Consider the following 56079-nt stretch of genomic DNA (forward strand, 5'->3'; position numbering starts at 1 on the left):
GGCGATGCGATCGGCCAGCGCCTGCGACAGGATCTTGGAATAGTCGTCGTTGGCCCGGGCGAAGCGCGCCGCGACCGCCTCTTCGCCGATGCCGGCCGTCACCGCGAAGGCGCCGACATAATCCGGGATGCCACTCTCGGGCGGTGCGACGAAATCGGCCAGTGCCAGGTTGCGCCGCGCGCCGGCCGCCCGGCCGATCTGCTGGCGCAGCGTATGCAGCCGCGCGATCTCGCTCGCGCGGCCCTCGTCGGCGAAGAGCACGATATCGTCGCCCGCCTGCGCGGCCGGGAAGAAGCCGATCACGCCGTTGGCGGTCAGCCAGTTCTCGGCGACCATCCGATCGAGCATGGCGCGGGCATCCTCGTAGAGCGCGCGCGCCGCCGGACCGATCCGGGCGTCGTCGAGGATGGCCGGGAAGCGGCCGACCAGTTCCCAGGTGGCGAAGAAGGGCGTCCAGTCGATATAGGGCACAAGGTCGGCGATCGGCACGTCGGCAAGCCGGCGCGTGCCCAGGAAGGAAGGCCGGGTCGGACGCCAGGCGCCGAAGTCCGGCACGAAGCGATTGGCGCGGGCGGTGGCCAACGGCACGCGCTCCTTGTCGGCCCGGCTGCGCGCATGGCCTTCCCGGATTGACACGTATTCGGCGCGCACCTCCGCAACGGTCCCCTCGCGGTGGCCGCCGAGCAGCGACGAGACCACGCCGACCGCGCGGCTGGCATCGGTCACATAGACCGCCTGGCCGCGGCGGTAGTTGGGGTCGATCTTGACGGCGGTGTGGACGCGCGAGGTCGTCGCCCCGCCGATCAGCAGCGGCAGGTCGAAGCCCTCGCGCTCCATTTCGGCCGCGACATGGCACATCTCGTCGAGCGAGGGCGTGATCAGGCCCGACAGCCCGACGATGTCGGCGCCTTCGCGCCGCGCCGTCTCCAGGATCTTCGCCGCCGGCACCATGACGCCGAGGTCGATCACCTCGTAGTTGTTGCACTGGAGCACGACGCCGACGATGTTCTTGCCGATGTCGTGCACGTCGCCCTTGACGGTGGCGAGCACGATCTTGCCCGCGGTGCTCTGGCCGATGCCGCCGTTGGCGGCCTTCTCGGCCTCCATGGTGGGCATCAGCCAGGCGACCGCCTGTTTCATGACGCGCGCCGACTTCACCACCTGCGGCAGGAACATCTTGCCGGCGCCGAACAGGTCGCCGACCACATTCATGCCCGCCATGAGCGGGCCCTCGATCACGTCGAGCGCCCGGCGCGACGCCTTCAGCGCCTCCTCGGTGTCGGCCTCGATATGGTCCGTGATGCCGGCGACCAGGGCATGTTCCAGACGCTTGGCGACCGGCCAGGAGCGCCAGGCGAGATCGGCCTCGCGTTTCTCGACCGTCGCGCCGGCCTTGAAGCGCGGCGCGGCCTCCAGGAGCCGCTCGGTCGCGTCCGCGCGCCGGTTGAGCACCACATCCTCGGCGAGATCGCGCAGGTCCGCCGGAAGGTCGTCATAGACGGCCAGCTGGCCGGCATTGACGATGCCGAAATCCATGCCGGCCTGGATGGCGTGATAAAGGAAAACCGAATGCATCGCCTCTCGGACCGGATCGTTGCCGCGGAACGAGAAGGACAGGTTGGAGACCCCGCCCGAAACATGGGCATGGGGCAGGTTCGCCCGGATCCAGCGCGTGGCCTCGATGAAGTCGACGCCGTAGGTGGCGTGTTCCTCGATGCCGGTGGCGACCGCAAAGACGTTCGGATCGAACACGATATCTTCCGGGTCGAAGCCGACCGTACCGGTCAGGATGCCGTAGGCGCGCCGGCAGATTTGCGTCTTGCGCGCGAAGGTGTCGGCCTGGCCCTGCTCGTCGAAGGCCATCACGACCACGGCCGCCCCGTAGCGGCGCGCCTTGCGGGCCTGCTCCAGGAAGGCCGCCTCGCCCTCCTTGAGCGAGATCGAATTGACGATCGGCTTGCCCTGGACGCATTTCAGACCAGCCTCGATGACCGACCATTTCGAGCTGTCGATCATCACCGGCACCCGGGCGATGTCCGGCTCGGCCGCGATCAGGTTCAGGAAGGTGACCATGGCCTTCTCGCTGTCGAGCAGGCCTTCGTCCATGTTCACGTCGATCACCGTCGCCCCGGCCTCGACCTGCTGGCGGGCGATATCGAGTGCGGCGCGGTAGTCGCCGGCGGTGATCAGCTTGCGGAAGCGCGCCGAGCCGGTGACGTTGGTGCGCTCGCCGATATTGACGAAGGGGATCTCGGGGGCATGCGTGAAGGGCTCCAGCCCGGACAGCCGCATGCGGTGCGGCAGTTCCGGCACCCGGCGCGGCGCGATCCCGCGGACCGCCTCGGCAATGGCGCGGATATGCTCCGGCGTGGTGCCGCAGCAGCCGCCGACGATGTTGACGAGGCCGCTTGCCGCGAAGTCGCGCAGCATGCCGGCGGTCGCCTCGGGCCGCTCGTCGTAGAGGCCGAACTCGTTGGGCAGGCCGGCATTGGGATAGGCGCAGACCAGCGTGTCCGCGACCCGGCCGATCTCGTCGATATGGGCGCGCATCTCGCGGGCGCCGAGCGCGCAGTTGAGCCCGACCGAGAAGGGCCGCGCGTGGCGGACCGAATGCCAGAAGGCGGTCGGCGTCTGGCCCGACAGGGTCCGGCCGGACAGATCCGTGATCGTGCCCGAGATCATCACCGGCAGGCGCAGCCCGGTCTCCTCGAACACCTCGTCGATCGCGTAGAGCGCCGCCTTGGCGTTGAGCGTGTCGAAGATTGTCTCGACCAGCAGGATGTCGGCCCCGCCGGCGATCAGCCCGCGCGCCGCCTCCGCATAGGCCAGGCGCAGGTCGTCGAAGGTGACCGCGCGATAGCCTGGGTCATTCACGTCCGGCGACATCGAGGCGGTGCGGTTGGTCGGCCCGATCGCGCCGGCGACGAAGCGCGGCCGCGACGGATCGGCGGCCTCGGCCGCATCGCAGGCCTCGCGCGCCAGCCGGGCGCCGGCCAGGTTGAGCTCGTAGGCCAGCGCCTCCATGCCGTAGTCGGCCATGGCGATGCTGGTCGACGAGAAGGTGTTGGTCTCGACGATGTCGGCGCCGGCCGCCAGATAGTTGTCATGGATCGACCGGATGATGTCGGGCCGGGTCAGGCTGAGGAGATCGTTGTTGCCGCGCAGGTCGCTCGCCCACGCGGCGAAGCGCTCGCCGCGATAGTCCGCCTCGCCGAGGCCATGGCGCTGGATCATCGTCCCCATGGCCCCGTCAATGACCAGAATCCGCTCGGCGGCGAGCCGGGCGAGACGGGCGGCGGCGGGGTGCTGACTGGTCATGGCAAGACAACTCCGGCCGGCGGCAAAGATTGCGGCAGGCGTGACAGATCGATAGACTTCAAATCGAGAGGTTCAGGATGCAGGCATTTTCGATCGACGACCTGAAGCAGCGGCCACGCTCGATCGAAGACGCGGCGCGCCGGGAGCCGGTCACGATCCGGGATGCCGGCGAGGAGTTCGTCTTGATGACACGCCGCGCCTTCGACGCCCTGCAGGGAGCCATCCCGAAAACGGACATCTTGCCGAAAGCCATCCAGGCCGGCCCGTATCGGCGCGCGCATGCTGTCGACGATCTGCCCGAGGACCTTGCCGACGAACTGCTCGAAGGCTTGGCGCAGGCTGCCAAGACGCCGTATCGGATCGACTGAGCCGCCATGGCCAGCCTGCCGGCGCCGGTCGAAGGTCTCGTGGTCCGCTACGAATATCTTTGGGCCCGCGAGCACGATGCCGGGCGCGTGTCGTCCAAGGACCGGCCGGCCTGCGTGATGGTCGTCTCGTCGATGCAGGCCGGGACCGGGGCCCGGCGTGTCTATCTGGCGCCGATCACCCATTCCGAACCCGCGCCCGGCACGCCTGCCCTGGCGCTTCCGGCCGACGAGAAACGGCGCCTCGGTCTCGACGACCTGCCGTCCTGGCTGATCCTGTCCGAGGTCAATGTCGACATCTGGCCGGAAGGCCTTGCGAACGCGCAGGGCGCCGAGAACGGCGTCTACGGCCGCCTGTCCCACCCGCTCTATCGGCAGGCCGCCGAACGTCTCGCGGCCGAAGTCCGGGCCGGGACGGTCCGCCGGATCCCCCGCCCCTGACCTCACGCCGCCGCCCCCACGGACGCCACGGCGGCTTCGGCCTTGGCGTCCGGCACCGGGCGCAGGCCGAGCAGATGGCAGATGGCATAGACGAGGTCGGCGCGGTTCATCGTGTAGAAATGGAAGTCGCGATAGCCGCGCTTGACGAGATCGAAGCACTGCTCGGCCGCGACCGTGGCGGCGACCATCTGACGGGTCTTCTCGTCGCGCTCCAGGCCTTCGAAGCGGTTGGCGAGCCAGGCCGGCACGCTTGCCCCGGCGCGCCGGGCGAAGCCGGCGGTGCGCTCGAAATCGAGCACCGGGATGATCCCCGGCACGATCGGGATATCGATCCCGGCCGCGCGGACGCGGTCGACATAGCGCTCGAAGATGTCGTTGTCGAAGAAGAACTGGGTGATGGCGCGGGTCGCTCCGGCCTCGACCTTGCGCTTCAGGAGCTGGATGTCGGCAGGCAGATCCGGGCTTTCGGGATGCTTCTCCGGATAGGCGGAGACCGAGATCTCGAAATCGCCGATCTTCCGGATGCCGCGGATCAGGTCCGGCGTCGAGGCGTAGCCGCCCGGATGCGGCTGGTACTTGCGGCCCATGCCGTCGGCCGGATCGCCGCGGAGCGCCACGATATGGTTGACGCCCGCGCTCTTATAGCTGCGCACGACCTGGTCGACCTCCTCGCGCGTGGCGTCGACGCAGGTCAGATGGGCCGCCGGGGCGAGGTTCGTCTCGCGGATGATGCGCGCCACCGTCGCGTGGGTGCGCTCGCGGGTCGAGCCGCCGGCGCCGTAGGTGACCGAGACGAAGCTCGGCCGGAGCGGCGCCAGCCGCTCGATGCAGGACCACAGGGTCTCCTCCATCTTCTCCGTCTTGGGCGGGAAGAACTCGAAGGAGACGCGGATCGGCGCGGTGGAGCCGAGCAGATGATCAAACTGGGCGCCGGTCATGCCACAGCCTCCCTTCTCTTCAGGTCGTGGGCGACGAGCAGGCGCGGATCTCGCGCCAGCCAGAGCGTGACGGTGAGTTGTCCCGGCCCGGGGGCCGGCAGGTCGCGGATGGTCTCGACGGCGAGCCCGGCCTGTTCGAGCAGCCGCGTGATCTCGCCATGCGAAAAGCCGAGCCGGCGGTGGGCGTGCTCCTCGCGCAGGAATTCCAGATCGTGGGGGGCGAAATCGACCACCAGGATGCGGCCGCCGGGGCGCAGCACGCGCGCCGCCTCGCGGATCGCACGGGCCGGGTCTTCCAGGTAATGCAGCACCTGGTGCAGCGAGACGAGATCGAAGCTGTCGCGCGGCAGGTCGAGCGCGTAGATGTCGCCGAGCCGGACCTGGGCGCCAGTGACGCCGGTCCGATCGAGATGGGCGCGGGCGACCGCCAGCATGTCGTGCGACAGGTCGATGCCGAGCGCGCGCGCCCAGCGCCCGTCGAGGAGTTCGATCAGGCGGCCGGTGCCGGTGCCGAGATCCAGATAGGCGTCGAAGGGCGTCGTCCCGATCGCCTCCTGGATCGCCGTCTCGACCACTGAATCCTCGACCTGCAGGGAGCGAATCTCGTCCCAGGCATGGGCGTTGCGGGCGAAATAGGCCGCCGCCCGCTCCGATCGCGCCCGCTTGACCTGGTCGAGCCGTTCGCGATCGCGCGCCAACCGGGCGTCGCGCGCATCGATCAGGCTGCGGATCACCGAGGCGAGCGTCACCGTCGCGGCGTTGTCGGCCAGCCGGTAGTAGACCCAGGCGCCCTCGGGGAAGCGATCGACCAGGCCGGCCTCGGTCAGGAGCTTCAGGTGGCGCGAGATTCGCGGCTGGCTCTGGCCGAGGATCTCGGTCAGGTCCTTGACGGTCAGGTCGCCCTTCTCGAGCAGGACCAGGATGCGCAGGCGCGTCGGCTCCCCGGCCGCGCGCAGGAACTCGACCAGTTGGTCGGCGGACATGCGGTCGGCCGGATCGGGCGCGGCGAGGGGCGACAGAAAACTCATGAGACGGACATAAAGATATCTTTATGCGAGATCAAGAGCCTTTGGTCCGGAACCGACGCTTTCTGTCCGCAGGACGGTGGATCGCCGCCCCGCCTGCCTGACAATCGACGGACCGGTAGGCCAGCCCCCGGCAAGACGGGCCCGCGTTCGGCCAAAGAAAAGGGGCGCCCCGAAGGACGCCCCCGACCCGGCGCCGATCCGACGCCTCGTCTCAAGGTACGACGCGCGACGGCCCTCCGGAATGACCGGTGCCGGTTTCGCGTCGCCCGTCAGCCGATCATTGGCAATAATCCCAATAGCCCTGGATGCGCCGACCGTCGGTCCAGTACCAGCAGAGGTCGGGACCCGGGGCCGCCGGAACCATGCCGACGGCGCCGACCGCCAGGACAGTACCGAGCGCCACGCCGCCGACCCAGTAGCCGTAATGCGGGCGATGATGCCACGGCCGGACCACGACCTTGTGCGGCTTGACGACGATGCCGCCGTGATACGGCTTGCCGTAGAAGCCGCCCGGACGGCCGACCACGACGACGCCGTGATGATGGCCGCCGCCCTTGACGATGACCTTCGCGGTCTTCTCGGGCGCCACACCGGCGGCGAGATCGGCGGTCGCCGGACGCGGACCGGCCGGCAGCGCGGAAGCTGCGCCGGGAACGAGCAGGCTGGCGGCCAGCACGGCGGCCGTGACGGTTTTCAGATGAGACATGGCCCACTCCTCTTCTGGCCATTCCGGCAGGGCGGGACCCCGCCGGACCTGTCGACGCCCGGCCGGCCTCATGGCCATCCCGGGCTTCCAACAATAGGTAGGACTTTACCGCATGCCGCGAAATTCGCGAAAGTGCCTAGGGTTTGGGCTGACGGCTTCGGCAACTCGACCGACCGCGCCGGCATTCTGCCGGAACAGGCGCTGACAACCTCCGACGTCGCCCCGGCACGGCCCGTGCATCCTCTGCCCGAACACCCTCGCGCCCCGGAGCCCCGATGTCCAAGCCTGACCTGATCGTCGCCCTCGGCGAGCGCCGCTATGCCGTCGAGCGCCCCTGGCCGCAGGGGCCGGAGGCGCGCGCACTCAAGGGGATCACCGATGTCGCAGTCGACAGTCGCGGACAGGTGCTGGTCTATCAGCGCATCGACAGCCTGGTCGACGCGCCGATCGATCCGGTCGCGGTGTTCGATGCCGCAGGTCAATGCGTCGGAGCCTGGGGCCGCGACGCGGTGGTCGACGCCCATTCGCTGTCGGTCGCGCCCGATGGACGTATCCTGCTGATCGACCGCGATGCCCATCAGGTGCTGATCTTCGATGCCGATTTCCGCCCGCTCGGGAGCCTCGGCGAACGGCACGGGCCGAACCGGCCCTTCAACCACCCGACCGATGTGGCGGTTGCGCCGAGCGGCGACATCTACGTCGCCGACGGCTACGGCGCCGCCCATGTCCACCGCTTCGATGCCACCGGCCGCCTGATCCAGACCTGGGGCAGGCCCGGACGGGGACCGGGCGAATTCACCACGCCGCACGGTATCGCCGTCTTAGCCGACGGCCGCGTCCTGGTCGGCGACCGCGAGAACGACCGCGTCCAGGTCTTCACCCCGGAGGGGGCCTTCCTGGCCGCCTGGGGCGATTTCTTCCACCCGATGGATATCCATGTCGACGCGACCGGCCTCGTCCACGTCACCGATCAGATCCCGCGCCTGTCGCTGCTCTCCCCCGACGGCGCCCTCCTCGGCCGCTGCCGCCCCGTCCTCAACGGCGCCCACGGCATGTCCAGCGACACGGCCGGCAACCTCTACCTCGCCGAAATGGTCCCGAACCGGGTCACGAGGCTGAGGCGGTTGGGGTGATGGGCCGGCGGCGTTGCGAGCTTATGGCCAGAAACTGCTCGACGCCGGACCGGATCCGGTTTGCCGGCAGGGAATGAACCCCAAACAGCCCAAAGAGCGGCATGAGCAATTGACCGACCACGAGGGGCATCGCTTCCGGCAATTCGGCAGCCGGAACGGCCGTTTCCGACGAACAGCCATCGCTGCGCGCCGGGTGCACATGGACACCGAGATCTTCGAGCGGATTGACCCATGACTTCAGTTGGCGCGCTGTCAGCCCTGAATAGACGACACGAAGCCTGATGTCGGGAAGCGCAGCGTCGTCCTTCGCCAGTTGGCGCGCAAGGTGGTGGGCGTGGAGCAAAGCTTCGCAGCTTCGCCAGATTGGAATAACCCAATCGAAGATCGTGCGAGGTTGAAAGCCAATCTGAGAATCCTCTTCGAAGCCCCTGAGGATCACAGCGCGCCCGTCCGGTGCGACACGCCAGAAGTCGCATCGCGCAGCATCGCTGAAGGTTCGGTCCACCCCTTCGAAGCCGTCCGGCTTCAGCCAAGTCTCGATGAGGCCGTCGATCTCGATCGGTGACAGTCCGGACTGCTCGCGCACCATGAACAGGGGCCAGCCGGTATGCGGTTGCGCCGAAGCGGCGAGGATTCGCCTCAACTCGGCCGGGCGGACCTGACGCAGGTCGCCATCCAGCCAATAGTCGAACCGGAACCATCCATGCGGAAAGCGCGCCGGGGTGTCCGGCTCCAGCCGTTCCATCAGATCGCGCCAGCGCGCCATGGCCTCGCGCACGAAGCGGTCCTGGGCATCCTCAGGCGGGCGTTCTTCGAGCAGGCCGACCACGCGCAGGATGTCGAAGGCCTTGGCGAGCGTCAGGGTCGTCTCGCCGCGCTCGAAGGCCGCCAGGGTCGGGATGCTGACGCCAGCCAGCGCCGCGTGGTCGCGCTGGGTCAGGCCCTCGGCCTTGCGGCGGCGCAGGGCCTCCGCGACGAGATCGGGCCAGGCGAGCGGGGTCAACCGAGCAGTCTCAGGCATTGGCTCTCGACGATCTCCGAAAAGCGATGGACGAAGCCATCCGGCGGCTCGCCCTGCGGCGGTCTGATCAGTGGCGCGGCCTTGGCGACGCCGCGCTTCAGATCGGCGAATGCCTGCCGGATCGCCGGCGCCGGGAGGCCGATCTCGCGACCGAAATTCTCGAAATCCGCGCGGGCGATCTCGCCCGTCTGCCGCCGGCGTCCGCCGAGCGCGAGCGCGAACTCGCCGTCGAAGCGATCGCCATAGACCAGCGTGTTGAGCACGTCATAGACCGGCGACAGGCGCAGCCCCTCAGGACGCTCCAACAGGGAGAAGTTCTTCAGATGCGCATCGCAATTGCCAATCAGCGCATAGACGACGAGGCGGCGGAAGAAGCGCGCCAGATCGATCACCGGCCGCGCCGAATGGCGCTTTATCGCGCCGGCCACATCCTCGTAGGACGCCTCGTACTTGCCGCGGTGGTTGTGCCCCTGCGGCCTGGACAGAATCTGGGCGCAGTCCTCCAGCCGCAGCCGCTGTCCCCGCGCATCGCGGTCGAAGCGATGGACGATCAAGGCATGGTCGTCGAAGCCGCCGACGCCGCCGGCCTCGAAGGCGGTCACCTCGTCCCGACCGAGCACGGCCGCCGTCCAGCGCAGGCTCAGCAGTTCGTTGCGCACGAAGGTCGGATTGGCGTCCGAGTTGAACTTGGCGATAAACGGCGCGGCGCCCTCGGCCGGCGCCGGGAGAAATCCCGTGGCACCGCGGACGACGAGCAGCTTGCGCTGGACGCCCGACACGGTGCGGCCCGGATTGACGGTCGGGTCGATGACGGCGTCGGATCGCCCCTCCCCGGTCTCCGCCGCAACGCTGATCGCCCCGATGCAGTCGGCGCCGTAGCGGACGAGCAGGCCGAAATCATCCTCGATGGCCAGCCGTGCGACCCGCGCCTGCCCCTCGCGCAGCCAGCCTTCCGTGCCGAGATGCTCGAACACCGGATGCAGGCCGACCGGCCAGTCATGCTCGCGGCAGGTCGCCGGCAGCGCGCAGGCGATGTCCTGCTGCCAGCCGGCATCGTAGTCGAAACGCGTGCCGCGTTCCGTCTCGATCAGATGCCCGGCCGGCTGGCCCTTGAACAGGATCCTGGCGATGCGCCCCATGGCGAAACCATAACTCCACACGGAGCCGAATGCGCGGCTCCGCTCCCTATTTCAGGAGTCATAGCTTAATTTTCAAGGACCCGATCCGGAAAATGAAGCCTCAGCTTTCATTTCCAAGAACGATGCCCAAAAATGAAATCATACCTTCATATGGAAAGGGGAAGGCGCGGATCGCCCCAGAGGACGAAGCTATGCTTTCATTTCGGATCGGTCGAAACCCGCGCTTCGACCGGCTTGGCGGCACCGGCGCGCGGACGCGCCGGTGGCTGGGGCATCACCGCGTCAGGGGCTTGTAGCGGATGCGGTGGGGTTCGACGGCGTCGGGGCCGAGGCGGCGCTTCTTGTCGGCTTCGTAGTCCTGGAAGTTGCCCTCGAACCATTCGACGTGGCTGTCGCCCTCGAAAGCCAGCATGTGGGTGGCGATGCGGTCGAGGAACCAGCGATCGTGGCTGATGATCACGGCACAGCCGGCGAAATCCTCCAGCGCCTCTTCGAGCGCGCGCAGGGTTTCCACGTCGAGATCGTTGGTCGGCTCGTCGAGCAGCAGCAGGTTGGCCCCGGATTTCAGCATCTTGGCCAGATGGACGCGGTTGCGCTCGCCGCCCGACAGCATGCCGACCTTCTTCTGCTGGTCGCCGCCCTTGAAATTGAAGGCGCCGCAATAGGCGCGCGAATGCATCTCGCGCTTGCCGAGATAGATCACGTCGTTGCCGCCGGATATCTCCTCCCAGACGGTCTTGTTCGGATCGAGCGCATCGCGCGACTGGTCGACATAGCCGAGATGGACGCTCTCGCCGATCGTGATCGTGCCGGCGTCGGGCTTGTCCTGGCCGGTGATCATGCGGAACAGCGTGGTCTTGCCGGCGCCGTTCGGGCCGATCACGCCGACGATGCCGCCCGGCGGCAGTTTGAAGGTCAGGTCGTCGATCAGCAGCCGGTCGCCGTAGCCCTTTTTCAGGCCCTCGAAATTGATGACGTTGTTGCCGAGCCGCTCGGCCACCGGAATGATGATCTGGGCGCTGGTGATCTGCTTGTCGTCGGCCTGCCGGACCAGATCCTCGTAGCGCTGGATGCGGGCCTTGGACTTGGCCTGGCGCGCGCGGGGGCTGGCCGCGATCCATTCCTGCTCGCGGGCGAGCGTGCGCTGGCGGGCCTCGTCCTCGCGGCCCTCCTGCTCCAGGCGCTTGCGCTTCTGGCCGAGCCAGGCGGAATAGTTGCCCTGGTAGGGGATGCCGCGGCCGCGATCGAGTTCCAGGATCCAGCTCGTCACATTGTCGAGGAAGTAGCGATCGTGGGTCACGATCAGCACCGCGCCCTTGAATTCGCGCAGGTGCTTTTCCAGCCAGGCAACGGACTCAGCATCGAGATGGTTGGTCGGCTCGTCGAGCAGCAGCAGGTCTGGTTCGGACAGCAGCAGCTTGCACAGCGCGACGCGGCGGCGCTCGCCGCCCGACAGCTTGGTCACATCCGCATCCGGCGCCGGGCAGCGCAGCGCCTCCATGGCCATCTCGACCTTACTCTCCAGATCCCACAGCCCCTGCGCGTCGATCTGGTCCTGCAGCGTGGTCATCTCTTCCATCAGCTCGTCCGAATAGTCCTCGGCGAGCTTCATGGAGATCTCGTTGTAGCGATCGACCAGTGCTTTCTTGGGAGCGACGCCGAGCATGACGTTGCCGAACACGTCGAGCGCCGGATCGAGCTGCGGCTCCTGCTCCAGATAGCCGACGCGTGCGCCCTTCGCGACCCAGGCTTCGCCGGAATAGTCCTTGTCGACCCCGCCCATGATCTTCAGAAGCGTCGACTTGCCCGAACCGTTGACGCCGAGCACGCCGATCTTGGCATCCGGAAAGAACTGCAGATGGACGTTGTCGAGGATCTTCTTGCCGCCCGGATAAGCCTTCGACAGACCATTCATGTAGTAGATATATTCGTAGGAAGCCATGAGCCTCGCTGCCTCTCGTCCGGTCGGAAGGGTCGGGTCGCAGTGGCGGCCGGTCGGCCGCGCGACGTCGGGCACACATGTAGCGACAGCCCCGGCCCGGAGCAATGGCCGGAAATGGCCGTGCGCCGCCCCTGGAGGGCGCGACGTCGCGATGCGTACCCGCGCGCGGACGCGAATCGGCAATCCTAAAGGGCGACAGTGCGGTCAATTTGTTCAGGGTTTATTTTTCGTTAAGATCTGTGGTATTTTTGTGATTGCGCACAATTTGCGCACTGCTAGGTTACATTGTTATTTTAATATCTACTGGAGATAGTCAGATGCGTGGGCTGCGGACAGCCGCCGCGATTGCGATCGCGTGCGCGCTCGGAGGGTGTCAGGCGGGAATTTTCCGCGAATGGTCGATGGACGGAGGCTCCAGCCTCAGCCTCGACGCCAGCCAGCGGCTGGTTTTCGTCACTGAACGTGGCGGGCGCAACGGGGATCGCCGGGTAGTCTGTGCGGAACCGAGCCCGGACAGCATCACCTCGCTGGCGGCAACCCTGTCGGCCAGCGGCGGGGCCAATTCCGACGTGACCCGACCAGCCCCCGTGCGCTCGGACGGCGCGGCCGGCGACGGAACCGCCGCGGGGACGGGCGGCACGATCACGTCCAAGCAGGCGGTTCAAGCCGGCATTTCGGCGGCCTATGGCGAGAACGCGGCCTATGTCGGCATGCGGACGCAAACCATCCAACTGCTGCGCGACGGCCTGTTCCGGGCCTGCGAAGCCTACATGAACGGCGCCATCGACGAGACGCAGTACAACCTGCTGCTCGTCAACATGCCGCGCACCATGGCGGCCTTGGTGGCTATGGACGGACTGACCGCACGGCCTTCGGCACCACCCTTTGCCCTCGGTGCACCAACCGTATCCGCTCTCGTGACGCCGGCCGCGGCCGGAGCGCCGCAGTCGGGCGGTGCTCCGGCGCCGATCAGTGAATCGAAAGTCACGAACAACACGCAGAATACGATTACAATCCAACCCAATACGGTCAATGATAAAGCATCGGACGCTGTTCGCGATATCGCGCTCAGTATGACGGAGCATCAAACCGTGCACAGCGCCTGCATGGCGATCATGGCGTCGAACAAGGATCCGCATCAAATCTACGACCAGCATTTCGAGGCCGTTGCCGCCATGTGCCGGCAGTTGTTCAAGGGACTGCCGGAAATCTACGCGTGGAAGGCCAAACAGGAGGCCATCCGGGCGGCCAAGAAACCGTGATGCCGCGGAGCGACCGATCAAGACCCGAAACATCGCGCGCCTGCCATCCTGGCCTCTACCGGCAGGCGCACGGCCGGAAACGGCATCAGGCCGCGGGCGTGACGCTGGTTGGCTCCGCCCAAAGCCCATCCCCCTGCGCCTCGCCCGGGTAGGCGGACTGCATCAGGGCCAGAAAGCCGATTGCGCGATCGCGGTCGGCTGCCGCGCGGGTCAGGCTGAGTAGACGGATGGACTGGCCGTCGTGACGAATGATGCTGATCGTTCGGCGGTTCATGTCGATGCCTCCCATCCTCGACGGACGGAGCGGGCCTCAGCCGCGCTCCCTCCTGGTTTCCGTCCCGATCGTTTCGGGGCTCGCAGCGTCGGGCTTCAGCTCCGGCGGGAACCTCCGCGACGCGTCCCCTTCCGGGGGCGCACCGCAACTTGGGGACAGGTTAGGACGATGCTGCCGAACCGGGACTGAAGCGCGCCTTCAGCGGGCGTTCAGGCGATCGGGCCGGCTTTCGCGGGGGCCACCGATGTCCCGCGCCGGCCTCAACGGCCGCCTCAGTGGCTTTCCGCCGAGCCGAGCACGCGGATCGCCGCATTGGCGCCGCCTTCGATGCTCGCCTTGACCTCGGCGGGATCGAGCACGAAACGGGTCGGGATCCGGCCAAGCGTTTGCGCGGTGCCGGCATCGAGATCCTCGAAGGCGATCCGTTCGACCCGAACCGACACCTTCCGGCAGTCCCAGCCCTCGGTCGAGCCGCGGATGCGCGCCACCTCGTCCGGATTGAGCGCGCAGCGCCACGTCTTCAGACGCGCCTCCCAGGCCTGCATCTGCAGGCGCAGCACTTCGAACGAGTTGCGCACGGCGGAATCGATCGCCGTATCGGTCACGGCCTCGAGCAGCGCCGAGCCGCTCGGACCCTCCAGGGTCTTGGCGTAGTCCGACGGCAGCGTGCGGCCGGAATCGACGACCACGAAGATGAACTTCTCCACCACCACCGCATCGTCCCGGCTGAGCGGCTTGAACGGCTCGGTCGCGGCGGCGAGCGAGATATTGAAACCGGCCAGGCCCCAGTTGTCGGTCAGCCCGCCGTCGAGCAGCTTGACGAAGGCGACCTGGCCGATGTCGCGGTACTTGCGCAGCGCCGCGATATAGTTGCGCACGATCGGAGACGCATCGCGCCGGCGCGCCATATCCTCGAGATGATCGGGCAGCTTGAAGCCGCACTTGTCGGCATAGGACTTGATCACCACCGGGGCGAACACGATCGGCACCGCGGCCGAGGCGGCGACTGCCTCGGCGATCGGGTAGCTCGACAGATCCGAGCAGATCGAACCGAACGTCACCGGCTCGAAGATGAACGGCGTCTTGGAGGTGATGTCCGAGGCATTGATCCACACGACCGGGCGGCCGGGCCGGTTCAGGTCGCGGAAGGTGGCGTTGCCGAACAGGTTCTTTTTCAGCCAGGCCGGAAAGCCGTTGCGGTCATTGACGCCGGAATCGAGCGCGCGGGTGATGTTGGTGACCGAATAGAACGAGCGACGCAGCGATTCTTCAGCGTCGCGATAGAGGAAGCGCTGCTCGAAATCGCCGAGGCCGGCGCGCCCCCTGAGCCCGAACCACGCTGCCGTGACCGACCCGCCCGACACGCCCGAAACGAACCGGACCTGATCCAGCATCGAGCCGCCGCCCTCGACCGGGACACGTTCCAGCCCGCGCAGCACACCATAGGAGAATGCCGAGGCCCGCATGCCGCCGCCCGAAAAGGCGAGGCCGACGATGGTCGGCCGCAGCGTGTCGTCGCCGCCGACCGTATTGGTCGGCGTGAGGACCGGCATCGCGGTCGGCTCGTTGACGGGCGTGATGTCGAGCGAAGCGCAGGCCGACAGGCCGCCGGTCAGCACGGCGGCAGCGAGAACGGCTCGAAGGGTCGGGACCATGCGCGAAAGGGCCTCCGGACGGCGGGACGGCCGGCGAGGCGGGCCGGCGCGGGTGGCGAGATCGAACGAGAGCCCCGTTATCACCGGGAATAGGGCATGCGAAAGGCAGGCCCTCGGCAGACCGCGCGACCGAGCCCGAATTCGGGCCTCGCCGCCCGCCGCCGCCAGGCCGGCATGGTGACCGGATCGCTAATGCCTACCCCCGGTTTTTCTGCGGTCTGGATGTGAAACTGTAAATAAAAGCCATGATCTTCGCTTGTCGCTCCCCGTCTCGCGGCCTAGCCTCCGCCCGGGTGTGCAAGGCCGATGCATCGTTTCATGAACAGTACCATTCCATCCTTCGGCTCGCTGTCGCAATCGTTGGATCGCTATCTGTCGAGGCAGGTCCGCTGCCGGAGCGGCAACGACGCCCTGGCGCGCCAGCTCTCACTATTGTTCTCGATCACATGCGAAACGAGCGGACCCGACGAGATCGAGCAATTCGACCGAATCTTCAATCGACTGGTCGACGAGGCAGCAATCGATACGCGCGCCTTCCTGTCGGTTCAGTTCTCCGTTGCCGCCAGGGCGCCGCGCACCACCATCCGACGGCTGGCCCGGGACGTGATCGAAGTGGCCCGGCCGATCCTGGTGCATTCGCCCCATCTGGACGATGCCGATCTGATGGCCGTCGCGGTCGACACCGGCCTCGCCCACATGGCGGCGATCGCCGAGCGTGCCGAACTGTCGGTCGTGGTGACCGATATCCTGGTCCGGCGCGGCGATGACGAACTGCGCCGCAAGGTCGCTGCCAATCATGGCGCCTTGCTGTCCGGTCAGGGCTTTCGCCGACTGTCCGAGCAGGCGCGCAGCGATGCGCGGCTCGAAGGCCATCTTGTCGAGCGCGAGGATCTGCCGGCGATCGTGGTCCGCTTCCTGGTCCGTCACGGGACCGGCAAGGCCCGAGACTGCTTCGCGACCACCGGCACCCTCGCCTCCGGACCGATCCGACGCGAGGAGGGTCCCCCGCCGGATTTCGTCCGGCGCTCCGTGGCGTCGTGGCTCGCCATCTATGATTTCGACGCCGCCGAGGCCCGCGTTGCAGTCTTTGCCGACCATGGCCAACGCGGTGAGCCGTTGCTGCTGCGCTTCGTCGCCGAGGAGCGCTTCCCCGAAGCGGCGGTTCTGCTAGCCCGCATGCTCGGCGCCGGTCGCGATGCGGTGGTGGGCTGGATGACGGACGCGGATCCGCAGGCCTTCCTGGTGGCCGCCCGAGCGCTTCCGCTGCAGGTGCGCACCGTCTCCGGACTGCTCAATATCGGCCCCTGGCGCCAAGGCCTGAACGGACGAGCCCGTCAATGTGCGATCCGCGGCTATCAGGCCCTTCGGATCGAGGCCTGCCGCCAGAAGCTGTCGGCGCTGAGCCGTCCGTCCGGCCATGCCGTATCGCAGCTGCCGGACGACCGGCCCGGCGATCGGGGCTGCGGCCTCGACGCGGATCGATGGCCTCTATATCCCGTCCCTGCCGAAGCCTGACGACGGCAGGGGCCTCGGCAGGCCTTTGACGCGAGCGCCCCACCGGCCCTAAGGTCGCGGCCCGTCTCACCATTCCGGTCAGTCCCCTCCATGCAGATCGACATCTCCGAACTGGTCGCCGCTTTCCCGGATTTCCGCGTCGCCGTGGTGGTCGCCTCCGATCTCGCCATTCCGGCCGTCAGGCCGCCGGGCCTGGCCAGCGTCATCGCCGAGCGCGAGGCCATGGCCCGCGATCGCTGGGGCGGCCTGGAACTGGCGCAGATCCCGGGCGTCGCGGTCTGGCGCGTCGCCTACAAGGGCTTCGGCATCAAGCGGACCGGCTATCGCTCCTCGGTCGAACGGATCGTCAAGAACGTGCTGGCCGGCCGCTCGATCCCGGAAATCAACGGCTTCGTCGACGCCTACAACGCGGTCTCGCTCAGCCATGTCTTCCCGCTCGGTGCCGACGACATGGCCCGCCTGACCGGCGACATCGCCTTCCGCTATGCCCGCGACGGCGACAGCTTCGTCGACATGGCCGCCTCCGGCGAGGAGGCGGAGGGTGCGGAGGCCGCCGCGCCGGCCGGGCCGGTCGAGGATCCGCCGAAGCCCGGCGAGGTGGTCTTCGCCGACGACGCCCATGTGCTGTGCCGGCGCTGGAACTGGCGCCAGGATGCCCGCTCGCTGGTCTCCCCGGAGACGCGCAGCGCGCTGCTCACCGTGCAGGCCAACGGTACCGGCGATCTCGACGCCGCGGTCTCGGATGTCTGCGACCTGTTCGCCCGCTTCTGCAGCGCGACGACCGCCGTCACCGTCGCCGATCGCGGCCGGCCGCAGGCGACCGTGCGCGGCACCTGACGGCGATGGTTGCGGCAGGCCTGCTTCAGACGGGCTTGCCGGCCGGACAGCCGTCGATCGTGGCGAGCAGGATGCGCGCGGCCCAGGTGGCGCGCACGACGGCATAGCGGGGACCCGGCGGACGGCGCAGGCCGAGCAGGCGCTCGGTCGGCAGGTCGCCGGCCAGCAGGCCGAACCACACCCTGAGGGCCGACCGGGCATTGAGCGATCCGATCAGTCCGGCCCGGCCGGCAGCCGCGAACATCTTAAGCGCCGTTCGGGTCACCGGACGGCGCCCGGAATCGCGCAGGATGCGCGCCAGTTCCGGCTCGTTCTCCGCCTCCGCGATCGCCAGGCGGGTCAGCGCCATCGTGTCCGTGGCGAGCCCGCGTTCCAGAAAGGCCGCGCCGAACTCGATGAGCAGCGCCTGCAGCGAGGCACGATCTGTCGGCGCCGGCAGCACGGCGGCCGGCGACATCTGCGCCGCGCGATCCGAGATCAGGGCGGACAGAATGCCGGCCTTGGTGCCGAAGGCCGCGTAGATGTCGCGCTTGGAGACCTGCGCCACGCGCGCGACATCGGCGGTGGTCAGCGCCGCATAGCCCTTCTCGGCCAGGAGCCGGGCGGCCGCTTCGAGAATCCGCGTGCGCCGCATCTCCGCGCCCGAAGACGCTGGCCGTCCGGCAGTCCCCATGTCCGGGGCCGCAACCGGGCTCATGGCCGTGTGGCTGCCACGCTCGGGCGCGCGGCCCAGCCGGCCATCGCGGCCTTCAGGGCGCCCGACGCCTCGATGATCGCGCCGCCCTCCGGCGTGCGGGCGACATAGTCGAGGATCGGAACCACATTGGCATCCGCATAGGTGAAGCCGTCCCCGACCAGGTGGCCGTTCTCGGCAACCGCGGCGGCGATCAGCCCGAGCGCCTTCTCCACCTGCGGCAGCACCGCGGCGATCTTGTCCCGGTCCGGACCGCCCTCCGGCGGCATCATGTAGGCGAGCACGTAGCGGCGGACGAGAATCTGATCGAGGGTCGTGTTGACGAGGCTGACCCATTGCTCGACCCGGGCGGCGGCGACCGGATCGGCCGGGATCATGCGCGGCCCCGCGAAGGCCGCCTCCAGATAGCCGACAATGGCGCGGGACTCGTAGAGTTCGAGATCGCCATGGCGCATCACCGGGATGCGGCCGAAGGGGTGGATCGCGTCGACGGCGGCGCTGTGCGGCCTCACCGGCACGAGATCGTAGGCGATGCCCTTTTCTTCCGCCACGATGCGGCAGACGCGCACATAGGTCGAAAAGGGTGCCCCGATGATCTGAAGTCTGGACTCCGTCGTGTTCATATCCCAGCCCCCCGACGCCGTTCTGCAAGCTTCCGTTAGAGCACGGTGAGACCCTTTCGCGCCAGCCCTCGCCCGCTCGTTGCCGTTGTGCCACGTTCCGCTGAACCGACCGAGCGTACCGCCATGTCGAACCTGCATTTCGTCGAAACCCCCGCCGCCGGCCGGCTCGCCCTGATGCCGGCGCCGCAGCGCGCCGATTTCCGCGCCCTGGCCAGGGCCGGGGTCGCGCTGGTGGTTTCGCTCCTGCCGGCCGATGAGGCCGAGCGGCTGGCCCTGGCGGAGGAGGCGCGGCTGTGCCGGCAGGCGGGCTTCGAGTTCCTGAACTTCCCCGTTCGCGACTTCGCCGTCCCGGAGAGCTTCGGCGAGGCCGCCGCCCTGGTCGGCGCCGTCGCGGATCAGATCGCCGGCGGCGATGCGGTCGCGATCCATTGCCGTGCCGGCATCGGACGCTCCGGCATGTTCGCCTCCGCCGTGCTGGTCGCCCTCGGCGAAGCGCCGGATGCGGCCATGGCCGCGGTCTCGGCGGCGCGCGGCTGCGACGTACCGGAGACGGAGGCGCAGCGCGCCTGGGTGCGGGAGTTTGCGGCCTATGCCGCCGAACGGGTCGCCGCCGGCGGCTGATCGTCCCGCCTCGCACAAGCCGCGCCCGCGACCTGGCCGGCCGCGTCGCGGAACTGCCGGGCGCAGGTTCCCTCCGGCCGGGTTTGAGCCGCCCGAACGGACCCTGTGCTCGGCAGGATTGCGGGTTCGTCCGAAGATCCTGGCCGACCACCCGCTGCGAGGGATCCGGACCCTGCCGGCCCTCGCCTTCGGCGACCGCTTTGCCGCCGGAACTTGGATTGGAGGCTAGCAGGGTGCTTGGAACCGAGCCTGAAGCCGGCGTTCAGCCGCCGTTCATCCGGTTCGCCCGCCGGACCAGACCGCATCGAGCCGTTGCAGGCCGCGGAAATGATAGCTGTCGCGCCAGACCGGCGGTGCGGCGAGGCGCAGGCCCGGCAGCCGGCCGAATAGAATGGGCAGCGCAACGGCGAGTTCGAGCCGGGCGAGAGGCGCGCCGACGCAGAAATGGATGCCGGCCCCGAAGGCGAGATGGGGACCGGGCACGCGCGTCGGATCGAAGCGGTCCGGCGCGGCGAAGCGCTCGGGATCGCGCCCGGCCGCGGCCAGCAGGAGGCCGATCTTCTCGCCCCGGACGAAGGACCGGCCGCAGAAGACGAAATCCTCCAGGGCGTAGCGGGTGAAGAGATGCAAGGGCGGATCGAAGCGCAGGCATTCCTCCACCGTCCGCCCGGTCGCGTCCGCATCGGCGAACAGGGCGGAGGGATCGGCCCCCGCTGCACCGCGCTCCGACGCATCGAGGCCGGCGGACAGGATCGCCGCCAGCGCATTGCCGATGGCATGCACAGTCGCCTCATGGCCGGCATTGAGCAGCAGGATCACGGTGGTGACCAGTTCATCCTCGGTGAGTCGGTCGGCGCCGTCGCGCGCGGCGACCAAAGCGCTCAGGAGATCGTCGCGCGGCCGCACCCGCCGCGCCGCGATCGCGGTCCGGGCATAATCCTGGAAGGCCAGCGTGGCGGCGACGCAGGCCGCCTCGACCGCCGGATCGGCGCCGAACTGGTAGATCGCCACCATGTCGTGCGACCAGGCGACCAGTTGCGATCCGTCCTCGACCGGCACGCCGAGCAGGCCGCAGATGACCGCGACCGGGATCGGCGCCGCGAAATCGGCGATCAGATCGGCTTGGCCTTCGCGGGCGATGCCCTCGGCGAGGCTCTCGGCCAGCCGTGCAATCGCGGGCCGCAGGCCCTCGACGGCGCGCGCCGTGAAGGCCCGGTTGACGAGGCCACGCAGTCGAGTATGGGCCGGCGGTTCCCGCTCCAGCATCGAGCCGCGCTCGAAGGCCAGGAACGGCGCCAGAGCGGGCGGCGGATCCGGCCAGCCGAGATCTTCCCGGCTCGCCAGATGCAGAACGTCGCGCCCGAAGCGCCGGTCGCGCAGCGCGGCACCGACCACGGCATGGCGGGCCGAGCAGGCGAAACCGTAATCCTCCCAGACGAACAGGTCGCCGAGATCGCGCATCGCCCGGTAGGCCGGATAGGGATCGCGGAAGAACTCCGGATCGCGGGGCGAGCGGGCAAAGCGGGCGGTCATGCGATGCGGCTCCGGACGGGTCGACTGGGACGGTTGATTGGAACGAGTGATTGGGACGGGGCTCGGACGGCGGGCCGCAGGCCGCGGCCGACCGGCTGACGGCACCCGGAAGATATTGGCAAATCTTCTAAAATCGTCTGTTGTTACACTATGTAACTCGACATTCCGGCGCGTGCAAACAAGGCTCGGAGCGGTTTCGCAACGTCACGAACGGAGCTTTCCGATGCGCCCTTCCGCCCGCCTCGCCCTCCTGTCCGTCCTGGCGCTCGGCGCCACAGCGGCCGCGCCGTCGGCCGCGCCGGCCAAACCCGCTTCCCTGCCGGCCTCCGGCAAGCCCTTCAAGCTTGCCGGCCTGACGGTCGTCTCCTGGTATCCGTCGACCCGCACCGCCAAGCTGCCACTGATCCTGTTCTCGCACGGCTATGGCGGCTGCGGCGCGCAATCGACCTTCCTGACCACCGCGCTCGCCAGCGCGGGCTACATCGTGGTGGCGCCGAACCATGCCGACGCCTCCTGCGGCCCGGGCGATCCGCCGGCGCCGGAAATCCCCTTCGAGCAGCCGGCCGCCTGGAACGACACGACCTATCTGTCCCGCAAGACCGACATGGTCGGGCTGGTCGCCGCGCTCAAGGCCGACAAGGCCTGGAATGCGGCGATCGACTGGACCAGGGTCGCCGGCATGGGCCATTCGCTCGGTGGCTATACGATGCTGGGGCTCGGCGGCGCCTGGCCGTCCTGGGACCAGCCGGTGATCAAGGCCGTGCTGGCAATGTCGCCCTATTGCGCGCCCTATCTGGACGAAGGCGCGCTCGGCAGCATCGCCGCGCCGGTCATGTATCAGGGCGGCACGCTCGACTATGCGGTGACGCCGACCGTCAAGCGCCCGGACGGCTGCTACGCGCGCACGGCGGCACCGGCCTATTTCGTCGAGTTCGCCGGCGCGGCGCACGATGCCTGGAGCAATCTCGGCAACACCAACAATGCCCAGATCATCTACTATGCGCGCAACTTCTTCGACGTCACCCTGAAGGGCGCAGACCCGTCGCAACTGCTGACCTCGATCGCCGGCGTGACGACCTATTGGTGGAAGCGCTGATCCGGCCAACGCCCGACGCGGTCAGCTGCGCCTGACCGCCACCGCTTCGCCGGCGGATCACTTCGCCAGCGCATCCTTCACGGCCGTGGCCAGTTGCTTCAGCGAGAAGGGCTTCGGCAGGAAGTGGAAGCTCTCGCCCTCGGGCAGGTTCTTGGCGAAGGCATCCTCGGCATAGCCGGAAACGAAGATGATCTTGAGCTCCGGCCGCTGCTTGCGCAACTCGCGTAGCAGCGACGGGCCGTCGAGCTCCGGCATGACCACGTCGGAGACGACGAGATCGATGCGCCCGCCGGTCTCCTCCATCACCACCAGTGCCTCGGTGCCCGAGCCCGCCTCGTGAACCGTGTAACCGCGCGAGCGCAAGGCGCGCGACGCGAAGGCGCGCACGGCCTCCTCGTCCTCGACCAGCAGGATGGTGGCTGAGCCGGTCAGGTCGGCGCTCTGCTGCTGCTGTCCCTCCGGGAAGGCCTTGTCGGCCTCGCGCTCGATCTCGGTCTCGACATGGCGCGGCAGCAGGATGTGGAAGGTCGTGCCCTTGCCGATCTCGCTCGAGCAGTAGACGAAGCCGCCGGTCTGCTTGACGATGCCGTAGACCGTCGACAGGCCGAGCCCCGTCCCCTGCCCGACCGCCTTGGTAGTGAAGAAGGGCTCGAAGATCTTCTCCATGATGTCCGGCGGGATGCCGGTGCCGGTATCGGTCACCTCGATCGAGACATAGTCGGCGGCCGGCATGCCGGGGGTCTTGTAGGCGAGCTTGTCGTCGGCGAAGACGTTGCGGGTGGCGATGGTCAGCCGGCCGCCGTTCGGCATGGCGTCGCGCGCATTGACCGCCAGATTGACGATGACCTGCTCGAGCTGGCTGGTATCGGCCTTGACCGGCCAGAGGTCGCGGCCATGCACGACGCTGAGCTCGACCTTCTCGCCGAGCAGGCGGGCGAGCAGCATATGCAAATCGGCGAGCGTATCGCCGAGGCGGATCACCTCCGGGCGCAGCGTCTGGCGGCGCGAGAAGGCGAGCAGCTGCCGGACCAGCGCGGCGGCGCGGTTGGCATTCTGCTTGATGTTCATGATGTCCTGGAAGGACGGATCGGTCGGCCGGTGCGAGGCGAGCAGCAGGTCGGAAAAGCCGATGATCGCGGTCAGCACGTTGTTGAAGTCGTGCGCGATGCCGCCGGCAAGCTGGCCGATCGCCTGCATCTTCATCGACTGGGCGAATTGCTGTTCGAGTTCGCGCTGCTGGGTCGTCTCCAGCGCGTAGACGATCGCCGTCTCGCCCTCGCCGTCGCCCTCCTGCACGGCCGAAACGAAGAAGCGCACCGAGCGATGGCGCTTGTCCTCGCCGCCGGCCAGTTCCGCCTCGATCGGCTGGATGTCGCCGCGTCCCTGGCCGGCCGCCTCCAGCGCCGCCGACAGGTCGGCGCGGCGGCTCTCGGCGACCTGCAGCACCAGCCGGCGCGCCTCGCCGCCCTCGCCGGTGCGAATGTCGCCGAAAAGCTTCAGGAACGGCGCATTGGTCCGGCCGATGCGGCCTTCGCGGTCGACCGAGGCGATCGCGATCGGGGTCGAATTGAAGAAGCGGGCGAAGCGGACCTCGGCGGCCCGCAGGGCCTCCGACACGTCCTCGCCGGGCGAGCGGTTCAGCACCAGCGTCCGGCTGTCGCCGAGCACGCCGGTGCCGGAGATCGGCACCTTGTGCATCAGCCGCACCGGCAGGCTCTGGCCGTTGCGCTTGACCAGGTCGAGATCGATGATCCGCGTCTTGTTGGCGTCGGCCGGCCCGTTCAGGTCGGTGATCAGGGCCGCGCCCTGGCCCTGGACGATGTCCTTCAGGCCGATGCCGCCGGGCTCGAACTTGGCCAGATCGTAGCCGAGCCAATCGGCCAGCGTCGCGTTCAGGTAGGTGATCCGGCCGCGCGGATCGGCCGAGAAGAAGCCGGCCGGCGCGTGATCCAGGAAGGTCACGACCTGCTGCAACTCCTGGAAGCTGGTCTCCTGCTCGTCGCGGTCGCGGGTGATGTCGGCCACCTGCCAGACGGTCAGGGCCGCCGGCGCGGCGCCGTTGCGGCCGGCCGGCAGGTCGAGCGGGCGGGACCGGACCCGGTACCAACGCGGGCCGCCCTCGGAGCGGCCGAGCGGCGACAGGGTGCGGATCTCCTCGCGCGCCACGCGCCGGTCGCGCGCCGCGGTGGCCAGCCGGAACATCGGCTCGGCGGCGTCGGGATCTCCGGCGAAGCTGCGCTCCACGGTGCGGATGTCGGTCGCCGCCTCGGCACGGATCAGGTCGGCATAGGCGCGATTGGCGTAGACGATCCGGCCTTCCCGGTCGGTCACGACGACGCCCTCCCCGGTCGTGTCCAGGAAGGCCTTGGAGAGCGGATGCCCGTCGCGGCGCGCGCCGAAGCGGACGAGCCCGATCGCCCCGGCGAACAGGGCGAAGACGCCGATGACGGCGAGCAGGCCGAGCAGGATCTGCACCCAGATCGCCGCGTCCTCACGCCGCATCAAGGCGAGCACCACCGCCGCACCGACAAGCCCGAGGGCAAGGGCGAGCAGGAGCCCGATGCTGCCGGTCTTTTCGGCCCTGTCGACCACAGGTTCGCTTCCCGTATTCCCCGTGTCCGCTTCGACCATGCTGCGATTCCCGATATCCTGCTGACATTACCGCAGTCTGCGCCGCACGGCGCGCCTTTTTCCCGGGCCCGCCGAGCGGCGTCGGCATCCGGTTGCGACCGTGCGGATCGACACGATCGGCGATGCCCGGCCGCATTGCACGCGGCCCGCTCCACCCCGAAGTCCCAACCGGAAATCCCGAAACCGCATGCCCGGACAAGGCCCGCGAGGGCCGCCGATCCGGGACCCACTCGCTTTCAGGCGGCGTCAAGATCCGAAACGAAAACAAACCGTTGCGACCCGCCGCGAGCAGAGTGGGCCCCGGCGCTCCGCTGACGCTCCGGCCGGGGATGCAGGCCGGGGGATCGGTCACAGGCCTTCGAGAACCACTCCCCTCCGTTCTGGCCACGCCCCGAAACCGCATTCCCGGACAAGGCCCGTGAGGGCCGCCGATCCGGGACCCACTCGCTTTCAGGCGGCGTCAAGATCCGAAATTAAAACAGACAGTTGCGGCCCGCCGCGAGCAGAGTGGGCCCCGGCTCTCCGGCCGGGGATGCGAACCGGGGGATCGGTCGTGGGCCTTCGAGAACCGCTCCCCTCCGTTCTGGCCACGCCCCGAAATCGCACCCGCGTCAGCGGCACGGCGGCCATGCCTTGCCGTCAAACCGCCATCCTGGCATTGATGCGGCAAGCGCGTCCGCCAGAGGCCCGCCGGGAGGAAGTTCATGCCAGCGGGACCGGGCGAGAGTGGGCGCGAGATCGCCTTCGACAGCGGCTATTCGTGGTTCCGGCTCGGCCTGTCGATCCTCCTGACCACGCTCGGCGGCGTCGGCATGTGGTCGGTGGTGGTCGTGCTGCCGATGGTGCAGACCGAATTCGCGGTCGCCCGCGGCGCGGCTTCCTTCCCCTATACGCTAACCATGGCCGGCTTCGCGCTCGGCGGCGTCATGATGGGGCGGCTGATCGACCGCTTCGGCATCGTTCGCCCGGTGATCGGCGGCACGATCCTCTTTGGGGCCGGCTATGTCCTGTCGGGCTTGGCGCCCAATCTCTGGGTCTTCGCGATCTGCCAGGGCTTCATGATCGGCGTCGGCTCGTCGGCGACCTTCGGGCCGCTGCTGGCCGACGTCTCGATGTTCTTCCGCGAGCGGCGTGGCCTCGCGGTCGCCCTGTGCGCCTCGGGCAACTACGTCGCCGGCACCATTTGGCCGAGCGTCGTGCAGCATTTCATGACCACCGCCGGCTGGCGGGCGACCCAGATCGGCATCGGCCTGTTCTGCATCGTCGCCATGGTGCCGCTGGCGCTGCTCCTGAAGCCGCGCCCGCCGTCGCAGATCGGCGCCGCCGGGGCGGTCTCGGCAGAGGGGCGGCTCTCCGCGCTCGGCCTGTCGCCGGCGACCCTGCAATGGCTCCTCGCCGCCGCCGGCATCTCCTGCTGCGTCGCCATGTCGATGCCGCAGGTCCATATCGTCGCCTATTGCGTCGATCTCGGCTACGGCGTGGCGCGCGGCGCCGAGATGCTGTCGCTGATGCTTGGGCTGGGCATCGTCAGCCGCATCGCCTCCGGTTTCGTCGCCGACCGGATCGGCGGCGTCGCGACACTGATGATCGGCTCGGTGATGCAGGCGGTCGCGCTGGTGCTCTACGTCTTCTCCGACGGACTGACCTCGCTCTATGTCGTCTCCGGCGTGTTCGGCCTGTTCCAGGGCGGCATCGTGCCGAGCTACGCGATCATCGTGCGCGAGTATTTCCCCGCCCGCGAGGCCGGCGCGCGGGTCGGCGTGGTGCTGATGGCGACGCTGGTCGGCATGGCCTTCGGCGGCTGGCTGTCGGGCGCGATCTACGACTGGACCGGCTCCTACGCGGCCGCCTTCCTCAACGGGATCGCCTGGAACCTGGTCAACATCGCCGTCTGCGCCTGGCTCCTGCTGCGCGGCCGGCGCGGCGCGGAGCCCGCCAGAGCTTGAGGCAAGCCATCGCGCCGAGACTGATCCCGGTCGAAACCCAACGACGGCGTCCCGCAGGCGTTTGATGGAACGGCCCCAGGGCCAAAGACCGAGTGGTGCGGATTCGCGAGACCGGTGGGAACCATCCGTCTTGATCGGGCCACGAGTGAACGAGCCTACGGAACCTCTTCGAAATCGAAGTCTTCGCAATACAGTTCAAAGATGTCCGACTGCTCGGCATCCCAAAATCTGTAGCGGTACCGGCCGGGATCGGCCTTTCGTTCGATCAGGGCGTCGATGGAGCTCAGCGTGTCCCATTCTTGCTGAAACCGGAAGCCGTCGACATCGATGAACCGAATGGCGAGCGTGCCTGATTCGATATTGAGGGGCGCTCGCGATAAAAGCATCTGGACATTGTATCCGGCATAGCGAAACGGATCGGTATTCTTTTCAAAGGAACATCTCTGAAGGTTATGATACCCCTTCGAAAGCGCAGCGTAGAGTGCATCAATCTTATCTTGCATTCGATTTCTCATCAGATTTCCAGATGATGTGGCGTCTTGATCTGAGCAGATCCGACAGCGAAATTATGATGTTCATGATTATTAATATTTATTAATTATTGTATTGCAATAAAACTCATGATCAAACATCAATAAAGTCGGCCAAGACGTATCATGATGCATCATCACTCGCTTGTATCCGACGAAAAAGAAAAGCTAGCAACTCAATAACTATAAAATAAATCCAATTAAATTTTATTCTCATGAAAATTAGTTCTCCCAATTTTGCTTGGAGAACATAGTACACCCTTCATTCAATTAGAATGTATAGATAAAAATGATTCTATAATTTATTATCGACGCCATTTTGTCACAAGTTTCGCATCTCTGCATTGGGCACATTGTCCTGAATACCGATCGAAATCGGAGGTCAGTCCGAACGCTCGCGCAATTACATTGATTTGTTGGCGCGGACGAATCCCCGCAATCTCGGCGATGCAGTCGTCGCAAAGTGCTGACGGTGCGCGGTCTTTGAGAAGGCGATAAACTATTTCTGGCCTGTCCATGTCAGAAGCATAACGCGATGGATCGCGGATTGCCATCCTTCAGTCTTGCTCGCCTGCATTGGATATTTGGCATTTCGGGCGGTGTTCTTGTGAATCTCCGCGTCAAGCGACTTTCAAAGCGACTCAATGGCCGCTCAATCAGTGAGGGAACTTCACGCATCGGAAATGCCTGCCAAAAGCAGCTCCGAGAGGCAGGACGGTACGAAAACGCCAACTGAATGGCGACATCGACTTGCCCCATGTCCCTTTCACTCGTCCCCATACCCTACGGCCGCCAGCCCTTGCGGCCCTGTTTCAGGCGCATGACGTAGCCGATCACCTCGGCGACGGCGCGGTAGTGCTCCTCGGGGATCTGCTTGTCGATGTCGACGCTGGCATAGAGCGAGCGGGCGAGCGGCGGGTTCTCGATCACCGGCACGTCGGCGCCCTTGGCGACCTCGCGGATCTTCAAGGCGATCTCGTCGACGCCCTTGGCGACGCAGATCGGCGCCGAGGTCGACTGGTCGTATTTCAGCGCCACGGCATAGTGGGTCGGGTTGGTGACCACGACGGTGGCGGTCGGCACGGCGGCCATCATGCGCTTGCGCGAACGGGCCTGCCGGATCTGGCGGATCTTGGCCTTGATCTCCGGATTGCCCTCCTGCTGTTTGTACTCCTCCTTGAGCTCCTGCTTGGTCATGCGCTGCCGGGCCATCCAGCGATGGCGCTGGAACAGGTAGTCGAGCCCGGCGACGAAACCCATCACGATCAGGACCGCGGTCAGAAGCCGGATGGCCAGCGACTGGGTGATCGCCAGGAGGCCGATCGCGTCCGTGGCGACGATGCTTTCCAGGCGCGGCAATTCGGGGCTGACCGCCATCCACATGCCGATGCCGACCACGGCGATCTTGATGATCCCCTTGATGAAGGTCGCCAGGCTCTCCGCCGAGAAGATCCGCTTCAATCCCGCCATGGGCGAGATCTTGGAGAGCTTCGGGATCAGCGATTCGCCGCTCCAGACCATGCGGTGCTGGATCATGTTGCCGGCGACGCCGGCGATCACGAAGGCGAGCGCGGGCAGGACCAGCACGGTGGCGAGGATCTTGCCGGCCTCCAGATAGACCGCGATCAGGCCGCGCCGGTCGACCGGGATCTCGTGCAGGTGGCCGAGATAGCCGGCCAGCGGCCGGGCTAGATCGCGCGCCATCGGGGTCGACAGGAAGGCGACCAGCACCATGCAGGCCGACAGCACGAAGAAGGCCGGCACCTCCTGGCTCTTGACCACGTCGCCGCGTTGCAGCGCGTCGTCGAGCTTCTTTTGGGATGGTTCTTCTGTCCTTTCTTCCTCGTCGTCGCCGCCCTCGGCCATCGCCTCACCTCACCGGTTCGACGAAGCGGCCGAGCCCGTCGCGGACATGCTCCATGTACCAGAGCATGATCGGGCCGAAGACCAGCGCGAACAGCGCGAGCCCGGCACCGATGTTGAGCGGCGTGGCGATGAAGAAGATCTGCAGCTGCGGCATCAGCTTGGAGAGCAGGCCGAGGCCGAGGTTGAAGACCAGCCCGAAGGCCAGGAACGGCGCGGAGATCTGCACGCCGATGCGGAAGGTGTCGGCGGTCAGCCTCAGAGCTGCCTCGGCGAAATCGCCGACCGGCATCAGGTCGCCGGGGCGGAACAGGCCGAAACTGCCGGTCAGCCCGGCGACGGCGAGATGGTGCAGGTCGAGGGTGAAGACCAGCGTCACGGCGGCGAGCGACAGGAAGTTGCCGAAGATCACGCCCTGCTGGCCCTGGGTCGGGTCGACCGCCATGGCGAAGCCGAGGCCGAGCTGGTTGGCGATGGTGGTGCCGGCGACCTGGGCGGCGGCCATGACCAGCCGCGTCGCCATGCCGATGAAGAGCCCGACGCCGATCTCTGCGACGAGCAGAAAGCCGAGCTTCGCCGGCGTCGCGGCGAGGCCGGCCGGATAGAGACCGCTCGCCACCGGATAGACCAGCATGGTGACCAGCACGGCGAAGACCAGACGGATGCGGGCCGGAATGTTGGTCTCCCCGATCGCCGGCATCAGCATCATCATCGAGCCGAGCCGCCCGAACATGAGCAGGAACACGATCGCGATGTCCGGCAGGATCGAGACGTTCACGGCCGCTCAGCTCCCCACGATCCGCGTCATGATGCGCACCATGTAGCCGTTGAGGGTCGAGCCCATGAACGGAAAGGCGACCACCAGCGCGACGAAGATGGCGAGGATCTTGGGCACGTAGACGAGTGTCGCCTCCTGGATCTGGGTCAACGCCTGCAGGAGGCCGATGATCACGCCGACCAGCAGCCCGACCAGCATCACCGGCGCGGCGACGACCACCAGGGTCCACATGCCGTCGCGGGCGATGTCGAGCACTTCGGCGCCGTTCATGGCATCCCCCGCCGCGCAAGACCCACCGCGTCCGGCCTCGGACCGGTCAGACGGGCATGCGCATGATTTCCTCGTAGGCGGCGATGACCTTGTCGCGCAGCGAGACCATGGTCTCCAGCGCCACTTCCGTCTCCGCCACCGCCGTGACCACGTCGATCACATCGGCCTTGCCCTTGGCATAGGCCAGCGTCTTGGCCTCCGCGCTCCGCCCTTGCTGCACGACATCGCCCATGGCGTCGCGGACCATGCCGGCGAAATCCGGGCGGGTCCGGTCGGCGAGCGGAGAGTGCCCCTGATCGGGACGATTCGCGAGCCCCTGCGCGACCTTGTAGGCATTGGCGGCGAAGTTGGCGGGAATGGTGGCCATCAGGCGCTCCAATCAGGCTCTGAGGATTTCCAGGGTCTTCAGGATCATCCGCCGGGTGGCGGTGACGACATTGAGGTTGGCCTCGTAGGACCGCTGCGCCTCGCGCATGTCCGCCGTCTCGACCAGCGTGTCGACATTGGGATACTTGACGTAGCCGCTCGCATCCGCGGCCGGATGGCCGGGTTCGTAGCGGCTCTTGAAATCGGTGCGGTCGCGCTCGACCTTGCCGACCTGCACGGTCTGGGCCTGCAGCTCGCGGTCGAATTTCGACGCGAAGGTCACGACCTTGCGCCGGTAGGGGTCCTGGCCTGGCGCGCGGGCGGTCGATTCGGCATTGGCCAGGTTCTCGGCGATGACGCGCATGCGGCCCGACTGCGCCTTCAGGCCGGAGGCCGCGATCTTCAGGGACTGGTTGAAATCCATTGCCATGGCTCAGGCCTTCTTGCCGATCGCGGTCTTGATGATGCCGATGGAGCGCTGGTAGAGCGACGTGACCATCTGGAAGTCGATCTGGTTGTCGGCCGCCTTGAGCATCTCCTCCTCCAGATTGACCGCATTGCCGTTGGGGGTGGTCTCGAACGGCTTCTGCCCGTCGGTTCGGAAGCTGGAGCCGATCGTGCGGCCCTGGATGTGGCCGGCCTCGGTGGTCGCGACCCGGATCGCGACCGGCGCAGGCGCGAGCGTGCCGCCGGCACCGCCGAGCGAGGGCTGCTTCAGGTCGACGGCGCGGTAGCGCGGCGTGTCCGCATTGGCGACATTGGCCGACAGCACGGACTGACGCGCCTGGTTCCAGCGCATCTTGGTCTTCAAGGCGTCGACCAGCGGCAGGTTGCCGATTGCCATGATGCCGTCCCCGTTTCCCATATGCCGGCGCCGAAGCGGCCCCGCGGGCACCCGGCACGCGCCGGCTACCGGGCAAAATAGTCCCGGTATATGGTTAACGGCCGGTTAACCGGCTGCATCGCTTCGGGACCGAATCCCGACGGCGACCGGACTTTCGACCGAATTCCGTGAAGGTTCGGTTTACGACGCGGTATTAGGCGCGGCAAAGTCTGCCGGGTCAGTTAGAATTCGCCGGCGCCCTAGATTCGGCAGTGCGGGCGTGCGTATGGAGTGGACCCGTATGCGGGACTGGTTGAATTCCCTGTTCGGGGTGGATGGCGGACGAGCGGCGCAGATCATCATCGCGTTGATTCTGGTCGTTATTCTCATCGTGTTTGTGGCGTGGCTGATCCGGCGCTTCTCCGGCGGTTCGGAGAGCGGTCTGTTCCGAGGCCAGGGGCGCGACCGCGCCCGGCTGGCCGTGGTCGACAGCGCCAATCTGGACGGACGGCGCCGTCTGATTCTGCTGCGCCGCGACGATGTCGAGCATCTCGTCATGATCGGCGGCCCGAACGACGTGCTGGTCGAGAGCCGGATCGTGCGCGGTGCAGCCGGTACGGTCGTCCGGCAGCCGCAGGTCGGCCGCGTCGAGCCACCGGCGGTGGCGCAGCCGGTCACCGGGCCGACCCCGACGCAGGCGATCGTGCAGCGGACCGAACTGCCGGCCGGCCCCGCATCGCCCGCGAAGGGCAGCGCCGTGGCGGCGGATCTGAAGGCCGCCCTGGGCGATCAGCGCCGACGCATCGCGGAAGCCGCGGCGGCCGCAGCGGCGGCCGCCAGCGACCGGCAGCAGGCCGCAGACGAAGCCGAACTGCCGCCCCCGACGCCGCGCCAGCCTCCCCGCATGGAGCCGCCGCGCAGCGACGGCGGCCGAGCGGACACGGCACGCACCGAAACCCATCGGCCCGAGCTTGCGCGGCCCGAGCCCGCGCGGCCGGAGCCAGCCCGTCCAGAGCCGTCGCGTGCCGAAAGCCGGACGGAGCCGCCCCGGGCCGAATTGCCCCGACCCGAGATGACAAGGCCCGAACCGCCGCGGCCGACCGAACCGACGCGGCCGCCGGAACCGGCCCGCACCGAGGCGACGCGCGGTCCGGCCCCCCGGCCGGCATCGATGCCGCTCGAGAGCGACTTCCAGGGCGAAGAGCCGACCATAGCGGTCCCGACGGGCTCGCGTCCCCAGCCCGAACGACCCGCCGCGCCGCCGCCGCCCGCACCCCCGCCGCCCGCACCCGCTGCCGAGGCGCGCCCGCCGCGGCCCGTGATGACGCTCCCAGGAACGCCGGCCCGTCCGGCACCGGCCGAGACCGAGCCGGACGGCAGCCACGAGGCGGTGGTCGGCGAGATCGAGCGGGCGCTGGCGGATCTGGCGACGGCGATCATTCCCGCCAAGTCCGAGCCGAGGCCCGGTTCGCGTCCGCCGGGCGCGCCCGTACCGCGCCCCGCCGTGCCGTCCCGCCCGCCCGCGCCGCAACCGCGGCCGACCGTGGTACAGCCCACCGTCCGTCCGCCGGAGCCCGAGACCGTCGCTCCGGCGCCGGTACCGGCGCCCGTGACACCGGAAGCCGCGGCACCGGCGCCGGCGCCGGCGCCCGCCCCCGTCGCCGCAGCCCCGGCTGCGCCGCCGCCGGCCTCTCCGCCGGGTGCCGCACCGGCCGCCCCGAAGGGACCGTCCGACGAATTGGAGGCCGAAATGGCCAAGCTCCTGTCGGAGCTGTCCGGTCCGCCGAGCCGATGAGCGGCGCATCGGCCGGCGGGCTCCGGTCCGCCGGGCCGCTCGAGCAAGAGACCGGGGTCCGCCTTCATCCGCCGGCCGGCGGCCGGCAGCGGGGCGCGTGATGGATCGGTTTCCGAGCGAGGCACGACAGGCAGGCGGGACCGACAGGGCGGCAACGTCCGTCCTGGGCGCATTCGTCCTGTTGGTCGCCTTCGCGTCGGGCGCCGCCGCGCAGGACATTTCGATCAATTTCGGCCAGGGCGGCACGGTCACCGAGCGTGCGGTGCAACTGGTCGCGGTGATCACCGTCCTGTCGCTGGCGCCCTCGATCGTCGTCATGGTGACCAGCTTCACCCGCATCGTGGTGGTGCTGTCGGTGCTGCGCTCGGCGATCGGCCTGCAGACCGCACCGCCCAATTCGGTGATGATCAGCCTCGCCCTGTTCCTGTCCGCCTTCGTGATGGGGCCGATCTTCAACCAGGCCTATGACGAGGGCATCAAGCCCTTGACCGAGCAGACGATCGAGCTCGATCAGGCGATCGAGCGGGCAGCGCTGCCGTTCCACGTCTTCATGCGCGAGCATGTGCGGGAGAAGGATCTCGAACTGTTCATCGAACTCGCGCGCGAGCCCCGGCCGGCCAGTGCGGAGGCGATCCCCTACCGGGTGCTGATTCCGGCCTTCATGATCTCGGAACTGCGCCGCGCTTTCGAGATCGGCTTCCTGCTCTACCTGCCCTTCCTGATCATCGACCTGGTCGTTGCCTCGGTGCTGATGTCGATGGGCATGATGATGCTGCCGCCCGTGACCATCTCGCTGCCGTTCAAGCTGATCTTCTTCGTGCTGGTCGACGGCTGGAACCTGATCGCCGGCAGCCTGGTCAAGAGCTTCGGATAGCGGGCGGCGCGCCGGCACGGATCGCCGGCGGCGGCCGGCGGCGCCCCGATCCGGCCGGCCTCAGTGCTTCTTGGCCGGGTCCGGCGCGGGATCGGCCTGGGCGAGCTTCGTGCCCGTGCCGTTGCCGACGGCCGGCTTCCGGGTCTCGGGCCGGGTGATCGAGGCGGTCCGCTCCGGTCCCTTCCGATCCGGCGAATTGGCCGCTGCGGGGCCGGGCGCCGCCGGCGGCTTGCCGGGCTGCGGATCGGCCGGCTTGGTGTCCGCCGGTCCCTTCATATACTGGCTGCGATACTCGTCCAGAAAGCCGCGCATCGTGTCGATGGCGGCGATCTCCTTGGCGATGGCGCGGAATTCGGTGCCCTGGCTCTGGATCGGCGCGGTCACCACGTCGAAGGTCGCTGAGCTCGGGCTGTCCTTCATCCGGTCGGCGAATTTGCTGCGCAGGCGCCCGAGCGCCAGATCGTCGCTGGCAAGCGCGTAGGCGACCGCGGCGCGGATCACGTCCTGACGCTCCTGGTCGTCGAGCGGCGTCGGTTCGTTCCATCGGCCGCCCAGCATGGTCTCCAGCCGTTCCCCGGCCTCGTGCCAGCGCTTGGCGCGCCACATGATGTCGGCGCGCAGGCGATCGACATCCGCCCCGCCGAGCGCGGACAACAGTTCGAGCGCCACATCGGCGCGGCCGGTCTCCGACAGGGCGCGGGCCTCGACCACGCGCCGCTGCCGCTCGACCGAGACCGGAAGCTGCGACTGCCGGGTCTTGTTGAGCACCGCCAGCGCCTTGTCGGGCTTGCGGTCGATCAGGTGGATCATGGCGAGATCGGCGGCGATCTGCGCCTTGGCGGCCCCGCGCAGGCGCTGGTCGATCTGGTAGGCGAGCAGTTCGGAGGCCTGGTCGAGCAGGTCGACGCCGACCAGGCGGTCGGCCAGCCGGCGCACGATCTCGTCGCCGAGCCGGCCGACCGGGGTCAGTTCGCGGAAATCGTAGTAGAGCGCCAGCGCCTCGACGGGCTTCAGCCGGTCGGCATTGCCGTCGAGATAGAGCGAGACGAATTCCCGCCCCATGTCGTCCTGCAGCAGCTTGGCGGTCTCCGACTGCGGGGCAACCTGCAGCGCGTTGCGCATGTTCTGGAAGGCCTCGCGATAGAGGCCGTGCTGCGCCTGCAGTTGCGCCATGAAGCGCAGCGATTTCAGCTCGATCTCGTCGCCGCGCCAGCCGAAGACCAGCGATTTCAGCCGCTCGATCGCCTCGGCCGCCTCGATCTTCTGGTCGCGGACCAGGACGCGCAGCCGGCGATATTCGGCCTCGGCCGCAGCCTTTCGATCGGCCGAGGCGGCGAGACGGTCGAGGCGCTCCATGGCGTCCTCGGGCCGGCCGGCGGCATCGGCGATGCGGGCCTGCAACATTTCGTAGCGCGCCCTGAGATCGGGGGCGATTTCCTCCGGCAGGATCTCGGCGAGCCGGGATTGCGCGGCGCGGAAATCGTTCAGTTCGACCGCGGCCTCCGCACCGGCCAGCACATAGGCGGCCTGGATGTCGATCGGATAGCCGCCGACCGCGCCGGCCCCCTTCTGGGCCGCGTCGCGCGCCTCGTCCCACTTCTGCTCGGAAGCGGCCGCGATCGTGCGCCACAGGGCGGCGTCGGGATTGTCAGCGACTTCGGTGCGCGAGAGCGCCCGCAGCGCCGGCGCTGTGCGCCCCGCCATGGTCTGGGCGGCGCCGAACAGAACGATGAAGCCGGGATCGCGCTCGATGCCGGGCTCGTCGGCGGCAAGCAGGCGCAGGATGCCGAGAGCCTCCGGCGCGAAGCGATGCGCGACGTAGAATTCGGCCAGCTGAAAGCGCAGCGGCGCCTTCTGCTGCTCGCCGGCCTCCGCGATCTGATCGATCAGGCCGCGCACCCGCTCGGTGAACTCGGCCGGGTCCTTGACTGCGAAGGTCGACGGATCGACCACCCGCCGCGCCGCCTTGCGCACCGGCTTCGGCAGTTCGTAGGACGGCGATCCGAGCGCACCGGTCGAGAGGGTCAGGCCGCGCTCGCGGGTCATGACCACGGAGTCGAACTCGATGCCGACCTTCAGGTCGTCGGTGCGCGGCACCACCGCCACGCCGTGGGCGGAGGCGAGCGTCTCCATTTCCGGGAAGCTGTAGGGCTTCAGGAGACCGCGCGGCGGGCCGAAGGCGGTGACGACGTAGAACATGTCGCCGGTCGAGGCGTCGTTGATCTCGTGCACGCTGCCGGCGTCGGATAGCGGAACCCGGATCAGCCCCTGCCCCTCCGAGCGGAACTCGCGCTTCAGGACGAGCGGACGGGCCGGTTCGAGCACCATCTCGCCGATCGACAGGATCCAGGAATTGCCGTCGAGACCGAGCGTGGTCAGCATCGGCTCGGTCAGCCGGATGCGCAGCACCTGGCCGCGTTCCGTCCGGTTCACGGACACGTCCGCGGCGGTGGTGCCGAGAACGGCCGCGATGGCGCGCAGGTCCATGGAGAGCTGCGTGTCGAACACGATCCAGAGATTGTCGCCGCGCTTGACCGCGGCGCTGGCGACCTTGCCGGGAAACGGAAAGGCGACCCGCACCACGCTGCCGATCCGCTTGGCTTCGACGCGGACGATCTTGACCGTGTTGGAGCGCCCCGAGCGGACCTCCGGGCGGGCCTCGCCGCTGGCGCCCGGATCGTCGCCGGCCTCCTCGTCGGCCATCGGAGCCGCAGCCGCCTTCTCGACCGCGGCGGCCGGCTTGGGCGGGGGCGCCGGATCGGGTTCGGGCGGCAGATCGATCAGGCTGGTCTTCACGGCCGGATCCGTGCCCGGAGCGGCAGCTGGCGGCCGCGCAGTGCCGGCCGCAGACGCGCCGGCCGGCTTGGCTTCGGGAGCCGTCCCGGGCTTGCCGGCCACCGGCGCCTTGCCGGCTTCGGGCGTCTTGCCGGCTTCGGGCGGGCGCGCCGTCCCCGGCGCGTTGACGACCGTGCGCTGCTTGTCCGCTTCCGGGTCGAGCACCTTGCGGATCGCGGCCTCGGCCGGATTGACGGCCTTCGCCGCATGCGAGAGGTCGACCACATAGGTCTGCTCCTCGCGGAAGGCCCGCACGTCGGCCTCCGGCGCGATGGTCATCACGACCCTCAGCTTCTCGCCGTCCGGTTCGGCGCGGATCTCGCGCAAAGTCGGCGGCGGATCGGAAATCACCGGCGCGAAGTCGATCTCGGCCAGCCGGTTGAAGGTCAGCGTGACCTTGTCGGCATCGCGCGCCATCTGGGTGTCGAAGGGGACGTTCCAGCCGAACGAGAAACGCGTGAAGGTCGGGTTGCGGCCGACGCGGAAATCGAGCTTGGCCAGGACCTTGACGCCGAAGCGTTGCTTCTCGGCCTCGCGCTGGGCCTTGAGCGCCGTCTCGGCGCGCTTGGCCAGTTCGAGGACCACGCTTTCCGGAAGCGTCGGCGGCGGGCCGGCCCAGGTCGCCGGCAGCAGGTCGACGAACAGGCGCTCGCCGGCCTCCATGGTGTTGATGCGAACCTGGCGGGTCAGCCCGAGGCGGATCGCCTGGCCGTCGGGATCGCGCCGGGCGATGGTGACATAGGGGGCGAGCTGGGTCGGCAGCCGCTCCACCTCCATCTGCACCGGCTCGGCGAACTGGATCACCAGGACGCCGTTGTTCACACGGCTGGTGAATTGCGGCAGCAATGCGCGGTCTTTGAAGGTGATGACGATGCGGCCGAACCCCTTCTCCAGGGTGGCGGCGATCTCCGCCTTGGCCCCGGCCGCGGCGGCCGGAGCGAGACCGGCCAGCATGAAGCCGGCGAGCAACAGGACGAGACGGCCGAGGACCGACCAGGAGGGGGACGCAGACACGGGAACCCATCGGCGAGAACAGCACCGTCTCCGACGGTAGTCCTGCGCGATGAAGGGATGTTTAAGTCGATCTCCGACTCAGCCGCCCTTGCCTTCGATTTTAGGCAAATCCCGGACCGGCGACGGCCCCGGATCGCGGCCCTTGCGGTTGGCGAGTTCCACCGTCAGCTTCTCGGCCGCGTCGGGGCTCATCTTGGAGACCACGTCGCCGAGCTTCTTCGGATTCATCTGGCGGGCGATATCGACGAGCAGTTTGGTGTCGAGACGGTCGAAGACGCGCGCGGCGTCCTTGGCCTTCATGGACTCGTACATCTTGACCAGATCGGTGATCTCCTTGCCCTTCTCGTCCTCCTTGGCGGCGGCGCCGGCACCGACCTTCTCCTCGATGGTCTTCAGATCGTCGATCCGCTTCTCGATCTTGCCCTCGGTTGCCTTGAGCAGGTTCTCGCGCGCCTCGAGTTCGCGCTCGCGCTGTTCCAGGAGCTTCCGCCGCTCGGCGAGCTTCTCCAGGATGGTGATTTCGGACAGGAGTTCGCTGCCGCCGATGGGCTTGGCCTCGGGCGGCCGTTCGGTGGTGATCTCGACGCGCGAGCGCGCGGTTTCGGCCGCCTTGGAGAGCGGCGTCTGCAGTTCCGGCGGACCGTCGCCCCCGCCATGTCCACCTCCCGAGCCCGATCCCGTGATGATCGGGTCCGGCGTCACGTCCTTGAACAGTTCCGCCGCACTGGGCAGGTTCCGGGACGCCGGCGGCTTCGCCGGCTGCGGACCGCCGGCGCTGGCGAGGTGGATCCCCTTCAGCGCCAGCAGGACCGCGGCGGCGAAGACCACCAGGGGGATGAGGCGGGGCTGGTTCATGCCGCCCGACCGTCCATGTCGCGGCGCAGGCTCGCGAGCCGTTCGGCCGACTGGGCGAACTTGGCCTTCAGTTCCGACATGCGCGGACGCGCGGCGGCGGCATCGGCAGCCGACGGCGGTGCCACGTCGGGCGCCTGCGCCTCCGGCATGGCCGACCCGCCGGTAGGCGGCGCGGGCTCGGCGGCGGCAGTCGCGCGCGCGGTGCGGGTGATCTGCATGATGCGCTCGAGCACCTGGCTGCCCTCGCCGATCTCGCGCGCGATCTCGACCGAGAAATACTCGGCCTCGCGCACGCGCTTGGCGAGCGTGCGGTCGCATTCGGTCGCCGCCTCGCGCAGGCCTCCGATCGCCCGCTCGGCGACTTCGGTGACCCGCACCAGTTCGCCGATGGTCGCCCTGAGCTGCGTCTCGTCCGCCCGCAGCCGCTTGAGGCGGGTGTTGAGCAGAACGCAGTAGCCGATCGTGATCGTCAGCAGAACGGCGACCACGACTTCGATGGCGATACTGATCCAGCTGCCGGTCATGATGGCTGCATGTCCTTCTGCGAGGCGGCCTTCTCGAAGGCGGCCAGGGTCATTTTGGGGCGTTTCAGATTGCGCGCGACGCGCACGGAGATGTTCTCGCCGACCCGGCCCATCTGGCCTTCGGTCAGGACGACGCCGCCGCAGGTGATGGTGACCGGGTCCTGCGGTCCCACGTCGAAGACCAGCGTCTGGCCGACCTCGAGATCGAGCACCTGCCGAAGCGGCAGGTCGCGCTCGAACAGCACGGCGTCGACGGCGATGTCGGCGGAATAGATCTCGGTGGCGAGATGGCCTTCCCAGATCGGATCGCGGCCGAACTTCTCGCCCATGAACATCTGGAGCAGAAGCTCGCGGATCGGCTCCAGGGTGGCGTAGGGGATCAGCACCTCGATCTTGCCGCCCCGGTCCTCCATGTCGATCCGGAACTCGGCCAGGATCGCCGCATTGGCCGGCCGCGAAACGGCCGCGAAACGCGGGTTGGTCTCCAGTCGCTCCAGGTTGAAGCGCACCGGCGACAGCGGCGCGAACGCGGCCTCGGCATCCGTCAGCACGATCTCGATCATGCGCCGGACCAGATTGGTCTCGATCGTCGTATAGGGCCGCCCCTCGATCCGGATCGGCGTCGTGCCGCGCCCGCCGCCGAGGAGCACGTCGATGATCGAATAGATCAGGCTGGAATCGACCGTCACCAGGCCGAAATTGTCCCATTCCTCGGCCTTGAACACGCCCAGGATGGCCGGCAGCGGGATCGAGTTCAGGTAGTCGCCGAAGCGCACCGAGGTGATGCTGTCGAGCGAGACTTCGACATTGTCGGAGGTGAAGTTGCGCAGCGACGTCGTGGTCAGCCGGACCAGCCGGTCGAACACGATTTCGAGCATCGGCAGACGCTCGTAGGAGACCATCGCCGAGTTGATCAGCGCGCGGATGCCCGACTGGTCGCCCGCGATCTGGCCGTCCAGGTTGAAGCCGAGGAGGTTGTCGATCTCCTCCTGGTTCAGGATGCGGTCGCCGCCGCGGGTCGCCTGGTCGAGGTCGGCGTCGCCGTCGTCGAGCAGTGCGCCCCAATGGGCGGCCATGTCGTCGGCACCCTCGACGCCCTGCTCGGCGAGCGCGGCGCCCCATTCGGCCGCGAGATCGTCGCCGCCGTCCTCGCCCTTCTGCTCGGCGAGCGCCGCCCCCCAGGCAGCGTCGATATCGTCGAGATCGTCGTCTTCCGGTCCCGCCATGGCGCCCTACTGGATGATGATTTCCTTGAACAGGACGGCGTCGATCTTGGACGGATAGATCGCCACGTTGACGCGCTTGGCGAGTTCCTCCTTGACGCGGAAGAGCCCGGCCGAGCCGTCGAGATCGGAAGTCCTGAGTTCGCGCAAATAGACCTGGAAGGCGTCGAGCACGCGCGGCAGCACCGGCTGGATCTTGCCGGCGACCGTCTTGTCGGTGACCTCCAGCGCGATCCGGACCTTGAGATAGGTGGCGCGCTGGTCGACCGTCGAGAGATTGACGGTCATCTCCGGCAGCTCGACGAACATCACATCCTTCTGCGGCGCGCCATGGCCGCCGGCGTCGCCGTGGGCGCCGCCGCCGCCCTTGCCGCCGAACATCCCCATGAAATAGGCGCCGGCCCCGCCGCCGCCGACGAGCACCACCGCGCCGACCGCCCCGATCAGCATCATTTTCTTCTTCTTGGCCTTGGCGGCATCGGCGTCGGCGGGCTTCTCCGCCTCGTCCTTCGGCGTCGGCTTCTTGGCCATCAGGGCTCCTCGGGACGTGCCCGCCCGGCATCCGAATGGACGCCGGTCGGCCACACCCCACCGTTGCGTGTCGGGCCGCCCGCGCATCGGCCCAAAACCGGCACGCATGCGGCTCTATGGGCGGGAATGCCCATCGATCCTGCACCGTCAACTCTTGCTTAGGAATGGTTAACGGGTCGTAAAGATTAACGGTTTGGCAAGAGATCCCCGCGCGCTGCGCCGCCCGCCCGCGCCCGCGCGCGAGGCTGGCCTCAGCGGCAAACTCTTCTCGGTCGACCGGGCGCGGCCCGGCAGAAACTGCCCGCAGCCTGGCGGCATGATATCAACTCTCTGATTTCATTGAATTCTGTGCCTGGCACGGTCTTCGCATTAACCATGTCGACCGTCCAGGCTGGGGAGCCGGGGAGCGGTCGCCGGGGAAGACCGAAATGGAAAATGCGCAGCTCGTCGGGCTGGCGCGTCAGGCCACGCTGCGACGGCAGCTCGATCTGATCGCCAACAACATCGCCAACGTCAACACCAACGGCTTCAAGGCGCAGACCCTACTGCTGGAAGAAACCCGGCAGCCCCAGGCGAGCGCCGACAGCTTCCTGACGCCCGACAGGCCGATCAGTTTCGTCATCGACGATGCCAATCTCTACGACTTCCAGCCCGGCCAGATGATGCAGACCGGCAATCCGACCGACCTGGCCCTCGACGGCAAGGGCTGGTTCGTCATCCAGACCGCCCAGGGCGAACGCTTCACCCGCAACGGGTCCTTCGCCATCAACAACGAGGGCCGGCTTGTCACCCGTGACGGCGACACCGTGCTGACCGACGCCGGGCCGCTGACGCTCGCTCCGAACGAGCAGACCCCGACGATCGCCGCCGACGGCACCATCTCCACCAACCAGGGCGTGCGCGGCAAGCTGCGCGTGGTCGACTTCGCCAATCCGGGCGAGCTCAAGAAGATCGGCGAGACGCTGTTCGAGGGCCAGAATCCGCAGCCGGCGACGCTGCCGCGCGTCGTCCAGGGACAGATCGAGAAGTCCAACGTCCGCGCGGTCGTCGAACTGACACGGATGATCGCGGTCGGGCGCGCCTACGAGTCGGTCGCGAAGTGGATGCAGGACGCCAACGACCTGCGCCGCAACGCGATCGAAAAGCTCGCCACGGTCAACTGAGGAGGGTCCGACCCATGAAGGCTCTCCATATCGCAGCCTCCGGCATGATGGCGCAGGAGCTCAACGTCGAGCTCATCTCGAACAATATCGCCAACATGCGCACGACCGGCTTCAAGCGCCAGCGAGCCGACTTCCAGGATCTGCTCTACCAGAACCTGCGCCAGGTCGGCTCGCAGGCCTCCGACGCCGGCAACGTGCTACCGACCGGCGTGCAGATCGGCTCGGGCGTACGCACCGCCGCCACCCCGCGCATCATGTCCCAAGGCACGGTGGAATCGACCGAGAAGGAACTCGACATCGCCATTCGGGGCGAGGGCTTCTTCCGCATCCTGCTGCCGGACGGCCGCACCGCCTATACCCGCGACGGCTCCTTCGAGCGCGACGCGACCGGCCAGATCGTCACCGCCAACGGCTACGCGCTCGATCCGGCGATCACGGTCCCGGTCAATGCCACCGGCCTGACCATCAGCCCGCAGGGCGCGGTTTCCGCAGTCGTCGGCACCGCCACCACCGCGACGGTGCTCGGCCAGATCCAGATCGCCCGCTTCGTCAACAAGACCGGCCTCGAAGCGATCGGCGACAACCTCTACCTGGAGACCGCCTCCTCCGGTGCCGCCCAGCTCGCCAATCCGGGCGACGAGGCCTACGGGCAGCTGCTCCAGAACCATCTCGAAATCGCCAACGTCAATCCGGTCTCGGAGATCTCCGACCTGATCGCCGCGCAGCGCGCCTACGAGATGAATTCGCGCGTCATCCGAGCCGCCGACGAGATGATGTCGGCCACCATCCAGTTCAAGTGACAGGCTGAGCCATGACCGCCCGCCCCGCCTTCCTCAAGTCCCGCGCCGCGGCCGCACTTGCGCTCGCCCTCCTGGCGACCGGCGCCGACGCCCGGCCCGTGCTGCGCGCGAGCGTCACGGTCGGCGCCGACCTCGTCACCATCGGCGATTTCTTCGACGATGCCGGCGCACTGGCCGACCGTGCCATCTTCCGGGCCCCCGACCTCGGCACCACCGGCACCGTGCCGGCCTGGCGGGTCATCGCGGAGGCGCGCGCGGCCGGCCTTGCCGACGCCACCGAGGGCAATCTGGTCGAGATCTCGGTCACCCGCAGCGCGCGCGAGATCGGTGCCGGCGAGATCCAGCGCCTGGTCGGCGCGGCGGTCGCCCGGCAGATGAACATTGCCGGTGCCGACAGTCTCCAGATCACCTTCGACGCCCCGCTCGAACCGCGGCTCGCCGACGAGCGCTCGGCAACCCCGATCCGCGTCGCCAGCGTCAGCCTGCTGCCCGGACAGGACCGGTTCGAAGCCCTGCTGCTGCTCGACCGCGGCGGCAGCCAGGACCGCATCCGGCTGCGCGGCGCCGCCGTCGAGGTCGTCGACATCCTGACGCTCGCCCGGCCGGTCGTGCGCGGCGAGGTCGTAACCGCCGACGATCTCGTCGTCGACCGGGTCCCGAAACGACAGGCCGGTGCGGTCAGGCCGATCGCCGCTGAGGAGATCGCCGGCCTCGCCGCCCGCCGCACGCTCAGGGCCGGCCAGCCGGTCGTCGTCTCCGACTTCACCAAACCGGTCCTCGTCCAGCGCGGCGAGACCGTCGCGATCGTGTTCGAGAGCCCGGGCCTGATCCTGACCGCACGCGGCCAGGCACTGGAGCCCGGAGCCCTCGGCCAGACCGTCAGCGTACTCAATCAGCAGTCCAAGCGCAGCGTGATCGGCGTCGTCACCGGACAGGGCCGGGTCACCATCGGCGGCCGCACGCCGGTCGCCAGTCTCGCCGGAGGTCCCAAGCCGTGAACACCACCCCGCTCGCCATCCTGCTCCTCGGCACGACGCTGCTGGCCGGCTGCTCGACCGTCGACCGGCTCGCCAATGTCGGCGAACAGCCGAAGCTCAGCGCAATCAAGGATCCGACCGCGGCGACCGGATATAAGCCGGTCAGCATGCCGATGCCGGAGCCGCAGGTCGCCGCCTATGCGCCGAATTCGCTCTGGCGCTCCGGCTCGCGCGCCTTCTTCAAGGACCAGCGCGCCGCCCGCGTCGGCGACATCCTGACCGTCAAGGTGACCATCGGCGACAAGGCCGAGATCGACAACGAGACCAAGCGCTCGCGCACCCACAGCGAGAATGTGGGTCTCACCGGCCTGCCGGCGGACGCGATCCAGAAGGTCATTCCGAGCAACAGCACGACCACGCCCGCCGCCCTGGTCGGCGACACGTCGAGTTCCGCCTCCGACGGCAAGGGCTCGGTCAACCGCTCCGAGACGCTGGCGACCAATGTCGCCACCGTCGTCACCCAGGTCCTGCCGAACGGCAACATGGTCATCGAGGGCAAGCAGGAGGTGCGGGTCAATTTCGAGGTGCGCGAGCTGATCGTGGCCGGGATCATCCGGCCGGAGGATATCGCCGCCGACAACACGATCGATTCCACCAAGATCGCCGAGGCCCGCATCGCCTATGGCGGCCGCGGCCAGATCACCGACGTGCAGCAGCCGCGCCTCGGCAACCAGGTCATGGACATCCTGCTGCCCTTCTGACGCCCCCGGCTCCCGTCCGGTGCCGCCCGTCCCGACGCGGCGCCGGCGCCCGCCTCAAGCACCCCGCCCCGCCCGTCCCTGCCCTAACATCCCTGCCCGACCGTCCATCTCCCAACGCCCCTCCCCGAACGCGCCGGATCCCCCCGGGACTCCCCACCCGGCCGGCGTATCGACGAGGCGCGGGTCCGCCCCGGGACCCGCGCCTCCCACCCTTCTCGACTTCGAAACCGGGATCGGACCGCCCGGCCGGTGGTCGCCGCCGGGCATCAGCCCGGTGCCGGGACAAATTCCGGTGCCGGGCCTCAGCCCGGTGCGTACTGCGCGAGGCCGTCGCCGAAAGACCAGTCGGCGAGACCGTTCTCGGTCAGGACCACCATCACGTCCTGCGGCCTGAGGCCGGCGCGCTCCGCTGCGCCGTCGGCAATGGCGCGGTAGAGCGCGCGCTTCTGGTCGTCGGTCCGGCCGCGCCGGAACGTGATGGCGACGATCGCGGCCTCCGCGCTGCGTTCGACACCGAGAAAGGTCGGGTCGATATCGAGGCCGCCGGCCGCGTGGCGGGCGACGACATGGAAGCGGTCGGCCTCCGGCACGCCGGCTTTGGCGACCAGGGCCCGGTGGACCGCGTCGGCCAGTCCCCGTACGCGCTCGGCGGCGAGTGCGGCCGGCGCATCGATTCGGACGAGCGGCATCAGAGCCTCCCGGCGTTGAGTGAAATCTCGAAGCCCCGGTCGCGCGGCGGACGCTGCCGGCGCGACGGCCGCGGGCTGGAGAGCCGCCGCAGGAGATTGCCGAGCGCAGCGCCAAGTGCCGCCGCCCGCTCGGCTTCCGCCTGACGCCGCAGCCGCGGATAGTCGGCCGGGGTTGCCGCCGACGGATCGAAGGCCGTGTGAAGAGCATCGTGCATGATTTCCTCCGCATCCGTTGGCGCCGTGGCGCGCGACCCGACGCCCGGACCACACCGGATGTGCGATCTCGCCGGCGCCGGCCGGAATGCGAGGATGCTATTCGATCCGGTTCGCCGTATAATCCGCGATCCGACGCCATCTCTCATGACAGAACTTCATGAATAAAGGCACGCCGACCGACGAACTGGCCACCTTCGTGCGGGTGATCGACCTCGGCAGTTTCGCCGCGGCGGCGGCCGATCGCGGGCTGACCGCCTCGGCGGTTTCCAAGATCGTGTCGCGGCTGGAGGACCGGCTCGGCGTGCGCCTGATCGAGCGCACCACGCGCCGGCTAGCGCTGACGCCGGAGGGCGAGACCCTGCTGGCGCGCGGCCGCGATATCGTCGCGGCGGTCGCTTCCGCCGAAGCCGAGGTGATGGCGGCGCGCGGCCGGCCGCGCGGCCTCGTCCGGGTGACCACCGGCACGGCCTTCGCCAAGCACCGGCTGGTCCCGCTGCTCCCCGATTTCCATGCACTCTATCCGGAGATCGCGCTCGAGCTCGCCGTCGCCGACCGTCGGGTCGACATCATCGGCGAGCAGATCGATGTCGCCATCCGCACCGGCCCGCTCGGCGATTCCAGCCTGATCGCCCGCACGCTGGCGACCTCGACCCGCGTGGTCTGCGCCGTGCCGGCCTATCTCGCCCGACACGGCGCGCCCGTGGTGCCGGCCGATCTCGCCGCCCATGTCTGCCTGCGACTGACCGGCTATGCCCGGCTGGCGGAATGGCCGATGCGCATCGACGGGCGCGTCGTGCCGCTGAAGGTCTCCGGCGCGCTGACCTGCGACAGCGCCGACGTGCTGCGCGACATGGTGCTCGCCGGCCTCGGCATCGCGCGGCTGGCCGCCTTCATGATCGAGGACGATCTCGCCGCCGGCCGGCTGGTGCCGCTGCTCGCAGACCACCATGTCTCCGAGCCCGTGCCGATCACCGCCCTGATGCCCCCCGGCCGGCAATCCCTGCCGCGGGTGCGGGCGCTGGTCGATTTCGTGGCCGCCCGGCTCGCCGCGCGCGATTGAGGCTGAGGGTCAGGCCCGCCAGCGCAGGACCCGCTTCTCGATCGCTCCGATCCCCTTCGACACGGTCAGCCCCATGGCGGACAGGACCAGGACGCCGGCGACGAGCTGGTCGGTCGCCATCAGGTTGCCGGCCGACAACACCAGCGCGCCGATGCCGTAGCGCGCGCCGATCATCTCGGCCGCGGTCAGCAGGATGATGCCGATCGAGGCGGAGATGCGCGCGCCGGAGAGGAGCGCCGGCATGGCGCCGGGCAGCACGATCTTCAGCACGATGGCGCGGGTCGGCATGCCGAAGCTCTGCGCCATGCGGACGAGGTTGCGGTCGACCCCGTCGACGCCGCCGAAGGCCGCGATGGCCATCGGCGAGAAGACCCCGAAGGCGATGGTGGCGACCTTGGACACCTCGCCGATGCCGAGCCACAGGATGAACAGCGGCAGGAGCGCGATCTTCGGCACCGGGAACATGGCCGAGACCATCGGCAGCGCCGTGGAACGGGCGAGCGACGACAGTCCGATGGCGAAGCCGACCACCGTGCCGGCCGCCGCGCCGATCACCCAGCCGAGGCCGAGCCGCCAGAGCGAGGCGGCCAGATGCTGCCAGAGCAGGCCCGAGGTCGCGAGATCGAGGAAGGCCCGGCCGACCTCTTCGGGCTTCGGCAGCGCCAGCGGGCTGATCCAGCCGAAATGCGTCGCCGCCCACCACAGGCCGAGCAGGCCGAGAAAGGTTGCGGGCGAACCGAAACGCAGGCTGCGCGGCGCGAAGCCGCCGCCGCGGAACGGCACCGGCCGGATCGGTGCGCCGGACGGGGATGCGGAGGCCGGCGCGCGCGCCGGATCGGCCGCGGCATCGGAGGGCAGCGCGGCCGGCTCAGCCATGGACCATCTCCCGGTCGGCCGCCGCCGCCTCGCCGCGCACCAGCTCCCAAATCTGTTCGCGCGCCGCGCCCAGTGCCGGCGAACCCTCGCGGCGCCGGTCGAGCGGCTCGGCGATCTCGACCACGGCACGGATGCGACCCGGGCGGCGCGACAGCACCACCACCCGGTGCCCGAGCCGCACGGCCTCGGCGACATTGTGGGTGACGTAGACGGCGGTGAAGCGGGTCTCGGTCCACAGTCGGACCAGATCCTCGATCAGCAGGTCGCGCGTCTGGGCGTCGAGCGCGGACAGCGGCTCGTCCATCAGGAGCACGGCCGGCTCGACCGCGAAGGCGCGCGCGATCGCGGTGCGCTGCTTCATGCCGCCGGACAGCTGGCGGGGATAGGCCGATGCGAAATCGGACAATCCGACCCGCGCCAGGGCCTCGGCGACCCGCCGCGCGCGCTCGGCCGCGCCGAGCCGGTGATGTTCGAGCGGCAGCGCAACGTTGCCGGCGACCGTGCGCCAGGGCACCAGCGCGAAATCCTGGAACACGTAGGTGAGCGGATTGAGCGAGGCGGCCGGCGGCGCGCCGCGCATCTCGACGCGCCCGGTCACGGGCCGCTCGAGCCCGCCGAGCATCCTCAGCAGGGTCGACTTCCCGCAGCCGGACGGCCCGAGCAGGGCGACGATCTCGCCGCTCGCGACCGTCAGCGAGATGTCGTCGAGCACGGTCAGGCCGTCATAGGCATGGCCGAGGCCGGTCGCGATCAGGTCCATCGATCCGCCAGCCCCGTGCCCTTGCGTCCCGGCCGGGTCCGCATCACTTGGCGAAGGAGATGTCGACGAAGCTCTTCGCGTCCACGTCGGCACCGACCAGCTTCTCGGCCTTCATCCAGGCGACCTGACGCTCCAGATCGGCGAGATCGACCCGCGCCCGGTCGTCGACGGCGACCGCGGCGGCGAAGACCTTCGGGGCCGCGGTCTCGGCCGCTTCCGACGGATAGACATGCTTGGCGACCAGCGCCGCGGTCGCCTTGGCGGCATCGTCGAAGATGCGCTCGCCGGCGCCGTCGACACGCATGAAGGCGGCCGCATAGTCGGCCATGCCCTTCTGGTAGGCGCGCACGAAGCGCTCGGTCAGGTCGCGATTGCCGGTCGCCACCTTGCTGGCGACGAACAGCGCGCCGAACTGGTACTGGGCGAGATCGGAGAACCAGCCGATCAGCTTGGCCTCGCCGCGATCGATCATGCCGCGGGCGAGATGCGGGGCGATCAGGGCGCCGTCGACCTGGTTGGACTTCACCGCCGCCATCATGTTGGGCAGGGTCTGCAGCGGCTTCATCTCGACCTTGGCGAGATCGAAGCCCTTGGCGGCCGCGATCTGGCCCATCTGGTAGTGGAACGAGGAGCCGACCTGGGTGATCGCGATCGCGGTGCCGGGCAGCTTCTCGAAGGCGTTGAAGCCTTTCGCATAGGCCTCGTTGGAGGCGATCAGGGCGTTGCCCTTGACGCCCTTCTTCTCCATACCCTGCGAGGCGACGACCTTGAGCGCCCCCTTGGCAGCGAGATTGAAGGTGCCGGCGGTCAGCGCGGTCAGCCCGAACTGGAGATCGCCCGACGCGATGGCGACGGCGATCGGCTGGGCGGCCTCGAAGAACTGCAGGTCGAGATCGATGCCCTCGGCGGCGAAATAGCCGCGCTCCTTGGCGATGAACAGGCCGCCCGAGGACACGAAGCGCAGCACGCCGACCACAACCTTGTCGGCAGCCGCGGCCCGCCCGGGCAGCATCATGGCGGCGAGCCCTGCGGCTCCAAGTCCTGCGAAGCCGCGCCGCGAAATCCCGCCCATGTCTGCCTCCCGCACGATGTTCGTTCTTGATTTCGGCCGACGGCCGAAATGCCGGCCGGGCCGCAAATTGTCTCGGCGCCGCCGCCCGGGCTGACCCGCCTCGTCTGGACGGACCCGTCCCGCCATGGCGGCGACGTTGCCTTCGACCGGCGACGGCCGCAGGCTCCACCCGCCCGCACGATGCCGTCCCGCCGGGTGGTCCGGCATCGGCAGTCTAGCGCAGGCCGACCGTCGGCGAAATCGCCGCCGCGCCCGATGCGTCGCGGCTTCCGCCCGGACGCCCGCCAAGGGTGCGGACACGACCGGCGCTTCGGAGCCAATTCCGTTTCAGGGCGCCCGGCCTCTCGATGCCGGAAGCCATTCGGCGTCAGTCGTCACGGTAGACCCGCTCGCGCCGCTCGTGGCGTTCCTGCGCCTCGATCGACAGTGTCGCGATCGGGCGCGCATCAAGCCGCTTCAGGGAGATCGGTTCGCCGGTCTCCTCGCAATAGCCGTAGGTCCCGTCGTCGAGCCGCTTCAGCGCGGCGTCGATCTTGGCGATCAGCTTGCGCTGCCGGTCGCGGGCGCGCAGTTCGATGGCACGATCGGTTTCCGAAGAGGCGCGATCGGCGAGGTCGGGATGATTCTGGCTTTCATCGGCCAGATGCTGCAGAGTCTCTTTGGACTCCTTCAGGATATCATCCTTCCAGGCGTTAAGCTTCTTGCGGAAATACTCGCGCTGACGATCGTTCATGAAGGCCTCGTCGTCCGACGGGCGGTAATCCTCATCGAGCTCGATCGACACCATATGTCTTGCGTCTCCCATTGATCCCCCTCGCGAGGCGGGCGGAATATAGACACGGTACGGACCGGATACAACGCCGCATCGACGACGCGCGCATGAACATTCGCCAACGCCCAAAAATAAGGCGATCCACGGACTTAGGAGCTTTTGTCGAGATTGGCGGTGACGCCGCCGGGTCCGCGCTGCCGTCGGGAGCCACTGCCGGCACGGATCCGGATCGCCCCGCGTGGGCCTATTCCGGGAAGCGGCCGCGTTTGGCCAGTTCCACGCGGGCGCGCAGTTCGATCTCGTCGAGCAGCGCATCGACCTCGGCCTCGCCGGCCTCGGCCCGCTCGCCGAGCACGCCGGCAAGCCGTTCCAGCCGCTCCGGCGCGATCTCTCCGGACAGGAGATCGACCCGGATGTCGTCCAGGATGTCGAGCATGGCGAAGCCGCGCTTGACCGCCTTGCGCCGGCGCTCGTTCGGCGCATCGACCGCCTGCAGGGCCATCAGGGCGGCGACGTCGTAAATGCCGGTGGCGGCGGCGGTCGTGGTGGCGCGCTGGGTCTGCTGCTCTGGCAGCACGAAGCCGGTCCCCGCCCCGGTCTTCCGGGAGGCGCCCGGCCCCGCCGCAAGCCCCGTCCGGTTCGGCCCCTCGATCCGCATCGTCTCACCCCATTCCCGGCACCCGGCAGATCCGAATTCCTGCACGGTCCGGACGTCTCCGGTCGGAGGATTCGCCGGCATGGTTAACGAAGCCTTAACGACCCGGCAGAACTTGCCGGGCCCCGACGCTTCCTGCCGGTGAAGAAGGGGTCCGTTGAGCCCCCGATCGACCGCTCGCGCGCGGCATATCCCTGACGAACCAAGCGTTTTCGCATCCCCGCCGTCCTGGCACGGACCTCGCAAGGTTCTCTGGCGAAATCTCTGGGAGACCTCGTCCGATGCCGCGAAACGTCGTGAAGCGCCTTGCCGCCGTGCTGCTGTGCGGTCTGGTCGTCCTGCCGGGCGGCGCGGCGCCGGCGGCGGCGGCCTCGCGAATCAAGGATCTCGCCTCGATCGAGGGCGTGCGCGAGAACCAACTGGTCGGCTACGGCCTGGTGGTCGGCCTCAACGGCACTGGGGACAGCCTCAACAACGCGCCCTTCACCCGGCAATCCCTGCAGGCCATGCTGGAGCGGTTGGGCATGAACACCCGCGGTGCCAACCTGCGCACCGCCAATGTGGCCGCCGTCATGGTGACCGCCAACCTGCAGCCCTTCGCCACCCAGGGCAGCCGCATCGACGTGAACGTGTCCGCACTCGGCGACGCCAAGAGCCTGCAGGGCGGTACGCTGCTGGTCACCCCGCTGCTCGGCGCCGACGGCGAGGTCTATGCGATCGCGCAGGGCCCCCTCGCCGTCTCCGGCTTCGTCGCCAAGGGCGACGGGGCGAGCGTCACCCGCGGCGTTCCGACCACGGCCCGGATCGCCTCCGGCGCGATCGTGGAACGCGAGATCGAGTTCAAGCTCGCAACCATGAATTCGGTCCGCCTCTCGCTGCGCAATCCGGACTTCACCACGGCCCGGCGCATCGCCCAGGCGGTCAACGATCTGCTCGGCCAGCCCGTCGCCGAACCGACCGATCCGTCCAACGTGCGCATCACGCTGCCGCAGAAGTTCAACGGCAACATCGTCGACCTGATCACGGACATCGAGCAGCTCGCGGTGCAGCCCGACCTGCCGGCCAAGGTGGTGGTCGACGAAGCCTCCGGCATCATCGTGATGGGCCAGGACGTGCGCGTTTCCACCGTCGCCATCGCGCAGGGCAACCTGACCGTCACGGTCACCGAGGATGCCCAGGTCAGCCAGCCGAACCCGCTCTCGCAGGGCCAGACCGTGGTCACGCCGCGCACCCAGGTGACCGTCAATACCGACGACAAGCGCCGGCTCGGCATCGTGCGGGAAAGCGTCTCGCTGCGCGAGCTGGTCGATGGCCTCAACGCCCTCGGGGTCGGTCCGCGCGACCTGATCTCGATCCTGCATGCGATCAAGGCCGCCGGCGCGCTCCAGGCCGAAATCGAGGTGATCTGATGCGCATGACCGCCGACATCGCCATGCCGCCGTCGGCTCTGCACAGCGTGCCGACCGCCGACAAGTCCGGCGATCGCGCCAGCCGGATGCGCGCCGTCGCGCAGGAATACGAGTCCGTGTTCCTGTCCAGCATGCTCAAGCAGATGATGCCGGAGATCGATGCCAAGAGCCCGTTTCACGGCGGCTCGGCCGAGGAGACCTGGCGCGGCATGCTGGTCGACCAGTACGGCAAGTCGATCACCAAGGCCGGCGGCATCGGCATCGCCGACGCGGTCTATCGGGAATTGATGAAGGTCCAGGAAGGAGCCCGGTCGTGAACGACGTCTTCTTGTCCTCCGACGAGAACCCCGAAATCCTGGTGATGACGCCGGCCGCGGCGGAATCGATCCTCGCCGAACTCTCCGACACCATGGAGGGACTGATCGGCGCCATCGAGGAGGAGACCCGCCTCGTCCGCGCCGGCGCCCTCATCAAGGCGAGCGAGATCGAGCCGGAAAAGTCCCGCCTCGCCGCCGCCTATGTGCGCATCCGCGGCCGCGTGAAGACCAACTCGGTCGCGCTGGCCCGCCATGCCCCGGCGGCCGTCGAGGCGCTGCGCCGGCGCCATGGGGAGTTCGCGGACCTGCTCAAGACCAACCTCGCCGTGCTCGCCACCGCGCGCGAGGTCGCGGAGGACATCCTGCGCAACGTCTCGGAATCTGTCGGCCGGCAGGCCGGCCCGCGTACCTATGGGCCGGGCTCGACCGTGCGCCCCGCCGCACAGGTCGGCGCCCGCGGCATCGCGCTCGACCGGAGTCTCTGAGCGGCGTCATCGAGTCCCGTCCCGCTGCGGAAGGTTAACGCGGCAAGTCCCGAAATTCACGCATTCGATTTAAACGCTGCGGATATTCAACAGGATGCTTTGCCCAACATCCTGCGGCCGCGTCGAATTCACACGCGAAGACTCTCGGCAATTCGCCGATACCTGGAAATTCGCCATGATGAATTAACGAACGATTCAATCCGGCGGCCTAGCGTGATGGCGTTAGTAAGTGCGGGTCCAGGAGGACCCAGGAGATAGCCATGGACACCGGGTTGACCAGAACGGTCGCGAGCCCGCAGCCAGTGGCTCCTGCCCGACCGCCGGAGCTCTCGGCCGCGACCAAGACGGAATTGCCGATCGAAGCCACCGTGACGCAGGCGACCGCGTCCGGAGAAGCGCGCGGACGCGACACCCAGGCGGAGAGCCAGGCGGCTCGCGCCGGCATCCAGCTTCCGAGCCTGCGGCGCCGCGAAATCGAAAACGATGCCGCGACCGGCATGATCGTGATGAAGTATATCGAGGAGAATTCTGGCCAGGTCGTCGACCAGGTGCCGGCAGATGCCTATCTGCGCATGAAGAACGCGCTCAACGTGCTCCTCGACTCGGACATGAACCAGAGCCACGTCGCGCAGTACAGCGCCTGAAAGGGCGCTGTCGCCGGCCGGCTGAGCCCCGCCGCCCGTAGGGGCCGGCGGCTTTTGGCGTTTCTTGCCGACCGGCGCCGTCCGTAAACTGAAGATTCACCGTGAATCCTCCGTAAGTCAGTCTAGCGACGATTCAGACTCTGATAGCCAAAGCAACAAAAGCCCCAAAACGGGTTTCTATTCTTGATTTGGCGGAAAGGAAAACCCGGCCAGGGTGCGGCGTCTTCAGAAGGAGACGTGGACTAACCCCCCAGGACGGGATCTAATCAATGAGCGATATCGTTCTCTCGAAGGGCATCAGGTCGAACCTGATGCAGCTCCAGAATACCGCCGCCAACGTCGCGCTGACCCAGGGCCGCCTCGCCACCGGCAAGAAGGTGAACTCGGCCCTCGACAACCCGGCCAACTTCTTCACCTCGCAGTCGCTGTCCAGCCGCGCCAACGACCTGTCGAACCTGCTCGACGGCCTGTCCAACGGCATCAAGGTGCTGGAAGCCGCCGACAACGGCCTCAAGGCGATCACCAAGACCGTCGAATCGCTGCAGTCGACCGTGCTGCAGGCGCGCCAGGACAAGTCCAACAAGACCGAGTCCTTCACGCTCGACGCGACCGCGATCGGCACCTCGTCGGTGAAGAACATCTCGTTCTCCGGCGGCGCCGTCGGTTCGACCGCCGTCAACATCGCGCTGAACACGACCTCCTCGGCCGCCGTGCAGAGCACGGTCGCGGGTTCGGCCGCCTACACGGCCCCGACCGCCGGCTCCGCGGCGACCTCGGGCGGCGTGACGGCCTCGGGCACCTTCGCGTCGTTCACGCTCGGCGCTTCGGACACGCTGAAGTTCAATGTCTCGGTCGACGGCAGCGCCCAGGCCCTGACCTTCACCCAGGCGGAGGTCGACACGGCCCTCGGCGGCGGCAACGGCGCGATCACCTCGGTCGACGAACTCGCGACCGTCATCAACTCCAAACTGACCGGCGCGACCGCGTCGAACAGCTCCGGCGACCTCACCCTCACGTCGACCAGCACCGGCACCTCGTCCAACGTCAGCGTCACCTCGGTCGCCATCAACGACGGTTCGTCCGACACGGCGACCAACGACACCGGCTTCAACGGTACGACCGGCCAGACCGGCACCGCCGGCGCCGCCGCCGTCGCAGCCGTCGACCGGGTGATCTCGATCTCGGACGGCACCAACACCGCCAACATCACGCTGACCTCGGCCAATGCCGGCGATGCCGCCACGGCCGCGACCTACATCACCTCGCAGCTGACCTCCGCCGGCATCACCGGCACGGTCAGCAACAGCTCCGGCACGCTGACGCTCGCCGGCGCCTCGGACGGCTCCAACAGCCTCACGGTCGGTGGTGCCGGCGCCTCCGCGGTGTTCGGCGCGAGTGCCACCACCACGGCCGGCACCGCCGCGGTGACCGGTGCGGTCAAGTCGGTCGACGAACTGGTCACGGCGATCAACGGCAACTCGTCGCTGACCGGCAAGATCAAGGCGTCCAACGACAACGGCAAGCTGCGCATCGAGAACATCTCGACCTCCGACCTGACCGTCACCGGCGCCAACTCCTCCGGCTCGGTCACCGGCTCCGGCTCGGCGACCAACACCATCGGCGCCAACGAGGTGCGCAAGAACCTGGTGACGCAGTTCAACGACCTGCGCGGCCAGCTCGACAAGCTGTCGGACGACGCCTCGTTCAACGGCGTGAACCTGCTCAAGGGCGACAAGCTCAAGCTGAACTTCAACGAGAACTCGACCTCCACCCTCGAGATCCAGGCGAAGGACTCGGCCGGCGCCGTCCGCGAGATCACCAACGCCAAACTCGGCGTCACGGCCGCCACCAATGCCGAGTTCGAGAGCGACTCCTCGCTCGACAGCCGCGTCGAGAGCCTGCGGTCGTCGCTCGACACGATCCGCTCGCAGTCGTCGTCGTTCGGTTCGAACCTGTCGATCGTGCAGAACCGGCAGGACTTCACCAAGAACATGATCAACACGCTGCAGACCGGTTCCGACAACCTCGTCCTGGCCGATGCCAACGAGGAAGCCGCCAACCTCCTGTCGCTGCAGACGCGTCAGCAGCTGTCCCAGACCGCCCTCTCGCTGGCCAGCCAGGCCGACCAGGGCGTGCTGCGCCTGTTCTGATCGCTCCGGACCTTCGGTAACGTTGCATTAAGGGTGCGGCGGGGTTTGGTCCCCGCCGCACCGGATTTTCGAAATTCCTTCGCGTCCGCTAGGGGAAAGGGTCGAGTTTCAGACTGCGAATTAACCGACTGGCAAGACCCGCATGGTGTCATGACCCATCTCTCAGGATGAGAGGCGTCAATAGCACCCAGGATGGGAGCCAGTACTATGAGTGATATCGTCCTTTCGAAGGGCATCAGGTCGAACCTGATGCAGCTCCAGAATACCGCCGCCA

General features: G+C 68.3%; 54 protein-coding genes (2 of these 54 cut by a window edge). 22 read left to right on the forward strand and 32 right to left on the reverse strand.

Annotated features, from left to right (window positions below; all coding sequences use genetic code 11):
* Window positions 1-3318 carry the 5' portion of a methionine synthase gene (metH, locus tag KL771_RS13880; protein WP_261969144.1) on the reverse strand. 417 nt of this gene lie to the left of the window's left edge, so only the first 3318 of its 3735 coding nucleotides appear in the window; its start codon is at window positions 3316-3318; its stop codon lies off the left edge, out of view.
* 77 nt (window positions 3319-3395) lie between these two features.
* On the opposite strand from metH, the gene KL771_RS13885 reads away from it, so the two are divergent.
* Both KL771_RS13885 and KL771_RS13890 read left to right on the forward strand, forming a co-directional pair.
* The gene (locus tag KL771_RS13885; RefSeq protein ID WP_261969145.1) at window positions 3396-3686 is read left to right on the forward strand and encodes a hypothetical protein; all 291 of its coding nucleotides are present in this window, start codon (window positions 3396-3398) and stop codon (window positions 3684-3686) included.
* 6 nt (window positions 3687-3692) lie between these two features.
* A complete protein-coding gene (locus tag KL771_RS13890) occupies window positions 3693-4124 on the forward strand; it encodes a hypothetical protein (RefSeq protein WP_261969146.1) in 432 nt (143 codons plus the stop codon).
* A gap of 2 nt (window positions 4125-4126) precedes the next feature.
* On the opposite strand, the gene metF is transcribed toward KL771_RS13890, so the two are convergent.
* From metF to KL771_RS13905, 3 genes are all read right to left on the reverse strand, one after another.
* Window positions 4127-5062, reverse strand: coding sequence for a methylenetetrahydrofolate reductase [NAD(P)H] (metF, locus tag KL771_RS13895; protein WP_261969147.1), 936 nt, complete (start codon window positions 5060-5062; stop codon window positions 4127-4129).
* Window positions 5059-6090: an ArsR/SmtB family transcription factor gene (locus KL771_RS13900; protein ID WP_261969148.1), complete on the reverse strand. Its 1032-nt coding sequence runs from the start codon at window positions 6088-6090 to the stop codon at window positions 5059-5061. Before KL771_RS13900 ends, metF begins: the two co-directional genes overlap by 4 nt.
* A gap of 277 nt (window positions 6091-6367) precedes the next feature.
* Entirely contained in the window at window positions 6368-6796 is a 429-nt protein-coding gene (locus KL771_RS13905) for a hypothetical protein (RefSeq protein WP_261969149.1), read from the reverse strand.
* A 275-nt stretch (window positions 6797-7071) separates the two neighbouring features.
* Between KL771_RS13905 and KL771_RS13910 the strand changes: the two genes are divergently transcribed.
* The gene (locus tag KL771_RS13910) at window positions 7072-7929 is read left to right on the forward strand and encodes a hypothetical protein (RefSeq protein WP_261969150.1); all 858 of its coding nucleotides are present in this window, start codon (window positions 7072-7074) and stop codon (window positions 7927-7929) included.
* Here KL771_RS13910 and KL771_RS13915 read toward each other — a convergent pair.
* The 3 genes from KL771_RS13915 to ettA form a co-directional block, all read right to left on the reverse strand.
* Window positions 7904-8932: a helix-turn-helix domain-containing protein gene (locus tag KL771_RS13915; protein WP_261969151.1), complete on the reverse strand. Its 1029-nt coding sequence runs from the start codon at window positions 8930-8932 to the stop codon at window positions 7904-7906. The two genes, KL771_RS13910 and KL771_RS13915, sit on opposite strands and share 26 nt — an antisense overlap.
* Window positions 8929-10110, reverse strand: a complete 1182-nt coding sequence (locus tag KL771_RS13920) for a type II toxin-antitoxin system HipA family toxin (RefSeq protein ID WP_261969152.1) — start codon at window positions 10108-10110, stop codon at window positions 8929-8931. The genes KL771_RS13915 and KL771_RS13920 overlap by 4 nt, the downstream gene beginning before the upstream one ends.
* A 253-nt stretch (window positions 10111-10363) precedes the next feature.
* Window positions 10364-12031 (reverse strand): energy-dependent translational throttle protein EttA, encoded by a 1668-nt coding sequence (gene ettA / locus KL771_RS13925; RefSeq protein ID WP_261969153.1) that lies wholly within the window; start codon window positions 12029-12031, stop codon window positions 10364-10366.
* Between the two features lie 317 nt (window positions 12032-12348).
* On the opposite strand from ettA, the gene KL771_RS13930 reads away from it, so the two are divergent.
* A complete protein-coding gene (locus tag KL771_RS13930; protein ID WP_261969154.1) occupies window positions 12349-13293 on the forward strand; it encodes a hypothetical protein in 945 nt (314 codons plus the stop codon).
* 85 nt (window positions 13294-13378) lie between these two features.
* Here the strand turns inward: KL771_RS13930 and KL771_RS13935 are convergent, their stop codons facing one another.
* Window positions 13379-13567, reverse strand: a complete 189-nt coding sequence (locus KL771_RS13935; RefSeq protein ID WP_261969155.1) for a hypothetical protein — start codon at window positions 13565-13567, stop codon at window positions 13379-13381.
* A 272-nt stretch (window positions 13568-13839) separates the two neighbouring features.
* Window positions 13840-15222, reverse strand: a complete 1383-nt coding sequence (locus KL771_RS13940) for a patatin-like phospholipase family protein (RefSeq protein WP_261969156.1) — start codon at window positions 15220-15222, stop codon at window positions 13840-13842.
* A 318-nt stretch (window positions 15223-15540) separates the two neighbouring features.
* On the opposite strand from KL771_RS13940, the gene KL771_RS13945 reads away from it, so the two are divergent.
* The gene (locus KL771_RS13945) at window positions 15541-16737 is read left to right on the forward strand and encodes a DUF2336 domain-containing protein (RefSeq protein WP_261969157.1); all 1197 of its coding nucleotides are present in this window, start codon (window positions 15541-15543) and stop codon (window positions 16735-16737) included.
* 90 nt (window positions 16738-16827) lie between these two features.
* Window positions 16828-17574, forward strand: a complete 747-nt coding sequence (locus KL771_RS13950; RefSeq protein WP_261969158.1) for a B3/B4 domain-containing protein — start codon at window positions 16828-16830, stop codon at window positions 17572-17574.
* 25 nt (window positions 17575-17599) lie between these two features.
* Here KL771_RS13950 and KL771_RS13955 read toward each other — a convergent pair whose 3' ends face one another.
* Window positions 17600-18208 (reverse strand): TetR/AcrR family transcriptional regulator, encoded by a 609-nt coding sequence (locus KL771_RS13955; protein ID WP_261969159.1) that lies wholly within the window; start codon window positions 18206-18208, stop codon window positions 17600-17602.
* A gap of 59 nt (window positions 18209-18267) precedes the next feature.
* Window positions 18268-18891, reverse strand: coding sequence for a glutathione S-transferase family protein (locus tag KL771_RS13960; RefSeq protein ID WP_261969160.1), 624 nt, complete (start codon window positions 18889-18891; stop codon window positions 18268-18270).
* Window positions 18892-19014: 123 nt separating this feature from the next.
* On the opposite strand from KL771_RS13960, the gene KL771_RS13965 reads away from it, so the two are divergent.
* Window positions 19015-19512, forward strand: a complete 498-nt coding sequence (locus tag KL771_RS13965) for a protein-tyrosine phosphatase family protein (protein ID WP_261969161.1) — start codon at window positions 19015-19017, stop codon at window positions 19510-19512.
* Between the two features lie 273 nt (window positions 19513-19785).
* On the opposite strand, the gene KL771_RS13970 is transcribed toward KL771_RS13965, so the two are convergent.
* Complete coding sequence (locus tag KL771_RS13970) at window positions 19786-21045, reverse strand: cytochrome P450 (protein WP_261969162.1); 1260 nt, start codon at window positions 21043-21045, stop codon at window positions 19786-19788.
* A 223-nt stretch (window positions 21046-21268) separates the two neighbouring features.
* Here KL771_RS13970 and KL771_RS13975 point away from each other — a divergent pair, with 223 nt between their 5' ends.
* Complete coding sequence (locus KL771_RS13975; RefSeq protein WP_261969163.1) at window positions 21269-22141, forward strand: alpha/beta hydrolase family protein; 873 nt, start codon at window positions 21269-21271, stop codon at window positions 22139-22141.
* A gap of 57 nt (window positions 22142-22198) precedes the next feature.
* On the opposite strand, the gene cckA is transcribed toward KL771_RS13975, so the two are convergent.
* A complete protein-coding gene (gene cckA, locus KL771_RS13980) occupies window positions 22199-24772 on the reverse strand; it encodes a cell cycle histidine kinase CckA (protein WP_261969164.1) in 2574 nt (857 codons plus the stop codon).
* Window positions 24773-25476: 704 nt separating this feature from the next.
* Here cckA and KL771_RS13985 point away from each other — a divergent pair.
* A complete protein-coding gene (locus KL771_RS13985) occupies window positions 25477-26718 on the forward strand; it encodes an MFS transporter (RefSeq protein WP_261969165.1) in 1242 nt (413 codons plus the stop codon).
* Between the two features lie 155 nt (window positions 26719-26873).
* Here KL771_RS13985 and KL771_RS13990 read toward each other — a convergent pair whose 3' ends face one another.
* From KL771_RS13990 to flgB, 7 genes are all read right to left on the reverse strand, one after another.
* Entirely contained in the window at window positions 26874-27221 is a 348-nt protein-coding gene (locus KL771_RS13990; protein ID WP_261969166.1) for a hypothetical protein, read from the reverse strand.
* An 810-nt stretch (window positions 27222-28031) separates the two neighbouring features.
* Window positions 28032-29114: a flagellar biosynthesis protein FlhB gene (gene flhB / locus KL771_RS13995; protein ID WP_261969167.1), complete on the reverse strand. Its 1083-nt coding sequence runs from the start codon at window positions 29112-29114 to the stop codon at window positions 28032-28034.
* A gap of 4 nt (window positions 29115-29118) precedes the next feature.
* Complete coding sequence (gene fliR / locus KL771_RS14000) at window positions 29119-29889, reverse strand: flagellar biosynthetic protein FliR (protein WP_261969168.1); 771 nt, start codon at window positions 29887-29889, stop codon at window positions 29119-29121.
* A 6-nt stretch (window positions 29890-29895) separates the two neighbouring features.
* Window positions 29896-30159, reverse strand: a complete 264-nt coding sequence (gene fliQ, locus KL771_RS14005) for a flagellar biosynthesis protein FliQ (protein WP_054357873.1) — start codon at window positions 30157-30159, stop codon at window positions 29896-29898.
* A gap of 46 nt (window positions 30160-30205) precedes the next feature.
* Entirely contained in the window at window positions 30206-30526 is a 321-nt protein-coding gene (locus KL771_RS14010) for a flagellar hook-basal body complex protein FliE (protein ID WP_054361854.1), read from the reverse strand.
* A gap of 12 nt (window positions 30527-30538) precedes the next feature.
* The gene (flgC, locus tag KL771_RS14015) at window positions 30539-30949 is read right to left on the reverse strand and encodes a flagellar basal body rod protein FlgC (RefSeq protein ID WP_261969293.1); all 411 of its coding nucleotides are present in this window, start codon (window positions 30947-30949) and stop codon (window positions 30539-30541) included.
* Between the two features lie 9 nt (window positions 30950-30958).
* A complete protein-coding gene (gene flgB, locus KL771_RS14020) occupies window positions 30959-31369 on the reverse strand; it encodes a flagellar basal body rod protein FlgB (protein ID WP_261969169.1) in 411 nt (136 codons plus the stop codon).
* A gap of 280 nt (window positions 31370-31649) precedes the next feature.
* Between flgB and KL771_RS14025 the strand changes: the two genes are divergently transcribed.
* Entirely contained in the window at window positions 31650-33143 is a 1494-nt protein-coding gene (locus KL771_RS14025; RefSeq protein WP_261969170.1) for a flagellar biosynthetic protein FliO, read from the forward strand.
* A gap of 181 nt (window positions 33144-33324) precedes the next feature.
* A complete protein-coding gene (fliP, locus tag KL771_RS14030) occupies window positions 33325-34017 on the forward strand; it encodes a flagellar type III secretion system pore protein FliP (protein WP_261969171.1) in 693 nt (230 codons plus the stop codon).
* 60 nt (window positions 34018-34077) lie between these two features.
* Here fliP and KL771_RS14035 read toward each other — a convergent pair whose 3' ends face one another.
* From KL771_RS14035 to KL771_RS14055, 5 genes are all read right to left on the reverse strand, one after another.
* Entirely contained in the window at window positions 34078-37866 is a 3789-nt protein-coding gene (locus KL771_RS14035) for a hypothetical protein (RefSeq protein ID WP_261969172.1), read from the reverse strand.
* A gap of 78 nt (window positions 37867-37944) precedes the next feature.
* Window positions 37945-38721, reverse strand: a complete 777-nt coding sequence (locus KL771_RS14040; protein WP_261969173.1) for a MotE family protein — start codon at window positions 38719-38721, stop codon at window positions 37945-37947.
* Complete coding sequence (locus KL771_RS14045; RefSeq protein ID WP_261969174.1) at window positions 38718-39245, reverse strand: DUF6468 domain-containing protein; 528 nt, start codon at window positions 39243-39245, stop codon at window positions 38718-38720. The genes KL771_RS14040 and KL771_RS14045 overlap by 4 nt, the downstream gene beginning before the upstream one ends.
* Window positions 39242-40471 (reverse strand): flagellar motor switch protein FliM, encoded by a 1230-nt coding sequence (gene fliM, locus KL771_RS14050; RefSeq protein ID WP_261969175.1) that lies wholly within the window; start codon window positions 40469-40471, stop codon window positions 39242-39244. The genes KL771_RS14045 and fliM overlap by 4 nt, the downstream gene beginning before the upstream one ends.
* A 6-nt stretch (window positions 40472-40477) precedes the next feature.
* Entirely contained in the window at window positions 40478-40999 is a 522-nt protein-coding gene (locus tag KL771_RS14055) for a flagellar basal body-associated FliL family protein (RefSeq protein WP_261969176.1), read from the reverse strand.
* 428 nt (window positions 41000-41427) lie between these two features.
* On the opposite strand from KL771_RS14055, the gene flgF reads away from it, so the two are divergent.
* From flgF to flgH, 4 genes are read left to right on the forward strand one after another with little or no spacing between them, the layout of a single operon-like run.
* Window positions 41428-42162 carry a flagellar basal-body rod protein FlgF gene (gene flgF, locus KL771_RS14060; protein WP_261969177.1) on the forward strand — a complete coding sequence of 245 codons (735 nt, stop codon included), beginning with the start codon at window positions 41428-41430 and terminating at the stop codon, window positions 42160-42162.
* A 14-nt stretch (window positions 42163-42176) separates the two neighbouring features.
* The gene (flgG, locus tag KL771_RS14065) at window positions 42177-42962 is read left to right on the forward strand and encodes a flagellar basal-body rod protein FlgG (RefSeq protein WP_261969178.1); all 786 of its coding nucleotides are present in this window, start codon (window positions 42177-42179) and stop codon (window positions 42960-42962) included.
* 11 nt (window positions 42963-42973) lie between these two features.
* Window positions 42974-43960 carry a flagellar basal body P-ring formation chaperone FlgA gene (gene flgA, locus KL771_RS14070; RefSeq protein ID WP_261969179.1) on the forward strand — a complete coding sequence of 329 codons (987 nt, stop codon included), beginning with the start codon at window positions 42974-42976 and terminating at the stop codon, window positions 43958-43960.
* The gene (flgH, locus tag KL771_RS14075; protein WP_261969180.1) at window positions 43957-44700 is read left to right on the forward strand and encodes a flagellar basal body L-ring protein FlgH; all 744 of its coding nucleotides are present in this window, start codon (window positions 43957-43959) and stop codon (window positions 44698-44700) included. Before flgA ends, flgH begins: the two co-directional genes overlap by 4 nt.
* Before the next feature lie 302 nt (window positions 44701-45002).
* On the opposite strand, the gene KL771_RS14080 is transcribed toward flgH, so the two are convergent.
* Both KL771_RS14080 and KL771_RS14085 read right to left on the reverse strand, forming a co-directional pair.
* Window positions 45003-45389, reverse strand: a complete 387-nt coding sequence (locus KL771_RS14080) for a tautomerase family protein (protein ID WP_261969181.1) — start codon at window positions 45387-45389, stop codon at window positions 45003-45005.
* Window positions 45389-45604, reverse strand: coding sequence for a hypothetical protein (locus KL771_RS14085; protein ID WP_261969182.1), 216 nt, complete (start codon window positions 45602-45604; stop codon window positions 45389-45391). Before KL771_RS14085 ends, KL771_RS14080 begins: the two co-directional genes overlap by 1 nt.
* Before the next feature lie 158 nt (window positions 45605-45762).
* Here KL771_RS14085 and KL771_RS14090 point away from each other — a divergent pair, with 158 nt between their 5' ends.
* Window positions 45763-46665, forward strand: coding sequence for a LysR family transcriptional regulator (locus tag KL771_RS14090; RefSeq protein ID WP_261969183.1), 903 nt, complete (start codon window positions 45763-45765; stop codon window positions 46663-46665).
* 9 nt (window positions 46666-46674) lie between these two features.
* Here the strand turns inward: KL771_RS14090 and KL771_RS14095 are convergent, their stop codons facing one another.
* The 5 genes from KL771_RS14095 to KL771_RS14115 form a co-directional block, all read right to left on the reverse strand.
* A complete protein-coding gene (locus tag KL771_RS14095) occupies window positions 46675-47541 on the reverse strand; it encodes an ABC transporter permease (protein ID WP_261969184.1) in 867 nt (288 codons plus the stop codon).
* Window positions 47534-48301, reverse strand: a complete 768-nt coding sequence (locus tag KL771_RS14100) for an ABC transporter ATP-binding protein (RefSeq protein WP_261969185.1) — start codon at window positions 48299-48301, stop codon at window positions 47534-47536. The genes KL771_RS14095 and KL771_RS14100 overlap by 8 nt, the downstream gene beginning before the upstream one ends.
* A 43-nt stretch (window positions 48302-48344) precedes the next feature.
* Window positions 48345-49373, reverse strand: a complete 1029-nt coding sequence (locus tag KL771_RS14105) for an ABC transporter substrate-binding protein (RefSeq protein WP_261969186.1) — start codon at window positions 49371-49373, stop codon at window positions 48345-48347.
* A gap of 367 nt (window positions 49374-49740) precedes the next feature.
* Window positions 49741-50160, reverse strand: coding sequence for an RNA polymerase-binding protein DksA (gene dksA / locus KL771_RS14110; RefSeq protein WP_276557212.1), 420 nt, complete (start codon window positions 50158-50160; stop codon window positions 49741-49743).
* 229 nt (window positions 50161-50389) lie between these two features.
* Complete coding sequence (locus tag KL771_RS14115) at window positions 50390-50884, reverse strand: flagellar assembly protein FliX (RefSeq protein WP_315901497.1); 495 nt, start codon at window positions 50882-50884, stop codon at window positions 50390-50392.
* Window positions 50885-51081: 197 nt separating this feature from the next.
* Between KL771_RS14115 and KL771_RS14120 the strand changes: the two genes are divergently transcribed.
* The 6 genes from KL771_RS14120 to KL771_RS14145 all read left to right on the forward strand — a co-directional run.
* Entirely contained in the window at window positions 51082-52209 is a 1128-nt protein-coding gene (locus tag KL771_RS14120; RefSeq protein WP_261969188.1) for a flagellar basal body P-ring protein FlgI, read from the forward strand.
* Between the two features lie 5 nt (window positions 52210-52214).
* Window positions 52215-52526: a rod-binding protein gene (locus tag KL771_RS14125; protein ID WP_210168249.1), complete on the forward strand. Its 312-nt coding sequence runs from the start codon at window positions 52215-52217 to the stop codon at window positions 52524-52526.
* Complete coding sequence (locus KL771_RS14130) at window positions 52523-53011, forward strand: flagellar protein FlgN (protein WP_261969189.1); 489 nt, start codon at window positions 52523-52525, stop codon at window positions 53009-53011. Before KL771_RS14125 ends, KL771_RS14130 begins: the two co-directional genes overlap by 4 nt.
* Window positions 53012-53271: 260 nt before the next feature.
* Entirely contained in the window at window positions 53272-53655 is a 384-nt protein-coding gene (locus tag KL771_RS14135; RefSeq protein ID WP_261969190.1) for a hypothetical protein, read from the forward strand.
* 269 nt (window positions 53656-53924) lie between these two features.
* Window positions 53925-55805, forward strand: coding sequence for a flagellin N-terminal helical domain-containing protein (locus KL771_RS14140; RefSeq protein ID WP_261969191.1), 1881 nt, complete (start codon window positions 53925-53927; stop codon window positions 55803-55805).
* 207 nt (window positions 55806-56012) lie between these two features.
* Window positions 56013-56079, forward strand: partial view of a flagellin N-terminal helical domain-containing protein gene (locus KL771_RS14145; protein WP_261969192.1) — the start only. Its footprint extends 2129 nt past the window's final position; only the first 67 of its 2196 coding nucleotides appear in the window; its start codon is at window positions 56013-56015; the stop codon falls past the right edge of the window.

The organism is Prosthecodimorpha staleyi (assembly GCF_018729455.1).
In the GTDB taxonomy this organism is placed as follows: domain Bacteria; phylum Pseudomonadota; class Alphaproteobacteria; order Rhizobiales; family Ancalomicrobiaceae; genus Prosthecodimorpha; species Prosthecodimorpha staleyi.

Excerpts from the sequence above, each read along its gene's own strand:
- KL771_RS13885 (WP_261969145.1), top strand. The coding sequence starts at position 3,396 with ATGCAGGCATTTTCGATCGACGACCTGAAGCAGCGGCCACGCTCGATC.
- KL771_RS13890 (WP_261969146.1), top strand. The coding sequence starts at position 3,693 with ATGGCCAGCCTGCCGGCGCCGGTCGAAGGTCTCGTGGTCCGCTACGAA.
- metF (WP_261969147.1), bottom strand. The coding sequence starts at position 5,062 with ATGACCGGCGCCCAGTTTGATCATCTGCTCGGCTCCACCGCGCCGATC.
- KL771_RS13900 (WP_261969148.1), bottom strand. The coding sequence starts at position 6,090 with ATGAGTTTTCTGTCGCCCCTCGCCGCGCCCGATCCGGCCGACCGCATG.
- KL771_RS13905 (WP_261969149.1), bottom strand. The coding sequence starts at position 6,796 with ATGTCTCATCTGAAAACCGTCACGGCCGCCGTGCTGGCCGCCAGCCTG.
- KL771_RS13910 (WP_261969150.1), top strand. The coding sequence starts at position 7,072 with ATGTCCAAGCCTGACCTGATCGTCGCCCTCGGCGAGCGCCGCTATGCC.
- ettA (WP_261969153.1), bottom strand. The coding sequence starts at position 12,031 with ATGGCTTCCTACGAATATATCTACTACATGAATGGTCTGTCGAAGGCT.
- KL771_RS13930 (WP_261969154.1), top strand. The coding sequence starts at position 12,349 with ATGCGTGGGCTGCGGACAGCCGCCGCGATTGCGATCGCGTGCGCGCTC.
- KL771_RS13935 (WP_261969155.1), bottom strand. The coding sequence starts at position 13,567 with ATGAACCGCCGAACGATCAGCATCATTCGTCACGACGGCCAGTCCATC.
- KL771_RS13940 (WP_261969156.1), bottom strand. The coding sequence starts at position 15,222 with ATGGTCCCGACCCTTCGAGCCGTTCTCGCTGCCGCCGTGCTGACCGGC.
- KL771_RS13945 (WP_261969157.1), top strand. The coding sequence starts at position 15,541 with ATGAACAGTACCATTCCATCCTTCGGCTCGCTGTCGCAATCGTTGGAT.
- KL771_RS13950 (WP_261969158.1), top strand. The coding sequence starts at position 16,828 with ATGCAGATCGACATCTCCGAACTGGTCGCCGCTTTCCCGGATTTCCGC.
- KL771_RS13955 (WP_261969159.1), bottom strand. The coding sequence starts at position 18,208 with ATGCGGCGCACGCGGATTCTCGAAGCGGCCGCCCGGCTCCTGGCCGAG.
- KL771_RS13960 (WP_261969160.1), bottom strand. The coding sequence starts at position 18,891 with ATGAACACGACGGAGTCCAGACTTCAGATCATCGGGGCACCCTTTTCG.
- KL771_RS13965 (WP_261969161.1), top strand. The coding sequence starts at position 19,015 with ATGTCGAACCTGCATTTCGTCGAAACCCCCGCCGCCGGCCGGCTCGCC.
- KL771_RS13970 (WP_261969162.1), bottom strand. The coding sequence starts at position 21,045 with ATGACCGCCCGCTTTGCCCGCTCGCCCCGCGATCCGGAGTTCTTCCGC.
- KL771_RS13975 (WP_261969163.1), top strand. The coding sequence starts at position 21,269 with ATGCGCCCTTCCGCCCGCCTCGCCCTCCTGTCCGTCCTGGCGCTCGGC.
- cckA (WP_261969164.1), bottom strand. The coding sequence starts at position 24,772 with ATGGTCGAAGCGGACACGGGGAATACGGGAAGCGAACCTGTGGTCGAC.
- KL771_RS13985 (WP_261969165.1), top strand. The coding sequence starts at position 25,477 with ATGCCAGCGGGACCGGGCGAGAGTGGGCGCGAGATCGCCTTCGACAGC.
- KL771_RS13990 (WP_261969166.1), bottom strand. The coding sequence starts at position 27,221 with ATGCAAGATAAGATTGATGCACTCTACGCTGCGCTTTCGAAGGGGTAT.
- flhB (WP_261969167.1), bottom strand. The coding sequence starts at position 29,114 with ATGGCCGAGGGCGGCGACGACGAGGAAGAAAGGACAGAAGAACCATCC.
- fliQ (WP_054357873.1), bottom strand. The coding sequence starts at position 30,159 with ATGAACGGCGCCGAAGTGCTCGACATCGCCCGCGACGGCATGTGGACC.
- KL771_RS14010 (WP_054361854.1), bottom strand. The coding sequence starts at position 30,526 with ATGGCCACCATTCCCGCCAACTTCGCCGCCAATGCCTACAAGGTCGCG.
- flgC (WP_261969293.1), bottom strand. The coding sequence starts at position 30,949 with ATGGATTTCAACCAGTCCCTGAAGATCGCGGCCTCCGGCCTGAAGGCG.
- flgB (WP_261969169.1), bottom strand. The coding sequence starts at position 31,369 with ATGGCAATCGGCAACCTGCCGCTGGTCGACGCCTTGAAGACCAAGATG.
- KL771_RS14025 (WP_261969170.1), top strand. The coding sequence starts at position 31,650 with ATGCGGGACTGGTTGAATTCCCTGTTCGGGGTGGATGGCGGACGAGCG.
- KL771_RS14040 (WP_261969173.1), bottom strand. The coding sequence starts at position 38,721 with ATGAACCAGCCCCGCCTCATCCCCCTGGTGGTCTTCGCCGCCGCGGTC.
- KL771_RS14045 (WP_261969174.1), bottom strand. The coding sequence starts at position 39,245 with ATGACCGGCAGCTGGATCAGTATCGCCATCGAAGTCGTGGTCGCCGTT.
- fliM (WP_261969175.1), bottom strand. The coding sequence starts at position 40,471 with ATGGCGGGACCGGAAGACGACGATCTCGACGATATCGACGCTGCCTGG.
- KL771_RS14055 (WP_261969176.1), bottom strand. The coding sequence starts at position 40,999 with ATGGCCAAGAAGCCGACGCCGAAGGACGAGGCGGAGAAGCCCGCCGAC.
- flgF (WP_261969177.1), top strand. The coding sequence starts at position 41,428 with ATGGAAAATGCGCAGCTCGTCGGGCTGGCGCGTCAGGCCACGCTGCGA.
- flgG (WP_261969178.1), top strand. The coding sequence starts at position 42,177 with ATGAAGGCTCTCCATATCGCAGCCTCCGGCATGATGGCGCAGGAGCTC.
- flgA (WP_261969179.1), top strand. The coding sequence starts at position 42,974 with ATGACCGCCCGCCCCGCCTTCCTCAAGTCCCGCGCCGCGGCCGCACTT.
- KL771_RS14080 (WP_261969181.1), bottom strand. The coding sequence starts at position 45,389 with ATGCCGCTCGTCCGAATCGATGCGCCGGCCGCACTCGCCGCCGAGCGC.
- KL771_RS14085 (WP_261969182.1), bottom strand. The coding sequence starts at position 45,604 with ATGCACGATGCTCTTCACACGGCCTTCGATCCGTCGGCGGCAACCCCG.
- KL771_RS14090 (WP_261969183.1), top strand. The coding sequence starts at position 45,763 with ATGAATAAAGGCACGCCGACCGACGAACTGGCCACCTTCGTGCGGGTG.
- KL771_RS14095 (WP_261969184.1), bottom strand. The coding sequence starts at position 47,541 with ATGGCTGAGCCGGCCGCGCTGCCCTCCGATGCCGCGGCCGATCCGGCG.
- KL771_RS14100 (WP_261969185.1), bottom strand. The coding sequence starts at position 48,301 with ATGGACCTGATCGCGACCGGCCTCGGCCATGCCTATGACGGCCTGACC.
- KL771_RS14105 (WP_261969186.1), bottom strand. The coding sequence starts at position 49,373 with ATGGGCGGGATTTCGCGGCGCGGCTTCGCAGGACTTGGAGCCGCAGGG.
- dksA (WP_276557212.1), bottom strand. The coding sequence starts at position 50,160 with ATGGTGTCGATCGAGCTCGATGAGGATTACCGCCCGTCGGACGACGAG.
- KL771_RS14115 (WP_315901497.1), bottom strand. The coding sequence starts at position 50,884 with ATGCCGGCGAATCCTCCGACCGGAGACGTCCGGACCGTGCAGGAATTC.
- KL771_RS14120 (WP_261969188.1), top strand. The coding sequence starts at position 51,082 with ATGCCGCGAAACGTCGTGAAGCGCCTTGCCGCCGTGCTGCTGTGCGGT.
- KL771_RS14125 (WP_210168249.1), top strand. The coding sequence starts at position 52,215 with ATGACCGCCGACATCGCCATGCCGCCGTCGGCTCTGCACAGCGTGCCG.
- KL771_RS14135 (WP_261969190.1), top strand. The coding sequence starts at position 53,272 with ATGGACACCGGGTTGACCAGAACGGTCGCGAGCCCGCAGCCAGTGGCT.
- KL771_RS14140 (WP_261969191.1), top strand. The coding sequence starts at position 53,925 with ATGAGCGATATCGTTCTCTCGAAGGGCATCAGGTCGAACCTGATGCAG.